Source organism: Pseudothermotoga sp. (genome assembly GCA_025060105.1).
Classification (GTDB): Bacteria; Thermotogota; Thermotogae; order Thermotogales; family DSM-5069; genus Pseudothermotoga_A.
Genome location: JANXCS010000004.1, coordinates 115,343 through 173,013, shown reverse-complemented (window position 1 = coordinate 173,013; position 57,671 = coordinate 115,343). Strand labels below are relative to the sequence as shown.

Sequence of the window (57,671 nt, the reverse complement as noted above, 5' to 3'; positions counted from 1 at the left end):
CAAGGCTACCGAAGAGTTCAAGAAAGCATGGAATGGAGAGGTATGGAGAAAAGGTTTCAAGCTCACTTTACTTTATAACACAGGTAACGAAGCGAGAAGGACTGTGGCTGAAATGATAAAAACCTACGTTGAAATGATCAATCCGAAGTTCAAGATCGAGGTGCGCGGTGAACAATGGCCAACCTATTTGACTTCTTACAAGCAAGGATATCTACCAGCGTTCATCATAGGCTGGCTTGCGGACTATCCAGACCCCCACAACTTCATCCAGACATACTATCATTCTGCAGGTACTTATGGTTTCGCTCAGGGCGAGAATTTCAAAAAATTCGTTTCGACACCCACACCCGAGCTCGGTGGTAAGAGTTGTAACGAACTCATAGAAAAAGCTGCCATAGAAACAGATCCCAAGGTCAGGGTGGATATCTACAGGAAAGTACAAGAGTTTGCGATCAAGCATGTACTTGGTGTTGCACTCTATGAACCTCAAAGTTTGAACGTGAGAAGGAGCTGGGTCAAAGGTTGGTACTACAATCCAATGATGCCTGGTGCAGCTGATTATTACACATTGTGGAAGGAAGAGTGATTCAAAGAAATCAAACCCCGGGCTTGAAGCCCGGGGTTTTTTCATTTCACAAGATGGCAAGCAACCGCATGACCTGGTGAGATTTCCCTGAGTTTTGGTTCGATCTTCGAGCACACGTCAACAGCCATATAGCAACGTGTGTGGAATCTACAACCGGGTGGGGGGTTCACCGGGCTTGGCACATCACCTGTGAGAATGATCCTTTCTTTCTTGATGTTTGGATTGGGTATGGGAATAGCACTCATCAAAGCCCTCGTGTACGGATGCAACGGTTTGTCGAACAACTCTTTTTTACTCGCCGTTTCGACGATTTTACCAAGGTACATCACGATTATTCTATCGCTCACATATTTTATAACGGCAAGATCGTGAGATATGAAAAGATAGGTCAATTTGTGTTCACGCTGGAGGTCTTTCATGAGGTTGATGATCTGCGATCTTATAGAAACATCCAAGGCTGAAACCGCTTCGTCTGCTATCACGAGCTTCGGGGAGAGCGCGAGTGCTCGAGCAATACCGATTCTCTGTCTTTGACCACCGGAAAATTCGTGTGGAAATCTGTACATATAATCGCCACTGATGCCAACATCTTCGAGCACTGATCGAACCTTATTTATGAGCTCTTTCTCACTTTTCACCAACCTGTGAACTGCAGGTCCTTCACCGACGATGGATTTTATCCTGAGTCTGGGATTGAGTGAACTGTACGGATCTTGAAAAACTATTTGAACGTTCTTTCTGAACTCTCTACGTTTCTCATCCATGCTTGATAACAATAACGAATAAAATTTCCTGGCGGAAGACCTGGCTTCGTTGAAGAACAGTTTCGCGTAGATTTTATCCACACCTTCAAGCGTATCGATGACTGCATCTTTAGATCCCGCATCTTTCAACAACTTGTTGAATCTGTCTATGTATGTTCTTTTCAAATAAGATTTTGCGCGCAGAGGTGGCATGAAAAAATAAGTGGTATCTTCGTTGGCAATTATGATTCTGCCGGAAGTAGGTTCGTACAATCTGAGTAAGACCATACCTATCGTAGTTTTACCACAACCAGACTCTCCAACGAGGCCCACGGTTTCTCCTTCGTTGATCTCGAATGAAACATCATCCACCGCTTTGACCCATCCAACGATACGTTTGAAAACCCCGGCCCTTATGGGAAAGTATTTGACCAAATTTTCAACTTTGAGGATCACACTCATACAAGCTCACCAACCTCTCTGATCTTGGCCTGCTCCACCTTCTGCCAGAAGAAGCACCTCACAAGATGGCCCTCGTCAACCTCGATGAGCCTGGGTTCTTCAGCGGTGCATCTGTCTTCTTTGAATTCACACCTTGGGTGAAACTTGCATCCGTTTGGGAAATGTAACGGGTCTGGCACCACACCGGGTATGTTGTATAGTCGACTTTGCTCAATATCCAGCCTTGGAATTGCATGCAACAAACCCCACGTGTAGGGATGCTTTGGATCGTTGAAAAGGGATTTGACATGAGAGTACTCCACAACTTTCCCTGCGTACATCACTACCACTCTATCAGCGTTCTCTGCAATGAGCCCCAAATCGTGGGTTATCAATATGATCGCCATACCATATTCCCGTTGAAGCTGTTTCATCAGTTCCATGATTTGCGCTTGGATAGTCACGTCTAAAGCTGTAGTTGGTTCATCCGCGATCAGTACTTTTGGCTTACAGGATAGTGCCATCGCGATCATCGCGCGCTGTCTCATTCCACCAGAGAGTTCGTGTGGATATTGATCTATTCGTTTTTCTGGTTCGGGTATACCTACTTTTTTCAGCAGATCTATTGCCAAAGATCTTGCGGTTTTCTCATCCAATTTTTGATGGAGCATGATCGCTTCCACGATTTGTTCCCCAATGGTGAACACTGGATTCAACGCGACCATGGGTTCTTGAAAGATCATGGCTATATCTTTGCCTCTGATTTTTCTCATATCCTGTTCGTCCATTTTGGTCAGATCCGCCCCATCGAGTAGGACTTGTCCATCCACTATTTTTCCCCTTTCGTCGAGTATTCTGAGGATCGACAAAGCTGTGACGCTCTTACCACAACCTGATTCGCCTACTATACCTAAGGTTTCTCCTTCATACACATCAAAATCAACACCATCAACGGCCTTCACCACACCATCCTCGGTTTGAAAGTAAGTTTTAAGTCCTCTGACGGTCAGTATCGGTTTTTTATTCACGATCGATCACCCTCTCAAGCGTGGATCGAAGGCGTCCCTCAACGCGTCTCCGACCAAGTTCCATGCGAGCACGAACAGAATCATGGCTGTACCCGGATACACTATCGCATACCAATACTTGAAAGCCTCTCCTGAGGCTCCTAAAAGCCAGTTTCTTGAGAAATTCAAAAGTGATCCCCAGTCAGCATACCCAACGGGTGCTCCAAGTCCGAGGAAACTCAGCGCCGCAGCGGTGATGACCAACGAACCTATTCGCATGGTTGCTTGAATAACCACAGGAAATATGGTGTTCGGCAATATATGTTTCGTTATGACCAAGAAATCGCTCACACCTAGAGCCCTTGCGGCCAGCACATATTGTTCTTCTCTAGCCTGAAGTATGTTCGCCCTGATGAGCCTCGCGGTACCCATCCAACCGAACACGATCAAGGAAATCATCACCTTGTCTAGACCCATCCCGAGGAAGGCGGTCATGACGATGGCTGCAAGTATGTATGGAATCGACAGGAATATGTCTGTAATTCTCATGAGAATCTCATCGAGCCAACCTCCGAAATATCCCGCTATCGAACCGATTACGAGTCCAACCAATGTCGAAGTTAAAGTGACGATCAACCCCACTTTGAAGGCCGTTCTGGTGCCCCACACAACACCGTAAAAGATGTCTCTACCATCTATGATTCCAAACGGATGGCCTTTCGTCGGAGGCTGTGGAGTCTTATCCCAAGTTACGATTGGTATCATGTATGGATCGTAAGATTGTGGTGGACATATGAGCGGTGCGAGGATGGCGACGAAAGTGAAAAAGATCAAGAGTGCGAATCCCAAAACGGCTGAAGGATTTCTCAAAAGTCTTCTCAACATCCTTTTTGTTTCGATCTTCATGCTTCGGCCTCCCTCAACCGAGTCTGACACGCGGGTCAACCACGGCGTACAGTATGTCTATCACAAGGTTTCCAACGACGAGTATGAACGAATAAAAAAGTGTGGAGGCCATTATCGATGCATAATCTAATTGTGTTGCTGCTGTGGCTGTGAAGCTTCCCATGCCGGTCCTGTTAAAAACTGTTTCGACGATCACAGTACCGGCGAACAGTTGAATGACCATGGCTCCTCCCACCGTGACTACCGGTATCATCGCGTTTCTCCTTGCGTGTTTGTTTATGACGATCCTTTCTGACAGTCCTTTGGCTCTGGCTGTTCTGATATATTCTTTCGTCAACACTTCTAGCATGCTAGAGCGCGTTATTCTCAATAAGTACGCCCACCAAAGCCAAGACAACGTGATGATCGGGGCGATCAAGTGTCGTACAGCGTCAACGAACACGTCGAATCGTCCATTCAAAAGAGCATCTATCGTTATCAAGGATGTGAACCGTTTGAATTCAGGAGATTTGACGATTTGATCGGCCCAAAGGCTGAGGTTCCCCGGTGGGAACCACCCAAGCACACTGTAAAAAATCATGAGTACGATCAATCCAAAAACAAAGTCAGGAAAGCTCCAACCAACAACGGCAAAAATCCTGACGAAGTGATCAAGAAACTTATCTCGGTTCACAGCAGCGATAACACCAAGCCACACTCCCACGAAAACCACAGGTACGATTGAGTACAGAGCGAGCTCTACCGTCCAAGGTAGTCTGTTCAGTATGGCATCCCTGACGGGTTGTTTACCCACCAACGACCATCCAAGATCGCCTTGCAATGTGTTCTTGAGCCATTTAACATAACGAATCATCATAGGATCGCTCAATCCATACTTTTGCTTTATCTTTTCTAATTGAACTGGTGTCAGTTTGTCCAAAACTCCCGGATTCACGTAAGCAGCCAGGAGTCTATCTGGTCCAAGGCTTTGGATCATGCCAAAGACGATCAGGGATATACCGAACAGTATCAAAGGTAGCAAGAGCAGTCTTCTGATAATGTATGTTATCAAGTAGGTCACCTCCACCTAATACCTTCACAACAAACATTCTACCAAAGTGATAACAGGTAATGAAAACGAGTAAAAAGGTGCGGAAAACAGAGATAGGGAAAAATAGGGCGGTAATTTCCAAGAAATTCGTGTGAAAAACTTTTTTGTTTGATTGTGGTTAACCGTTGCTCGAGAAAATTGAAATAAAAAACCATTTTGATTTTGAAGGAGAAAGTCTTGTGGGTCGACATTTTGAAAGGTGGATTATATTCCATTGTTGTTGTGTGGGCCATTTGGCTTTTGTTCACAAAGGTTCTTGGTTTAATGCTCCCAGCCGGTCGTTTGATCTGATTGTTCTTGCCCCTATTTTCTCTTCAGAAACGCCTTGTAACGACTTCGTCGACAATATGTCCAGCTAGCGAAAGAGAATGAGGATATAAATCTCACAGAGAGGTGTGGTGAGTGAGTCGCAGCGTTGTCATAGATGGTTCTGTTATCTACACGAACTACAGTCAGATCATGGCACAGAAAAAGTTTGAGCAATTGCTGAAAGAGTTCATAGAGATACTCAGAGAGAAGCGAAGTCCATTGCTCAACGCTTTGAACGCTTTCAGATTGGACGGCGATTACGATTTGAGAAGGTTCGTTGAATATCTGCATCTTTTGACCATGAGAAACATAAAGGAGTTAACGAACATCATTTATTATGTGAATCCGCGTGATCTCGAGAAATTTGTCGAAGCTTTCTATTCATTCTGGCGATCGAAACACAGGTTCATGGTCCGTTATGAAAAATATTCCGATGATCATGTGAGACGCGCGAGCATCGAGTACACAGTCACAGAGATCAGCGATCAGTTCAAAGCCGTTATTAAAAATTTGTACCGCGAGTTGGTGATGAACATCTCCAACTCATTCCCAACAGTGATGAGACAGCTTCCGAGCGGTGCTCAGGTGGTTTTTCTCGCTGAAGAATTGGAGGATGAAAAGTTCGATCGAGCACCTTGGATCAGGAGGATTCCAACCGTTTGGGGGGCCGTGTTCGATCCTCCCGTGATCTTTTATACAAAATCGAACAAGAGAAAAGGAGTCGTTCCGGTAGTAGAAGAAAAAATACTGGACAAAGTCGAGTTGAATCCTAAAGACTGGTTCAGATTCGCTATTTTCGTTGGTGATCTACTGTTTTACAATTTGGTGCATGTGGATTTTCTTGCACACGGAGCTGGTTTGGCTAACCTGTTCGAGCTTGCTAGTCCGAGGGACTTGAGGCAGAGAGAGCCTGACGGAATGTTGATCTTCGGTCTAGAGCCTGAGAGGATCCCCGGTTTCAACGATCGTTGGAAAAACGGTGTGATCTTCAAGGACGGAAAAATGTATATTGGTATCATTCCTGCTTTAGACGAGAACGATTATTTTGGTTATATGAAAAAAACAACTCTCACTCTTCACAATTTGATCAGGATCGATCAGGGGAGATTGCCCATACACGGTTCGATGGCCCGTATACTTCTGAAGAATGGGAAGATGGCCGTTGCCATGTTCGTGGGTGACAGTGGAGCAGGAAAGAGTGAAACGTTGGACGCTCTGAGTAGGCTCGAAGAAGTTGCTCAAGTAGATACGATCATAGATGACATGGGAAGTCTTACTGTGATGGATGGTCATGTGGTCGCATACGGTACAGAAACGGGAGCTTTCGTTAGACTCGATGACTTACCACCTGGATATGCTTATTCAACCATGGACAGAAGCATATTCATGAATCCAGATCAAATAAACGCAAGAGTTATAGTACCTTTCAACAATTACAGCGAGATAATCACACCAACACACATCGATTTCTTCTTCTACGCGAACAACTACACTGAAGTCGACAAAGACGAAGACAGGATAGTTTTCTTCGACAATGTGGAGGATGCGTTGAGGGTCTTTTCGGAAGGCAAGAGAATGAGTAAGGGCACCACCTCAGAAAATGGTCTCGTCACGTCTTACTTTGCGAATCCTTTTGGAGCCGTTCAGAGGCAAAAAGAACACCACAAGCTCGCAGAATATTACCTCAAGAAAATGTTCGAAACAGGTGTGAAAGTTGGAGAGATAAGAACGATGCTCGGTGTTGAGGGGTACGAAAAAGAAGGAACGATGCTCGCCGCAAAAGCTTTGCTGAAGCTGATTGAAGAGCTTTGACTTCACACTGCTGAATGGAAGATTAACATGAAGAAACTGTACACAACGAGCGCTCCAAACATGATGGCTATCGTTCTCCAAGCATAAAACATAGATCTCCTTCTGCTGTAAATAGCCGGCAGGGGTTTAACGAGATAGCCTATCAGTACACCTGCAAAGAAGCCTCCAAGATGTGCCGCATTGTTTATGCCGCTTCCTGGAAGGAAACCAAACACGACGTTATAAATGATCATGGGAAGTAAAGCATAACCTGTGAAGGATCTTGCATAAAAAGGTGCGTCACGTTTGAAACCCAAAATGAAGAGCATACCAACGAGTCCAAATATCGCCCCACTTGCGCCTACTGAGACGGAACCATAGTAGAACAACTGGGTCGCAATGTTCCCAATGAGACCTGACGAAAGATATGAGGCTACGAACTTTTCCGAGCCATATATGGATTCAACTATGGTACCGAAATAGAATAAAGCGTACGAATTGAAAAGAAGGTGCAAAATTCCACCATGAACGAAGATCGCGGTGATGGTTCTGTACCATTCTCCTCTCGCCACGAGTGGACCGAACTGGGCACCGAACTTCAAAAGGAGATAGGCTTCGTTTCGAAGCATAGAAGTCGTTCTCGTCATCAACATCAATATAGCGATCAACACGTTCATGACGAGGATAACGTGGGTGATTTTGAGATTTCTCAAGCTGCGCCCTCCCTTGAAGATTATAATCGGTAAACCTGAAAAATTGTAAAGATAGTCTGCAACAACGTTTGTTTTTTTCAAAATGAAGATTTTGATGAGTTCTCCCCTCTGGATCTTCGTATTTTTGAGAAGAGTACTTGAAGAGGAGTCCCAAGTGTGGTACAATTTTTTCAAACTAAGACAGAGGGGGGATAACGCGTGAGAAAATTGTTGGTCTGGACACTCGTGTTGTTCATGTTCGTCGTAGCCTTCGCCAAAACGCCTAAAGATACGCTCGTCATCGCTGCTAACACAGAGATATTCATCACACTCGATCCTGCAGTGTGTTATGAAACGTTCGCCGCAGCCGTTGTGACCGCTGCGTATTCCGGCTTGACGAAGCTAGAGCCTGTCAATGGTGTTATAACACCCGTTCCTGATCTTGCTGAGCGTTGGGAAGTCTCACCAGATGGTACAGTGTGGAAGTTCTACTTGAGAAAGGGTTTGAAGTTTTCCAACGGTGATCCACTCACAGCGGAAGATGTGGTGTTCTCTTTCAGAAGAGTTCTCAAGATAAGAAAGTCTCCGGCTTGGTTGTTCGAGTCCCTAGGTCTCACTGCAGACAACATGGAACAAACGATTTATGCTGAAAATGAGCGCACGGTGGTTTTGAAGACGAAGCCGTTGGCTCCAAACATCGTGCTTTCGATCATCGCACCACCTTGGGGAGGTGTGGTGAACAAGAAGGTCGTTCTGGCAAACGAGGTGAACAACGACCTTGGGCAAGCTTATTTGACCGATAAATCGATAGCAGCTGGTGCTGGTCCATACGTCATAACTGAATGGAAGAGAAGAGAAATCGTTACTCTCGAGGCCAATCCACATTACTGGGCAGGTCAGCCACCACTGAAGAGGATCATCATTCGTGATGTACCTGAGGAAACCACACAGTTTTTACTTGTTCAAAAGGGTGATGTGGACATAGCTTGGAACATCACCACAGAGCAAGCTGCCCAGCTCAAGGCAACTAAGCCTGCGAACATAAGATTGGTCACCACGCCAGGTCAAGCAAACGAATACATAGCCATGAATGTTGGTTGGGGACCGTTCAAGGATGAAAGGGTACGTTTGGCGATCAAATATGCTATCGACTACGATGCGATCATCAATTCAGTTATGAGAGGATTTGCAGTGCTGAACCAGAACTTTATGCCTATAGGTTATTTTGGTTACATCGAGCTCAATCCATTCAAGCGAGATGTGCAGAAAGCAAAGCAGCTGCTCGCAGAAGCAGGTTATCCAAACGGATTCGAAGTTGAGTTGATCACGAGCACCACAGAAATAAGGAGAAACGAGGCAGTAGTTGTTCAAGCCAATTTGGCGGAAATTGGAATCAAGGCAAACATCGTGCTCATGCCGTCAGGTGAAATGTACGCAAAATACCGTCAACAAGGTCACCAAATGATCATAGCAGGTTGGGGTATCGATTATCCAGATCCAGACGCCTTGGCGAAACCTTTCGCTAATCATAGAGTTAGACAACTTGCGTGGCGCAACATGTGGTACGATGACTACGCTGCTGATCTTGCGGAGAAAGCAGGCATAGAACAAGATCCAGTGAAACGCGCCCAACTTTATAAAGAACTTCAAGAGTACTGGATATACAAAAGTCCGTTCGTTATGCTGTACCAGCCTGTGATATTCTGGGCAGTCAGCAACGATGTTTTAGATTTCGAAAAAGCTTGCGAGGGTTACACTCTCGTGTTCGACTTCACAAAGATCAAGAAGAAATGATCGATGCGGCCGGCTCATGCCGGCCGTTTGTCTCTTTCCTCGAACTCTGCACGAGGGGGTCTGTATAAACACATGAAGCTTGTGTCCTTCATAGTGAAGCGACTGTTCTTGATGTTACTCGTTCTCTTTGGGGTTTCTGTGTTGGTTTTTGTCATTTCAAAGGTGATACCTGCAGATCCAGTCGGTGCGATACTCGGTGGAAATGCACCAGTTGATCTGGTCGAAGATCTGAAGAGAAGGCTTGGTTTAGATAAACCACTCATCAATCAATTCCTAGATTATATGTCTGGGCTTTTGAAAGGAGATCTCGGTAAGTCTTTAAAGACCAACAGGCCTGTAGTTAAAGATATAGCGGAATTCTTCCCAGCCACACTGGAGTTAGCGATATCTGCCACACTGCTCTCTGTGATATTGGGTATCACGCTCGGAATTTTTTCAGCTGTCCACAGGAACAAGTTCATAGACCATTTTTCACGGGTTTTCTCCATACTTGGCGTTTCTATGCCTGTATTCTGGACAGGTCTTTTGTTACTGCTTCTTTTTTACTATCGTCTTGGCTGGTTGCCAGGTGGGGGTAGGTTGAGTTTGTTCACTATCCCACCGACGAGGTACACAGGTTTGCTCTTGCTCGATGCACTTTTATCGAGAAACATGGAAGCTTTTAAAGATGCCTTGGCTCATTTGGTCTTACCAACGATCGTTTTGGGCTACTCTGCCACAGCATCTATTGCGAGGATCACCAGAGCGAGCATGCTCGATGTCTTGCGCCAAGATTTTATTAGAACTGCAAAATCGAAAGGCATAGGTAGACGTTTTGTGATATACAGACATGCTTTGCGGAATGCGTTGATACCGGTTGTAACCATAGTAGGTTTGACGTTCGGTGGGTTACTCGAGGGAGCAGTTCTGACGGAAACGATCTTCAGCTGGCCTGGACTCGGGAGATACATAGTCAACGCACTGTTGGTACTGGATTACCCGGCAATCATGGGTGGAACATTGTTCGTGGCGGTTATTTATTCTCTCGTGAACCTCGTGGTGGACATCATCTATGCTGTGCTCGATCCGAGAATGAGGATTTGAGGGGTGATCAAGTTTGGAGAACACTCAGTTAGAGAAAACCACGATGTCTCGTTGGAAACCAGTGATTGAAGATTGGAAACACACCCTCTATCTCTGGAGAAGGACCAAACTCGCCATGGTCGGCACTTTCATAGTCGTTGGCTTTCTGTTGATGGCACTTTTGGCACCTCTGTTAGCACCATACGATCCTGTGAAGGTGGATCTTGTGAACAGGTTGAAACCTCCCAGCGCGCGGTATCTTTTTGGCACAGACCAATTTGGTAGAGATATTTTGAGTAGGATATTGTACGGCGCGAGGATCGAAGTGTGGATAATCTTTCTAGTCACAGTGATAAGTGGAACGATAGGTACGGCGATAGGTATCACGGCAGGTTACTTTGGGGGTTGGCTCGATGAGGTGCTGATGCGCATCACGGATATTTTTCTTGCCTTTCCGAGGTTGATACTCGCTATGGCACTCTCAGCCGTGTTGGGTCGCGGTTTGACGAACGCCATCATTGCGATATCGCTCGTGGAATGGACGGTCATTGCAAGGTTGGCCAGAGCTGAAGCTATGCGCATAAAATCTCAACCGTTCGTAGAAGCAGCTAAGGCTGTGGGAGCGAGCGATCTGAGAATCCTACTTCTTCACATACTTCCCATGTGCCTTTCCCCCGTCCTCGTACAGCTCACGTTGAGGATGGGTACGATCATCCTCACAGCGGCAGGTTTGGGATTCTTGGGACTCGGAGCTCAACCTCCTACACCAGAATGGGGCGCAATAGTGAGTGATGGTAGAAGCTATCTGATTCAGCATTGGTGGATATCCACTTTTCCAGGACTCTTCATAGCTTTGGTGGTGCTCGGTTTCAACCTCTTGGGAGATGGCATCAGGGACATTCTAGATCCAAGGCTGCGAAGGTGATTCTGCGTGCGTGGATCACTTTTGAATGTGAAAGATCTGAGAGTCGTTTTCTACACGTACCGTGGTGTGATCAAGGCGCTCAATGGGGTTAGACTGTGGCTCAACGAGGAGGAAAGACTCGCCATCGTTGGTGAAACAGGTTGTGGAAAATCCGTGACCGCTCTGTCCATCATGAGACTGATAGAATCCCCTGGAGAGATAAAAAGCGGACAAGTTGAGTTTCTCGGCCGAGACTTACTCCAACTCTCTGAAGAAGAGATGGAAAAAATAAGAGGAAAACACATATCCATGATCTTCCAAGAACCCGTTGCGGCGCTGAACCCAGTTTTCAAGGTTGGCTTTCAAGTGGCTGAAGCGATAGCGCACAGTCAAAATATATCTCTGAAAGAAGCTTACGATTTGGTTCCAGAAGCTCTCACCATGGTGGGGCTCGATTGGAAGAGAACCATTGATTTGTACGCCCACGAGCTGAGTGGAGGTATGGCTCAAAGGGTGATGATAGCTATGGCGTTGGCCGTTAAACCCAAGTTACTGATAGCGGACGAACCAACTTCAGCACTCGATGTGACAATACAAGCTCAAATACTCGAATTGCTTGATAACCTCGTTAAGGTTGGTAAGAACGCGGTGATTTTCATCACTCACGATTTGGCGATTGCCTCTGAATTTTGTGATAAAGTGGCGGTCATGTACGCCGGAAACGTTGTGGAAGTTGCCAACAGTGATGAAATATTCGCTCGTCCAATGCATCCTTACACGGTTGGTCTGATAGATTCGATACCACTTGTTGGACAGAAGAAAGAGCTGAGGGGTATACCAGGAATTGTCCCGGATCTGGTCGATCCACCGAGTGGGTGTCGTTTTCATCCAAGATGCAAGTATGTTTTTGAAAAGTGTAAAGTGGAACTCCCTGAGTTGGTAGAAGCTTCGAACGATCATTTCGTGGCATGTCACTTGTACAGTGCGGGGGATCAACATGGCAACCTTGATTAGGATCGAAAATCTCAAAAAATATTTCGAAGTCAGAAAATCTCTGCTTTCAAAGCCAATTTATGTGAGGGCAGTCGACGATGTTTCTTTCGAAATAGAAAAGGGATCCATTTTTGCCGTTGTCGGTGAATCCGGTTCGGGCAAAAGTACGTTGGGTAGGACCGTGATCAAACTCATCGAACCGACCTCGGGGAGGATATTGTACGATGGTTGCGACATAACGAAACTCAGCAAGAAAGATTTTCTAGAGTACAGGAGACGCATGCAGATCGTCCAACAGGATCCTTACAATTCTCTGCATCCACGAAAGTTAGTTAAAGACATCATCGGTGAGGGGTTGAAAATCCATTTTAAAATGCGCTCTGACGAGATATACTGTCGGATCAAAGAGATACTCGAGATGGTAGGCATGAGGGAGGAACACATGTTCAGATACCCTCACGAGTTTTCTGGAGGGCAAAGGCAGAGGATCGCGATCGCGAGGGCTCTGGTTTTGAAACCGGAATTCCTCGTGTTGGATGAACCAACGTCCGCTTTGGATGTTTCCGTTCAAGCCAGGGTTCTCACACTCTTGAAAGAACTCAGAGAGAAGTTCAATTTAACGTACATGTTCATCACACACAACCTGGCCGTAGTCGACCACATGGCCACACATGTGTCGGTGATGTATCTGGGAAAAATAATGGAGATAGGATCGAAGGAAGACATCTTTGAAAGGGCGTCTCATCCTTACACCAAGGCCCTGTTAGATTCGATCCCATCCTTCGGAACGGGTCGACGCATCAGGATAATCCCAAGGGGTGAGATACCCAATCCAGCCAATCCACCGAGTGGATGTGTGTTCCACACGAGATGTCCTCAAGCTGTAGAGATGTGCAGAACTGAAGAACCTCCACTCGTCGAGGTATCAGCAGGTCATTTCTGTAGGTGTCATTTCTGTCGAGCTTGATCGGTTGCTCGCTCCACTTGTTCTTCGAGCTTGGCCACGTTCAAGTTTGCCCCGGCTACACCTTTGAAGATCCCATCCTGTCGAACAGCGAAAGCTATGGTTATGACTATATTGCCCGTCGCGCGCGAACGGATTGGATCTGAAATGGCCCAATCTATCTGGTTTTTCTTCAAACGCTGGAAATAGTTTCTGTCTTTGATGGTACCTCGAGTGCCGGTCGTTGTGATGAAGTTTCCATCGGCATCTGCCACGAACAAAGCTTCGTAGATGCCTTGCTTTTCTTCGAGGAACTTCTTAGCTATAGGTTCAAAAGCGTTCCAATCCAATCTCTGACATTCTGGTTTTGCAAAGAGTTCTGAAAGTTCTCTCACTCGATCCATCAGCCAAGATCTGGCGCCGGTCAAGCCTCTCAGTTTTAGAGATCTGACGGACAAAACTTTGGATTTCTCCGACAATTGTGAAGAAGCTGTTTCGAGGGAGGCTGCGTTCTTTTCGGTTTCCAAAGTGAATTCCATAAGTTGTGAAGCCGCGTTTGTGTTGTTACTCACCGCCAATTCTATTTCTTGTGTGGCGTTAACTTGGCTTTGGATTGAACTGACCATTTCTTCGAGCGTTTTTGAGAAACTAGTTGTTTGATCTTTGAACTTTTTCAGATTTTCCGCGAAGGTCTGACTGGTGTGTGCCGTTTCCCTTATCGTTCTTGCGACATCCTCATTCTTCTTTACAGAATCTTCCACAGCTTCTTCTACAGCTTCAATACTTCGGATTATAGAATCGGCAAATCCTCTGGATTGCTCGGCGAGTTTTCTAACTTCCTCTGCAACGACGGCGAAACCTCTACCGTGTTCACCTGCACGCGCAGCCTCGATCGCCGCGTTCAAGGCAAGTAAGTTGGTTTGGTCAGAGATCTGCTTGATCAACTGAACGGTTTCAGTGATTTGTGCTGTTGTTCTTTTTAACTTTTCCATCGCTGATAGGAGTGTATCCATTTTTTCGGCAGTTCGAGTATTTTCTTCGGAGAGCGACGATAATTCGCTTTGGATTTTTTCGAGTCCTTCTTCAAGAAGTGAAAATTCTTGCTTCATTCTCTGAGCGTCGCTCCTGATCACTTGGGAAGTTTTGGTTATCTCGCTCGTACTGGAAGATGTCTCTTCCAACGCAGCGGTGAGCGATTGAATCAACTGAGAAACTTTTTTCGATTGCTCAGATAGAGTTCTGGACATCTCATGAACCTTGTTCGAAACTTCTCCAAGTTCGGCTGCATCCTGTTTGAGTGAGTCCGCAGATAAGAAGATCTCTTCAAAAAATCTTTCACTTTCAGATCTTTGTTCTTTCTGTTCGATGTGAGCCTTTCGCCTCGGCAAAAACCAAGCTAGAGCAAGCATAGCGAAACATGAAACAACAACAATATTTGAAAAAATAGTATTGAAAAACACGAATATAGAACCAACAATAGCTAACAATAACCAGACAATTTTCATCATATTTTACCCCCTTATCTTCACTCTGAATTCGATTTTATCATTTCAAACAAGTCTCTACCATCACTGTCTATCGCTACTATGAGAGGAAAGTTTCTCACGTTGATTTCATATATAGCCTCGGTTCCGAGATCTTCGAAAGCCAAGAGTGTCATACTTTCGACGTACTCAGAGAGTGCGGCGGCCGCACCACTCGGTGCGAGCAAATAGACCCTTTTGTATTCTCTGCACAACCTTTTGGCAAGCTCGCTCCTTTTCCCTTTACCTACGGTAGCTGAGACCCCGAGCTCAAAAAGCATCTTGAGGTATTTATCCATCCTTTCGCTCGTCGTTGGTCCTATGGCGAACCTTCCATTAACGACTCTGGTTGGACCGGCATAGAAAACGATCTTACCACTCATGTCGATTGGCAATCTTTGATCGTGGTTCAGCAAGGATTCAAGTCTTTTTTGTGCGGCATCACGCATCACGATCATGCTTCCAGAATATCTCACTTGTTCACCTGCTTTCAATTGCGTCAGGTTCAATCTCTACCACTCCTTTCCTTGAAAGATAACAATCGAATGAAACAGCAACTGGAAGGTTTGCAATGTGAGTAGGAGCATAGAGAACGTGCACAGTGAGTGCTGTCGGACCGACACCAAGGCCTTGAAAGCCTATCTTCAGCTTGTTCAGTTCATCCAGTATGCGTTGCTCTAAAGTCGCGTAGCGAGAGTTCGAGTTTCTCTCGTTCAAATTGTAGGTCAGCGCGAGCTTGGAAAGTAGCATCGCTTTATCGGAGCTTCCGCCGATACCAACCCCAACTCTCACAGGTGGGCAAGAGTTGAACCCGTGATCTGAAACGTGCTTGACCAAAATCTCAACGAGATCATCCTCACTCGAACCCGGTGGTAACATGAACAATCTTGAGAGGTTCTCACTACCTCCACCTTTCACGAGAAACCTCACTTGTAGTTTTTCTTCATTCCAATGAAAAAGATGGCAAACCGAAGGTGTGTTGTCTTGGGTATTCTTGCGTTCATAGAGTGGATCGTTCACCAGAGAGAACCGATAAGGTTTCAAAAGGTAAGTTTTTCTGACGGCTTCATCACAGATGTCTTGTAAAGGTCTATCGAACACCGAGTTGAATGGTATGAACACGAAGAATTCCACAAATCCTGTATCTTGGCAAAGCGGAAGATCCTTTTCTTTTGCAACTTTTACGTTTCTCTTTATCACTTCGCAGAATGGACCTTCGTAAGTTTCGACGTGCTCGAGAACATCTTTCGTTAAGATGCTGTTGGCCATCGCTAGATGTTCGGAAATTTTCTCGATCACATTACTACAATCGAAATAGAAAACTTTCACGGTTTATCACCCCACAATCTTGTCGTTTTTCGAAACAAAATGATACAATAAATGCGGGAGGTTTGAAAGGGTGGAAAAACTCACGAAGGGAATGATCGTTAAGGCGCCCCGTGGGGCAACTCTGACTTGTAAGAGCTGGCAAACTGAAGCAGCGATGCGGATGTTGATGAACAACCTTGATCCAGAGGTTGCAAGAGATCCAATGAATTTGATTGTATATGGAGGTACAGGAAAAGCCGCCCGAAATTGGGAGTGTTTTCATAAAATCGTTGAGACATTGAAGGTGCTTGAGAACGATGAAACGCTCCTCGTTCAGAGTGGTAAACCAGTTGCCGTGTTCAAGACGCACGAATGGGCACCGAGAGTGTTGATAGCCAACTCTTTGCTCGTTCCGAAGTGGGCAACTTGGGAGTATTTCAGAGAGCTCGAAGAACGAGGTTTGATCATGTTTGGTCAGATGACGGCTGGTAGCTGGATTTACATAGGTACGCAGGGAATACTCCAAGGTACGTACGAAACCTTCTATGCCGTGGCGCGCAAATATTTCAATGGGACCTTGAAAGGTAAATTCGTTTTGACTGCAGGTCTCGGCGAAATGGGAGGAGCTCAACCACTCGCGGTAACGATGAACGAAGGGGTAATACTGGCGGTCGAAGTGGACAAAAGAATGATAGATAGAAGGTTGAGAACAGGATATCTCGACACTTGGACCGATGATTTGAGCGAAGCGTTGAGGCTCGTGAAGGAAGCTGTGAAAACTGGTCGACCTTTATCGGTGGCTCTTTTAGGAAACGCTGCGGAGATACATCCAAAGCTCGTTCGGATGGGCATAATACCGGACGTTGTGACCGACCAAACGGCCGCACACGATCCATTGAACGGTTATGTTCCAAAAGGTCTCAGTGTTGAAGAGGCTACTGAATTGAGGAGAGAAAATCCTCGAGAATATTTGGAGAGGGTTTATGAATCTGTGGTTGAACATGTGAACGCCATTTTGGAGATGAAGAAACAAGGTGCAAAGGTTTTCGAATATGGAAACAACCTCAGAAGGTTAGCCTACGAACATGGCGTTGAGAACGCGTTCGATATACCCGGTTATGTACCAGAATACATAAGAGATTTGTTCGCACAGGGTAAAGGACCATTCAGGTGGGTGGCGCTTTCAGGTGATCCCCAAGATATCTACGCGACCGATAGAAAAGTTCTTGAATTGTTCGGCGAAGATGAACATCTTCGCAAGTGGATAGAGATGGCACAAAAGAAGGTGAAATGGCAAGGCTTACCTGCAAGGATATGCTGGCTCGGTCAAGGTGAAAGAACGCTCATGGGTTTGGCCATGAATGAGATGGTGAAAAAAGGCGAGCTCAAAGCACCGATCGTGATAGGCAGAGATCATCACGATACGGGATCGGTTGCCTCTCCATACAGAGAAACGGAAGCGATGAAGGACGGGAGCGATGCGATCGCCGATTGGCCGATCTTGAATGCTTTATTGAACACAGCCAGTGGTGCAACGTGGGTGTCCGTGCATCACGGTGGAGGTGTGGGTATAGGCTATTCGATACATGCAGGTATGGTCATCGTTGCGGACGGAACAGAATTGGCCCGTCAGAAGCTCGAGAGAGTCTTGACCAACGATTCTGGTATCGGGGTTATAAGGCACCTCGATGCCGGTTATGAGATCGCGCTCGAAACGGCGAGAAAGAAAGGTCTGAGGTATCCAATGATGGAGTGAAATCGTAAACACATAGGAGGCTTGTACGATGCTGCAGGGAATTCTTCAGATGTTGCAGCAAACAGCTTTTTCACATTTCACAGTTGGAAACCTTTTGATGTTTGGAATAGCCACAGTTTTACTCTACGTAGCAGTGAAGAAAGATGCAGAGCCGCTGTTACTGGTACCGATATCTTTTGGGATCGTGCTGGCAAATATTCCTCCTCAGTTGACTGGCATCCTCGATGAGGGAGGACTGATCTGGTATCTGAAGCAAGGTATGAGCCTAGGCATATTCCCACCTTTGATATTTTTGGGAATAGGTGCCCTGACAGATTTCTCCTTCATGCTCTCTTATCCACTGACGATGTTTCTCGGTGGTGCTGCGCAGATAGGGATATTCACCGCTTTCATGATGGCGAGAGTCCTAGGTTTTACACCGAAGCAGTCAGCGACGATAGGCATCATAGGTGGAGCGGATGGTCCAACGACGATATACGTGGCGAGCCGTTTTTCACCCGAATTGCTTTCAGCGGTAGCCATAGCCGCATACTCTTACATTGCGTTGATACCAATTCTGCAACCACCTGTTTCAAAGCTCCTCACCACGAAGAAGGAGCGCATGATCAGAATGGGGCCACCGAGGAAGGTTTCAAAAGCAGAGAGGATAGTCTTTCCAATAATAGTCACCGTTGTCTCTGCAGCTCTAGTACCTCAATCACTACCTTTGGTAGGTATGTTGATGTTGGGTAATCTTCTCAGAGAAGTTGGAAACGTGAAGCGACTCGTTGAGGCTGCAAGCAGATTCATACTCGATACGGTGACGGTCATACTCATGCTGTGTGTTGGAGCTTCTGCGAGAGCTGACATGTTTCTCAAACCAGAAACTTTGAAGGTCTTCGGATTGGGTGCTTTCGCGTTCGTTTGTTCGCTTGCCGGTGGGATACTTTTCGCGAAGTTCATGAATCTTTTCTTGAAACATAAGATCAACCCATTGATAGGTGCCTCAGGTGTTTCCGCCGTACCGACATCTGCGAGGGTCGCTCAGAGACTCGCGAGTGAAGTGGATCCAACGAACTTCATACTGATGCACGCCATGAGTCCAAACGTCGCCGGTGTGGTTGGTTCGGCAGTTGCGGCGGGAGTCTTTCTGACTTTGCTCAAATGAGAGGAGGAAAGTTTGAATGAAGAAGCAGTACGATATACACATCAACTACGATTGGTGCAAGCGCTGTGGAATATGCTATGCGTTTTGTCCGACGGGGGCTCTTTCGAAAGGTGAGCTCCTCAGGCCGATTGTGAGTGATCGGAACAAATGCATCGGTTGTTTGATGTGTGAAAATTTGTGTCCAGATTTTGCCGTTGCAGTCAAACAACTCGAGACAGTTCAAGGGAGTGTCCAAAATGGGTGAACGCGTTCTGATGCAAGGAAACGAAGCTTGTGCTCTGGGTGCCATCAGGGCAGGTTGCCGTTTCTACGCAGGTTATCCCATAACACCTTCTTCTGAAATTGCGGAAGTGATGGCTCGTGAGTTACCGAAAGTTGGCGGTGTTTTCATACAAATGGAAGATGAAATTGCCAGCGCTGCTGCCATCATTGGTGCGTCGCTCGCTGGTGTGAAATCGATGACTGCAACCAGTGGTCCTGGTTTCAGTTTGATGCAAGAATCCATTGGCTACGCGATCATGACGGAAACACCGTGTGTTTTCGTCAACGTCATGAGGGGAGGACCATCCACAGGCCTTCCAACCCAGCCAGCTCAAGGGGACATCATGCAAGCACGTTGGGGTACACACGGTGATCACGAAATCATAGCCTTATACCCCTGGAGCGTCGGTGAAACGTACAAATTGATCATCACAGCATTCAACTATGCCGAAAAATATAGAACTCCCGTGATATTTCTCATGGACGAAGTCCTCGGGCACATGAGGGAAACTTTCGAGCTCCCTGATGACAAAGAAATAGTAATAATACCGAGATTGCGCGAGACAGAACTCGAAGAAGAAGAAATATACACACCATTTGCAGAAAAGGACTTCGCCGAGCCGACTCCTCTACCTCTGGTTGAGATGGGAAAAGCACGCTTCCACGTCTCAGGTTTAGTGCACGATGAGGCTGGCTTTCCTCAGTCGAGTTTTGAAGTGAGTGACAAGCTCGTCAGGAGGTTATCAAACAAAATCAAAATCCACGCAGACGAGATTGCTATGTACGAAGAATACATGACTGACGATGCTGAAATCTTGGTTGTTGCTTATGGGTCCGTGGCCAGAAGTGCGATCAGGGCAGTGAAGATAGCCAGACAGAGCAAGATAAAAGTCGGGATGTTTAGGCCGATAAGCATCTGGCCCGTGCCAGCAACGAGACTTAAAGAATTGTTGAGTAAAGCTGAAGCCGTACTTTTTGCAGAGATGAACCTCGGTCAATATGCCAAAGAAGTGCTCAGTTTAACCAAGAAAAACCTGAGGGTCAGACTCGTGACGAAAGTTGGAGGCGAATTGATAACACCCGAGGAAGTGTTGAACGGTATCAATGAACTCCATCTAGAACTGAAGGAGTTATGAAAGGAGCGAATATCGTATGGTGAATTTGACAGAGCTTCTTTCCATCGCTTTGAAAATCGAAGCGGAAGGGTATGTCTTTTATTCAAACATGGCAGAAAAACAGATTGACAAGAATACGAAACAACTGTTTCTGAATCTGGCGCAACAAGAGAGGGTACACCAAGAAATCTTCAAAGGATTGATCAACAACGTTTCTCACCGTGAATCGTCGATTGACAGTTGGGTTTCCGAAGAAGTGGCTGGATATCTCAAAAGTTATGCGAGTATGTCGGTGTTTCCAACGATGGAGCGCATGAAGCAAGTGAGTTTCAAAGAAGCGTTGAATCTAGCTGTAGAGGTTGAGAAGGACAGTATCATTTTTTATTCGGAACTCTTGCCATACGTTGGAAACGAGAAGGAAACTGTGAAAAAGATCATTTCGGAAGAGAAGCGCCATCTGATGGACTTACTCGCTCTGCAGTCTCAATGATTCCAAGCACTCTCGGTTTAAATTTCTTTCTGAAGCGCTTATCGTAAACTTTGAGAACAAAAAAGTACGCAGCGACGCTCAGAAGTCCCAGGAAAAATGCGGTTAATTCTTCGAATCTCCTCACAGTCAGAGCTGTTGTGACGATGAACAAGATCGTCGGGATCGTGTAGACGATGAAAGCCATTTTCGTTGCACTCACCGCAGGTGTCTCAACCAATACGATGTCACCCTCGTTCAATTCCAGGTCAGTTCTTTCAACTATCAAGCGCATCTTTTGTGTTTCACCAGTGCAAAACACGTTCGCTGGACATCTACCGCACATGGAGGTTCTATCCCTTTCCAAAACGATTCTGTCGTTGAATATCTTCCTCACCACCATCGTTTCACGCGCCAAGTTTTGTCATCCCCCTCTTTCTCTTCGATCTTTTTTTTGACAATTTTCAAAATCTCGTAGATGTTTGAGTAATTTGTCCTCTCCGACGCGTTGTCTCGGGAGAGAAACAACGCGTTGGCGATGAGAGTTTTTAAAGGAACGTACCGTCTCGCCCTAACTCTGCCGAGTAACCTCAACGTGAACGCCCTGAGTGGACCTGAAACGAGAAACATGATCTGCAGTCCATATATTGGAAAACTGCTTGGACCAAGATGAACGTTCGACAATAACTTTGCAGTTGCTCCGCCGATCAGAGCGCCAACGAGTCCTCCCACACCGCCGAAGGCGGAATAAGTTGCAAAGTATGCTGTTGACGAACTTTGGGCTACTTCCATGGGGAGTGTTAAAAAAGAGAGGTTTATCGCTGACCATCCAATACCAGTTACGATCGCGTCTGCTATCATCAGATATCTGTAAGTGAGGTTGTTCATGAAAAACCACATGGTTGGCAAAAAACTAACTATGAAGACACCAACCATCGCGATCGACTTATGACCGAGCTTATCGGAGAGTTTGCCCCACGCGAAGTAGAAGATCATGGCAACGATGCTGCTCAGTACACCAGTCATACCTATGTATGAGAACGGAACGTGCAAATTTTTCAGTAAATGATAACTGAAGAAAGGTGATGTGAAGGCGATCACCACGTTCCAGACGAAGTAAAAGGTACACAGCTTCATGAAATTCTTATCTTGGAAAACAAACCTGACTTCGGCCCTTGCCCCCGAGCTCTTCAGTTGAACTTCGGGAACTTTGAGCATCGACCAAAAGGAAATGAATGTGCCTAGCATACCAATGGCTATCGACAACTGATAACCTAAAGGATCTTTTAGCCAGTCTATCAGTAAAGAGTAGATATAGAAGAATATCAGAGAAGCCAGGGATATATAAACGTTTCTTTTACCAAAGAAATCTCCTCTCTCCGATTCTGAGATGAGGTCCCTCACTAACGATGTCCACGCGTTACCTGCGAGCGTTCCGAAGATCTGAGAGAGTGCGAAGATTAAAACGAAAATCGTGGGATTTCTTTCTTTAAAGGCTAGCAAGAGGATCAAAACGGCCCATGGGGTGCGTGCTGAGATGTTGAAAAAATTCACCAAAGCCCTGCGGCGCGGAAATTTTTCTACAACCATCGGTGAAAGGACTTGGAAAAGCTGTGCGATCATTGGAAATGATGCAGTCAAACCGATCAGAAATTCATCGAGATTGAAAGCGAGAGCCAAGCCAGTGAAAACAGCACCCTGTGTCAGTAGGGCATACAGTGTTGATCCAACGCCTTCCAAGTTGAGGTAGAACTTCATCCCTTAACCACGCCCAATGGGACGAGCCTTGCCACCTTTCTACTTATACCCACTTGATCGACGATTTCCACCACACGGTCCACGTCTTTGTAGGTTTCTGGAGCTTCTTCAACGAGTGTTTTCTTACCTTTGCTCATCACTTCAATGCCTTTTTCCTTCAACTCTCTCATGACTTGATCGTAACTCAGACTTCTCAACGCTGCTCGACGACCTACCATTCTTCCTGCGCCGTGTGCGGTACTACCGTAGGATATCTCCTCAGCCTTTTTCGTCCCAACCAGTACATAAGATGCGCTTCCCATGCTCCCAGGTATGAGTACAGGTTGTCCTGTGTTTTTGTACACATCGGGGAGCAAAGGATTGTTTGGGCCGAGCGACCTCGTTGCTCCCTTTCTATGAACGATCAATTTCTTACCATTGTACATCTCGACTTTCGCTATATTGTGTGCCACATCGTACAGGAGCCAAATCCTAGCCGTAGGAAAGATTTTCAAAAAGGCTGTTCGAACCATGTGACCTATCATCTGCCTGTTAGCGAAGGCATAATTTGCAGCACAGTTCATGGCGCTGAAATACTGCTGACCAACAGGATGGTCGAACGGAGCATTTATGAGTTGTTTGTCAGGTAGATCTTTGTTGTGTTGGGCCAGCTTGTCACGCATGATTTGTATGTAGTCCGTGGCGATCTGGTGACCGAACCCTCTGCTTCCACAGTGCACGGAGATGGCAACCTGATCTTCAAAAATCCCAAAGATTTCCGCGGCTTTCGAGTCGAATATCTTCTCAACTTTCTGTATCTCTATGAAGTGATTGCCCGCGCCGAGCGTGCTGAGTTCATCCAACCCACGTTCGATGGCTTTAGACGAAACATCTTCAGGATTTGCTGGAGAAAGTCTTCCAGAATCTTCTATTCTTTCGAGATCCTCTTTGAGCCCGTACCCGTTCTCAACGGCCCAATGGGCACCCTCGATGCAGACACGACGCAGTGTTTTCTCAGAGACCTTCACAGCTCCACTAGCACCGACGCCCACTGGTACAGCTTCATAGATCGTTTCGACCAATTTGCGTAAATGCGGTTTGACTTGTTCAAAACTCAAAGATGTGAGCATCAACCGAACACCACAATTTATATCGAAACCGATTCCACCTGGCGATATCACGCCGTTTTTTGCATCGAATACACCCACACCACCTATAGGAAAACCGTAACCCCAGTGTATGTCGGGCATCGCGAGTGCGGCAACTATGCCCGGCATGTGGGTGACATTCACGATCTGCTGTAGAGCTTCTTTGAATTCAGGATCGTTGATGGTTTCTGAATCTGTGAAAATGATGGCATCCACGTTTTTTCCTTTCACGCTGAAGATGTATCTGTCGATGCGCTTTACGTCCATGAAAACCACCTCGAGGGAAGATCGAGCAAAAAGGGAGGGAAAACCCTCCCCCTGGAGGCGACGGTGGGATTCGAACCCACGTATAGGGATTTTGCAGACCCCCGCCTTAACCGCTTGGCTACGTCGCCTTCCTTGCACATTATACCACAATGAACACGCGCGTTCAAGCTCGTGAACAGATGGTATGATTCTAATTGATGTGCAGAAGGAGGAGGTCTGAACGGTGAAGTGGGTCTATGTGGAAGAATTGAAAAAGCATATCGGTGAGACCGTCGAGTTGCGCGGTTGGGTGTGGAACATACGTTCCAGCGGAAAGATTCATTTTATTCAGTTCAGGGATGGTACAGGTTTTGTGCAAGTCATCGTTGAAAGTTCAACTGTGCCAAGCGATGTGTTCGAAAGTGCCGGCAAGCTTCGGATAGAATCTAGCGTCGTCGTGAGAGGAACGGTGAAAGAGGACAAAAGATCTCCCTTCGGTGTGGAAATACTCGCAACCGATGTTTTGCCAGTCCAGATACCTGAAGAACCTTACCCCATATCCAAGAAGGATCACGGCATAGACTTTCTCATGAGCTATAGGCACCTGTGGTTGCGATCTAGAAGACAATTTCATATTCTTCGCGTTCGTGATGCGATCATATGGGCGATAAGGAAGTTTTACAAAGAGAGAAACTTCGTCCTCATAGATACACCCATTTTCACAGGTTCAATAGGTGAGACGGCGGGAAATCTGTTCGAGTTGGACTACTTCGACTACGGTAAGGTCTATTTGACTCAAACTGGCCAGCTCTACTTGGAAGCGGCGTGCCTAGCCTTTGGTAAGGTTTATAACCTAGGTCCGACTTTCCGAGCCGAGAAATCAAAAACGAGGAGGCACTTGATAGAATTCTGGATGCACGAAGCGGAAGTAGCTTATTACGAGCATGAGGACAATTTGAGGTTGCAGGAAGAGTTGGTGTCTCACGTGGTGAAATACGTTCTCGAGAATGCCTCTGAGCATTTGCTGGCTCTGGGAAGAGATGTTTCCAAACTGGAGAAAGTGACACCACCTTTTGAGAGAATAACCTACGATGAGGCGATCAAGTTTCTACAGTCCAAGGGCGTTGATATCCAATGGGGAGACGACTTCGGTGGCGATGAGGAAACAATGATAGCTTCTCAATTTGAAAAGCCCGTGTTCGTCACGCATTATCCTAGGAAAGCAAAAGCGTTTTACATGCAGCCTGATCCCAACAGGCCAGAGGTGGTCTTGTGCGCGGATTTACTCGCACCGGAAGGTTATGGGGAAATCATTGGAGGTTCTCAAAGAATACATGATTACGATCTGTTGGTTGAGAGACTCCAAGAATTCAATTTGCCGATCGAGAAGTACCAATGGTACCTTGATCTGAGAAAGTGGGGAAGCGTTCCCCACAGTGGTTTTGGTCTTGGAATTGAACGTACGGTAGCGTGGATCTGTGGTTTGGAGCACATAAGGGAGGCTATCCCGTTCGCAAGAACGCTCTATAGGGTGTATCCGTGATGAAGGAAACTGAACCACTTCTCAGTCTGAGGCCAAACAACTTGGATGAATACGTTGGACAGGACGAGGTGAAAAGGAAGCTGAGGATAGCTTTACAAGCTGCAAAGATGCGTTCGGAGCCTTTGGATCACGTTTTGCTCGCGGGTCCTCCAGGACTCGGAAAGACAACGTTGGCACACGTGATAGCCAAAGAGATGAAGAAAAACATATACGTCACGAGTGGTCCCGTTATAGAGCGCGGGGGAGACATCGCCGCAATACTGTCGAGTTTAGAAGAAGGTGATGTGTTGTTCGTCGACGAGATTCACAGGATGAACAAAACAGCAGAAGAAGTCCTCTACTCTGCGTTGGAAGATTTCCAGGTGGATGTGATGATAGGTAAAGGACCGACGGCAAGATCCGTGAGGATCAAGCTCAAGCCCTTCACTTTGATAGGCGCAACCACTAGGAGTGGACTACTCAGTTCTCCTTTGAGGAACAGGTTTGGTATGATATTCGAACTCGATTTTTACAGCGTAGATGATCTGAGATTGATAATCGAGAGGGCCTGTGAGCGGCTCAACATACCTATCGACAAGAAAGCGGCCGAGCTCATCGCTCAGCGTTCGAGAGGAACACCACGTACCGCTCTGAGACTTTTAAAAAGAGTTAGAGATGTTGCAACCGTGCGTGGGGAAAAGAGGATAACTGAAACTGTCGTTTTGAAGACCATGGACATACTTGAGATAGATTCGCTCGGCCTCGATGAGATAGACCGAAAGATACTGCGAACGATCATTGAGATATACGATGGTGGACCGGTTGGTCTAGAGGCACTCGCGGCAACCTTGAACCTCGAGATCGACACGCTCAAAGAAGTTTACGAACCGTATCTGCTGCGTTCAGGATTGTTGGTGAGGACGCCTCGCGGTAGGATCGTCACAGATGTTGCATACCGTCACCTTGGTTATGGGAGCAAATTGAGAGGTGGTCTCTTCGATGGACTTGTTACGGAACCTTCAGAATGTGAAGGAAAAGATACATCGAGCCGCAGCCAGAGCGGGTCGTGACCCGGAATCTGTGAAGCTGATCGTAGTTGTGAAAGAAGCTAGTTTGGAGCAGGTAAAACTTTTGAGCGAGCTTGGTGTTACAGATCTTGCCGAAAATTATGCACAGCAATTGGTGAAAAAGTATGAAGTGGCACCGAACGCTGTCTGGCACTTCATCGGAAGGATTCAAACCAACAAAATCAAATACGTTGTACCAAGGTGTGAGTACATCCATTCTGTGTTCAGAGAGCAAGAGATGGCTGAAATAGACAGGATGGCATCAAAAGTGAATAAAATTCAAAAGGTTTTCATAGAGGTCAACGTGGCGGGTGAAAAAAGTAAAGCTGGAGTTGAGCCGGAAAGAATTCGTGATTTGCTGAATTCATCACAGAAATATAGGGCAATTGAAGTCGTCGGTTTGATGACCATGGCTCCGTTCGTCGAAGATGCACAACAAGTGCGCTGGGTGTTCAGAAAACTTCGAGAGTTGAGGGATGAACTATCGAAGGATTGGCCGAAGCTCGTACATCTTTCCATGGGTATGACCAACGATTACGAGGTGGCGATCGAAGAAGGTGCCACGATGGTTCGCATCGGTAGAGCAGTGTTGCAAGGAGGTTGATGCATGTTCGTGTTGTCGAACTTGTTGTACGCAGTGGCCAAAGTTTTACAGCTTTTCATATATGTTGAACTTCTCGCCGTGATCCTATCAACCATCCTGAGCTGGCTGACTCCTTTCAGATACTCAGCTTTCAGACAGTTCGTCGATAGCGTGGCAGATCTCGTGCTCAGACCGTTGCGAAAGTTATTGCCGTTAGTTGGACCAGTCGATGTATCGCCCATGATAGCCATCCTTGTGCTCGTTTTTCTTGAGAATTTTGTTGTTAGGACCCTTTTCGATTTGGCGGTGAGATTACGTTGAATTATAAATGCGTTATCGTGTACAAATCTGGAAGGGACAGAGAAGCAGTTGAACTTTACCAGCAAGTGAGACATAGATTGCACGTCGTCGATGTGCGTGAACTTTCTTGTAGGCCAATGAGTGAAGAGTGTGATTTTGCTTTGGTTGTGGGCGGAGATGGTACGGTTTTGAGAGCCGTGAAGTGTGTCTCTGTGCCGATAGTTGGTTTCAAGGCGGGAAGGATCGGTTTTTTGACCCCATACAAGATCGAGGAAGCCGAACGGTTCTTACACGATCTTGAGAGTGGAAGGATCGTTGCCGAAAGCAGATGGATGTTGAAAGTTACGGCGAATGGGAAAGAATTCGAAGCAGTCAACGATGCGATATTTCGTGCGAAGATTAAACCCATGAGTGAATTCAAGGTCTCCATAAATGGTTGCAGTGATCTGGTTTTCTTTGCCGACGGCATCTTGGTATCTACCCCGACGGGATCAACGGCATACAATCTTTCACTCGGCGGTGCCATCGTGATTCCAAGTTGCGACGTTGTTCAACTGATGCCAGTGGCCCCATATTATCTTCAAAATCGGAGCATAGTGGTACCTGGCGATAGAAAGATCCACATAGTGAGTCAGCTTGAATCTGAATTGATCGTCGATGGGGTGTATGCAGAAACTGGTACGGAAGTATTGGTTGAAAAATCGAGTAGGAGCTTTTCACTGCTTAGACCCGTTCATTACGACTTCTTCTCCGTGTTGAGGAGCAAGGTGGGTTACGGAAAGGGCGTGAGTGAACCTTGAAATGGTTATTGGAGCAGAAAATTGAAAGATACAAGAAAGCTTTGATGAAGATGGGTTGGTTCACTGAGAAGATGCTGATCCGCACGATCGAGTCAATGGAAACTAGGCAACCAGCTTTGGTCAGACAGGTGGTCGAAGACGACGATGTGCTGGATGCGATGGAAATCGAGCTCAGAGAGGAGGCAACGATTTTACTCGGGCTGTACACCCCCACAGGGTTCAACCTGAGGTTTTTGGTTGGTACGTTGGAAGTGGCCAACATCCTTGAAAAAATAGGTGACAGAGTGAGGAAAATGGCACAATTGCTTCTGAACTTTTACAGAGAACAGCCCGTGGGTGTCGATCCGAACATCGTGAGGATGGCGAAGAGTGTGGCTCTGTTGTTCAAAGAAACGTTGGGAGTCGTTGCGGACATGCGATCTGAGACAGCTTTTGAAGTGTGCATGAAAGATTCAGAGATAGATGAAATGTTTCAAGATATCAGATCAGAACTGGCAAGCTTGCTCAGAGAAAAACCGAACCAATCAGAACGCATCCTTTGCCTTCTAGAAATCGCTCAGAATTTGGAAGAAACGGCCGATCTATGCACGAACATCGTCGAATCCGTACTTTTCGCTGTTTCTGGCACAAACTACAAGTGTTTCAGAGACCAGATGAGACTGTTCAAAAGAGGGGAAGGTGTCCTTTTTGACGATACTGATTAAATATTTATTCAGACTCTCTTTGGGTCCTCTGTTGATAGGTCTTGGAGGTTTCATCGTCTTCGTCAGCGTGGAGATACTCTACCAATTGTCAGATTTGATCGTGAGGCACAGGGTGAGTTTCTTCGTGCTTCTCAGGATCTTATACTATTATCTACCTTACTTCACAGCCCTCGGTGTACCTGTTGGGATACTGCTCGCCGTGTTCTGGGTCCTTTCAAAGCTTTCCAGTGACAGAGAGTTGATGGCTATGCAGGTGCACGGCATCTCGTTGAAAGTGTTGATCGTTCCTTTTCTTCTTCTCGGTGTGATACTCAGCTGTGTAGCTTATCTTTTGAACGATAGGGTGGTACCGGAGTTCAACCAGAAGGCAGATCAAGTACTCTCAAAGTATGTTTACAGAAAGCCAGAAGTTTTCATCAGTGAGAACGTTCTGACCAAGGTGGACGATAATCAGTATTTTTATGTGAAAAAGTATGACAGGCAAAACGGCGTATTGGAGAACGTAGTTCTTTTCAGAAACGATCCTGCCGAAGAGGAAATAATCACGGCGCGTCGTGTCACCAAAGAAGGAAACAAATGGTTCATGTACGATGGACGCATGTACAAAGTGGATAAAGAAGGTTTTCTGAGGCTCGATGTGAATTTTTCGAAGGTGGAACTGGACCTCAAACAAGATATAGAGTCCATTTTGAGAACCGGTAAAACACCTAGAGACATGAAGAGTGAGGAACTGAGAGAGAGGATCAACACACTCAAGAAACTCGGTATAGATCCGGCCCCTTGGATAGTGGAACTCCACACTCGTTATTCGATCGCTCTCGGTCCGATCATAATAGCGCTCGTGGGGGTCCCATTATCTTTGATGTTCAATTTGAAGAGCAAATCTTGGGGTGTCATAATCACCTTCGTATTGGTCGTTCTCTATCAAGGTTCTGGTGCTTGGGTCAGCGCTATGGGGAAAGAAAGGCTCATGGATCCAGTGCTAGCGGCATGGTTGCCAAATCTGGGTTTTGGACTCGTAGGAGCTGTTTTATTCATTTTCCTCGATACACCTCTCAGCTATAGATTGAGAGAACTCTTAACGAGGTTTTTGGTGATATTCTTCGTGATCTTCCTCTTTTCACAGAGCCACGCAGCAACTATGCAACTCAAGGCTACCAATATGAGTTTCGAAAAGGGGAAAGTAATCGTTTCAGGTTCTGTAGAGGTTTCTTATGGAGACGTTGTGATCCAATGCTCAACGCTCACGATTTTTTTGAACGATTCGAACGAGGCCGAGAAGATTCTCGCTGAGGGTAACGTTTTGTACAGCAGGAAAGACACACAAATAAAGGCTCATCAACTTTACTACGTTTTTTCTGAAAAACTCGCGCTCGTCATACAACCAAGAGGTAAAACTCTCTTCACGGACGAAGAAAAAGTCAAGCATCAACTGTTCTTTGCTGCAAAGTCTTCCTACATGAAGGATGATTATGGAGAATTTCAAACGTCTTATTTGACCACGTGTGAACTTGAAGAACCTCATTACAGATTGCAGGCGACCAGCGTGGAGATAAAGGAGAACGACTATTTGGTTGCTCACAACGTGGTCCTATTCGTATTCAATGTTCCAACAGTTTATTTACCTGTCTACTTCGTTTCTTTGAGTGAGGGACCTCAACCGTTCTCAGTGAAGTTTGGTTACTCTAAAAACGAGGGATTCAACCTCGAAAGTGTTTACAACGTAACATACCCGAATGGGTCCGTCTCGGCGAGCGTTGGTTACAGAGAGAAGGGGGATAACGCTGGCAACTACTCTAAACTCGCGATGAATTACAAAAGGAATGAATGGGAACTGAGTATGAGCAGTTACACCTTGGAAAGACCTTCAGGCCTCGATTACGAACTGAATGGCGTGTTATCGATACCTTCTTTGTATTCAAAACTTAGAGCGTATTTCAGCGATGATAGATTCTCTTTCGAGCAAACTTTCAATCCTGCGAAAGATTTCGTGGTACAAAATTCCGTCAACAGAACGCGAACCTCGACCAGATGGATTTTACCGAGTGTATCGATAAAAAAATTCACCGTTTCGAAGGATCCTTTTTCGTTGACGATCAATTCTTTGCAGCACAATTCCTCGGTGAGTTATTCTGAAGGGAATTTATTCGATCATTTAGATGAGATCTACACCTTTGGCAGATACGACGTGGGGATGCAGTGGAAACTACCAGAGGTTTTCAAACAGTTCGATCTGTCCCTGAGTGGTAGTTATGAGTTGAGCGGGACCAGTATCACCCAGAATTATTCAAGGAACTATTTTCAACTCGATACGAATCTGCCTTTCAAAACGGCGTTGTTGCGCGGAGGATGGTTCGATCTTTCCTTCGATTCATCCCTCCGTGCTGGATTCTGGTTGGCTCACGGAAAAAATGCGGAATATCTTCTATCGCAACGGACTATAACGAACTTCACATTGAAACCTGTGGATTTCTTTTCTGTCTCCCTTGGCTATCAGAACAGGGCTTCGATGAACAACATTCTGTACGCTGGTTTCTCTGATTTCTCCGATCTTTCCAAAACCACTTTTTCTACAACTTTGAAAATACCAACGAGCAGCGTGGAATTCTCGACAGGTTACGATCTGATTCAGTACAAATGGGATGATCTTTTGATCAAGACCAACAGCACGTTCGACATTTTTTCTTTCCGTTGGACCGTCTACACCGAAACAGTTTACCAGATTGAACAAGAAAAGTTCCACAAAACGGATTGGAAGATAAATTTGGGTTACGGTTCATTCAACCATGAGACCAGCTTCACATACAGATACGACAAGACACCACACGTAGACATCTTAGAAAACAAGCTGAGCGTGAGGGGGCAAAACTTTCTTTTCATGAGCAGGCCGGATCTGGCTGTGAATTACACTTTGAATGTGCAACCTTTAAGTCTTTTGACCGTACAAGCGAAGGGTTCTTTCTACACTGGCTCGGCCAGGCATAGCTTTTCCATGGCGTACACCCAGAGTTCTTACAGATTGAGAGCTTCCTACGAACTTTCGAGCTTCGATCCGAGCATCCAGGTTTCCTTTTCAGGCACGTTGAAGCCGTTCTCAGTCAATTCTCTCGAATTGACATTGTCCAAAGATTTACACTGTTGGGGTCTGGTCTTCGAGACGAGTTTTTCAACGATTGGTAAATTCAGCCTCGAAAAATTGTCGTTCAAATTTTTCATAAAGGAGTTTCCCAAAAAGAGTTTTTCGTTCGATCCGATCACGGGTTCTGTGGGAGCGGATATATTCTGATGGCGGTGATGTGAATGAAAATAGATTACTTTCAAGAGTTGGATGAAGAACAAAGAGTGGCCGTCCTCGAATCGGAAGGTAGATCTCTGGTCATAGCAGGACCAGGTTCTGGCAAAACCCGCGTCATCACATACAAACTGCTACATTTGCTCAGCATTGGTGTTGAGCCTTCGCAGATATTGCTGGTGACTTTCACGCGTGCTGCCGCGAACGAGATGATAGAACGTGCGAAACGCGTCACCGGATCGGACCTTGAAAACCTCACGGCTGGTACGTTCCACCACGTTTGTAATCTCATGCTGAGAAAGTATGCCAATCGGTTGGGATTCTCAGCCAATTTCACCATCCTCGATGAGGAAGATTCACTCAGTTTGATCAAACACGTCAGAACAAAAGTGATCGATAAGATATTCTCCGAGGAAAAGCAAAAGCATTTCCCGGCTCCAACGATCATTCAGAAGATCTTTTCCTACAGTGCGAACACGCTATCTTCGTTGAGGGAAACTCTATTGGAACTTTATCCTAAGCACATCGAGTTCGAGAGTGTGATCGAAGAGATTCACAAAGAGTACGCACTTGAAAAACGCTCTCAAAACTGCATGGACTACGATGATCTACTGACTCTGACAGTCTTTCTCCTCGAACACGATTCACAAGTTAGATACAGGGAGGCTTCGAAGTATAAATGGATATTGGTAGATGAATTTCAAGACACGAACATACTTCAGCTGAAACTCGTCGATCTTCTGTCGAGCGTTCATGGTAATGCCTTCGTGGTGGCTGACGATGCGCAGAGTATTTACTCTTTCAGAGGTGCACGGTTTGAGAACGTGAAAGATTTCGCTCACTCCAACGCCAAGATATTCAAGATACAGACGAATTATAGAAGTACTGAAGCGATAGTTGAATTCATCAACGCTATGATCCCGCGTTCGAGTGTGCCGAAGTTGCTCCGTTCAGTCAAACCCAACGGGATCAAACCGAAAGTGGTCAACACTTGGGACAAAGTGAGTGAAGCAAGCTTCGTGGCGAAAGAGATATTGAGGTTGCTCGAGTTCGGCTACGATCCGAATCAAATCGGTGTTTTGTACAGGAGCCATTCGCATTCTTTCGAATTGCAGTTGGAGCTCAGTAAGCACCAGATAGATTTTCGAATCCTTTCGGGATTGAGGTTCACAGAGACGGCACATGTGAAAGACGTTCTGGCTTTTCTAAGATTGGTTCAAAATCCAAGGGAAAAGATCTCTTGGATCAGAGTGGCTCGGTTGTTCCCCGGAATAGGTGTGAAAACGGCATCGGCCTTCGCCGACCATGCTTCTTCAATTGGTTCGATCGAATTTGAAGATATCTTTGACAGTTTTCCAAACAAGCGTCCCTCCCTGTTAAAGCTTGAAGAGGTTCTCCTGAACGTGGCTCGGCAAGACAGCGTTTCTGAGAAGATAGAATATCTGTACGAATCTTTCTACCGTGAATATTTGGAGAACAGTTACCATGACTACGTTGAAAGAAAAGCGGATGTGCAGAAGTTGATAGAGATAGCCGAGCGTTACAAATCTTTAGAAAGGTTCCTATCTGACCTCGCCATCAGTGAGGATGTGACCCGAGAAACTGGGGGAAGAAAGGTGACGCTCACAACGGTTCATCAAGCGAAAGGATTGGAATGGGATGTAGTTTTCATACTGAGTGTGAATCCAGGTGACTTCCCGAGCTACTACGCCATCACCGATGGAAAGTTGGATGAAGAAGAAAGAATCTTTTACGTCGCGATAACGCGCGCCAAAGAGTTACTCTACATAATGCGTCAAGAATCCACGAAACCTAGCTATTTTTACTGGATGAAGATGTCCGATTTCATTGAGAGAATTCCTAAACATCTCGTTGAATGGATTGATGTTGATTGAGGGTGTGGTATCGCCATGGTACTGCGTTTTGGTGGAAAAAACCTGCTGTTTTTTAAAGATTTCGACCTCGAGTTCAGCGAAGGTTTAAATGTCATAACTGGTGAAACTGGGGCGGGAAAGTCGATTCTCTTGAGAGGTTTACAGGCTTTACTTGGAAAGAAAGTCGAGTTTCTCCTCGGTGAGGACACGTGGTTGGAAGCGCTCATTTTGGTGAAGAGTGTGGATGAAGAACTCAGAGAAATCGGTATAAAGGAAGGCGAACATGTTGTGAGTTTGAGTTCTGGTAAAAGATGGATCTATCGTATAGATGGCAAAATGTATCCTCAGGCCGTCGTAGAAAGACTTTTTGAAGATTCAATTCATTTTCATCAGCAAAATTCTCATGTGAACTTGTTGAAGAAGCGTCACCAGCTGTCACTCTTAGATAGATTCTGTGATAACGATCGACTGCTGAATGAATACAAAGGTGCGTACCAAAGGATGCAAGAGTTGCTCAATTTAATAGAAGGATTCTCAGATAGAAATATAGATCAGGAGATCGAAGAATTGGATAGACAGCTTCTTTTCTTTGAAAAATACAAGCCAAACGAGGAGGAGGAAAGGTCTCTCAAAGAAAGGTTTGAGAGGATCAGCAAGGCTAAGCAACTCACATCCTTTTTGGAAGAAATATCTGAAACTCTGAACGATGACATCTTGGCGAGGCTCTGGAGGCTGGTCATCTCGGCAGAGAAAATGTCGACGTTGCTCCCACAAGGTTTATCGGAGTTGTTGAGGAGCATAGTCGAAAATTCGAATGAAGTTAAGCGAATGATCCATAAATTCGTTGAGGAAATTCAAATTGAAGATGCCAGCGAAATAGAGGCAAGGCTTGCGATTTACAACGAGCTCAGGAGACGCTTCGGCCCAGATTGGGAAAACATCAAGAAAAACTGGATGAAGTTGGAGCAAGAAAGAAAGGAACTGCTCGAAAAAAGGCAACAACTCTACCTAGCCAATAAAGAACTCGTCTCGATACAGCGAATCTGTTGGGATCTAGCGCAACGTTTGCATGAACGTAGGATCGAAAGGGCCGTCGAATTTGAAAGAGAAGTGCAAAAGCATCTCAAGGAACTAGCTATGAATGTGGATTTTCTCGTAAAAATTGGAAAGTTCGATCATCTAACGCCGAGCGGTATCAGCGATGTTGAGTTCGTCATCAAACTCGAAGGAGGAGAACTGAGGAGCTTGAGAGATGTTCTGTCCGGAGGAGAACTCTCACGCATGGTGCTCGCTGTACAGTTGGTCATCACTGGTCATGCTGGTGGCGCATTCGTGTTCGATGAGATAGACAGCGGTATAGGGGGTATCACTGGAAACGTGCTTGGAGAGAAACTCAAATCTTTGTCGAATCGAGCGCAAGTGATCGTTGTGACCCATCTGCCACAGGTGGCCAGACATGCCGATAGACATTTTTTCGTGGAAAAAGACGGAACTGACAGCATGAACGTCAGACAACTCAGTTCTAAGGAGAGGAAAGATGAGTTGCTACGTATGATCGGTGGTAAAGACGTGTGGGGGGATGTCGTTTGATCCTATTTGGAACTGGTGGTGTGAGGGGCATCATGCGGAAGGGCGAGTTCGATGAAAATCTCGTCATGACTGTTTCGCAGGCAGTTGCAACTTGGATGCATGAGGAAGGTCTAAACGGTGTCGTCATCGCGTACGATACGAGGAAGAACTCCGATGTGTTTGCAAAGTTGGCTGCCAAAACTTTTGCTGATAGTGGTATAGACGCTTTTATCTTTGAAGAACCTGTACCGACGCCTCTGCTCTCTTTCGCCGTGAGAGAGATGAACGCGGGGGTTGGTGTCGTCATCACAGCCAGCCACAATCCACCAGAGTACAACGGTTACAAAGTCTATACGAGTGACGGGGTACAAGCCGTGCCTCGATACACAGAGAAGATCGCATCCATGATGGGGAAGAGTTGTCATACAGGCAGAATAGGTACAGTGAATCCAGTTCCAAAAGAGATCGAGAAGAAGTACATCGAAGGACTCATAGAGTTGGTGGGAGGCTATGTGGATTCTCCAAAGAAGATTGTTTACTCACCGCTTCAAGGAACCGGAGCCCGCTTTGTGCCGATGGTGTTGAGGCGACTCGGTTTCGAAGTATTCTGCGTTGAAAACCAGATGGGATTCGATCCGAACTTTTCCAAGGTGTCATCTTTAAACCCCGAGTACGATGAGGCTTTTGATGATGTTAAAAAACTCTGTAGGAAAGAAAACGTTCGATTCGGTATCGCAACCGATCCGGATTGTGACAGGGTCGGATTGGTTGTGGATGGAAGGAAGCTGACGGGAAACCAAGTTGGAGTTTTGTTGACACAGTTGTTGAGACACAGAGCACCCCGAGGGAGTTGTCTGATCAAAACGATAGTCACTACGGATATGGTGGTCCCCATGTGTGAGAAAATGGGTTTGAGAGTTTTTGAAACACCCACTGGATTCAAATACATCGGTCACCTGATAGAGAATGAGTTGAGAGAGCTCAATTTGGATTACTTTTTCGCGTTCGAAGAAAGTTGTGGTTATCTCACTGGACACCTCGTGAGAGACAAAGACGGTGTTTTGGGTTCAGCGTTGATAGCAGCCCTTTGCTCCAAACATGATCCTCTAGAACTTTTGAAATCCTTGTATGAAACGTACGGCTACCATGGGGAAAAATTGGTATCCATCCCATTTGAATCCGTGATTCACGCATCGAAAAAATACGAAGAACTCAAACTCCATCCACCACAAAAACTCGCTGGTTATCCTGTGATCAACGTTCGTGATTATGAGAATGATCCGAAGATGCCGAGCGAAACACTCCTGATCGAACTGAATGGAGTAAAGATTTATGTGAGGCCATCCGGTACAGAACCGAAGCTCAAGATCTACATCAAAGTGGTTGGATCGAGCGAGAAAGAGATTGAATCACGTTTGTGCTCGATCGAAAGGGTCGTGAGACAAATATGAGTGTACTTTTGAAAAATGGTCTCGTTATGAGGAATGTTCGCTCTGAGCCAGAAGTTTGCGACATTTTGATAGAGGACGGTAAAATCACTGCGATCGGTGAGTTATCGGTGCGAGGCTCGTGTGAAGTTTACGACTTTTCGAATAAGCTCGTGATGCCAGGGTTCATCAACGCCCACACACATGCGGCGATGACGCTCATGCGTGGATATGCGGAGGATTTGAAACTCAAAGAATGGCTCTTCGAGAGAATACTACCTGTAGAAGAGAGGCTGACCGAACAAGATGTTTACTACGGTACGATGTTGGCGCAAATGGAGATGGCAAAACGTGGTATCGTGGCATACGCGGATATGTACTTTCACTGCGATTCCGTGGCAAGGGCTGCTCTAGACTTCGGTATGAAGGTTTTGATCACACGGGGGCTGGTCGACTTCGATTCTGAGAAGGGCAGACTCAAGCAAAACGTTGAATATTACGAAAGATGGGATGGGAGAAACGGTCTCATAAGAGTTGGGTTCGGCCCTCACGCACCTTACAGTTGCTCTCTCCGCTACATAGACGAGATAGCAAAAATGGCTTTGAAACTGCGATCTCCCATCATGATACACCTGTACGAGACGAGCGAAGAGGACTACGATTTGAGCAGTCTCCTCCAAACTTCATTGAGAGATTGCAAAGTGTTGTTCGCTCACTGCGTTCATGTGAAGGACTCTGACATCCCCTTACTTGCCAACGACAAATTCTTCGTTGTTCACAACCCTACGAGCAACCTCAAACTGGGCAGTGGGATTGCCCCAATTCACAAATTCATTTCGTCAAACGTGCAGGTTTGTTTGGGTACAGATGGTGCTGCGAGCAACAACAGTCTCGATGTTTGGTACGAAATGCGCTTGGCGACGTTACTTCAAAAGTTGACAGACCCGCATCACCTTTCGGTTGAACAAGCTTTGTCCATGGCGATCGAACAAGGGGCTAAGGCCCTCGGGTTGAGCTCAGGAAGGATAGAAATCGGGGACGATGCGGATTTGATCGTTGTAGATTTGAATAAACCGTGGTACGTGCCACGCGAGAAGATCAAAGCACACATCGTTCATGCGGGTTGTTCGTTGGACGTGTTCGCCACCATGGTGAAGGGACGGTGGATCTATTATGATGGGAAGTTCCCCACCATCGACGAAGAGTACGTCTTCAAAAAATGTGAGGAGGCGATCAAAAGATTGATAGGTACAACAAATTGAGCGAATATCTGAAACGTCGGTACGGTGCCAAAGTCCACAGGCTCGTCATAGATGCCGGTTTCACTTGCCCGAACAGGGAGAAAGGTAGTGGATGTATATTCTGCGACCCAACTGGCAGTGGGTTCAATGCCTTGCACGGTTTATCTGTTCGTGAACAAGTGCTCAGGCAGAAAGAATGGGCGATGAGAAAGTACGGAGCAACCAAGTTCATAGCTTATTTTCAATCTTTCACGAATACTTATGCTCCCATCAACATTCTGCGTGAGAAATATTCAGAGGCGCTCGTGGATGACTCCATAGTGCAGCTCGCGGTCTCCACAAGACCCGATTGTGTGTCCGAAGAGGTCCTGAACTTGTTGAGCGAGTTTAAATCCAAAGTGGACGTTTCGTTGGAGCTCGGTCTTCAAACCATCAACTCCCGAACGCTGAGGATTCTCAACAGAGGTCATGGGGTAGCGGAGTTCGTCGACGCGGTTTTGAGGACCAAAAAGCACGGCTTTGAGATCGTTGTACACGTCATCGTCGATCTGCCTTGGGATGAACTTGAGGACGTTGTCGATACCGCGAAAGTCCTATCGTATTTGAATGTCGATGGAGTGAAGATCCATTCGCTCTACATTGTGGAGGATAGTCCGTTGGGAAAAATGTTCAAAGAAGGTTCTTTTCAACCAATCAGTTTTGAAGCTTTCATCGAAAGGACGGTAGCCTTTCTGGAGAATCTATCGCCGAACATCGTCATACACAGACTCGTTTCCGACCCACCACGAACTGGTACGCTCTTTGCGAGGTGGAATCTGACGAAGAACGAAGTTGTGAGTGCCATCGAATCAGAACTGAAGCGCAGGAACACCTTTCAGGGAGCAAAATTCAAGCCCGCCACGGGCGGGCCCATCAAGTTTTGAAGCATTCTTCTGGATCGAATTTTTCGCGTTTCAGCATCAATTTTTGCTTGAAGAATTCCAAGATCAATTTGTACCGCTTCAGTCTGTGTGAATAACTGCCATGTACACTGTGACCGTGCGCTCCTTTCTTAAAGATGGCTATGTAAACCTCCTTGCCGAGATCTTTGAGCACCGTGTAGAACATGAGTGATTGATCGAGGGGACAGCGATAATCCTCCAAGCTGTGGATCAAAAGCAGGGGCGTTTTTACGTTTTTCGCGTAAAATATTGGACTCAGCTTCCTGTAGTTTTCATCAACGAGTGGATCTTCACCTATCAAGTTCTTATCGAACCAGAAGCCTATGTCAGAAAACGCGTAGCTCGTGAACCAATAACTGATACCGTTCTCACTCACAGCTGCAGTGAAAATGTTGGTTTGAGTTATGGCCCAGTTGGTCATGAAACCACCGTAACTGATACCTGTTATGCCGACGTCGGTGATGTCTTCCTTTTTCTTGATGGCCTCCACACCGTGCATGATATCTGAAAAATCTTCCAAACCAGTTTTCTTCTTCACTGCCAGGGCAAAATTCTCATCGTAATTATCACTGCCACGAGGGTTCGTATACAGAACGTAGAAACCCTCTTGAGCGAGGAGTTGGCCTAGAAAATAGAGACAGTTACCATAAGCGCCCTTTGGTCCTCCGTGAACAAAAACGATCAGAGGTGCTGGAGGTCTGTCTGGTTTGAGATACCAAGCATCGATCGTTGTGTCATCGAAACTTTTGTATTCGAAATGGTGTAATTTTCTCACTGGTACGGTTTCTAAAAACTGCAGATTCAGTGATGTGATCCTCTCAGGATATCCACTTCTATGTAGATAGACTTCAGCTCCAATCTCGCTGTTGACTGCAACGTAAACAACCTTTCCATCTTCACTCGCATCGAAACAAGTCACAGCCCCCTCGGCGAGAACGGTTTCTTTCTGAAAATCGGTCAGGTGCATGCGTTCTAACTTCACATTGCCTCTATCTCCCGTTTTGAAGTAAACCCATTCGCCTCTGGCGATCGGATAACTTTCACTGTCGGAGGCCCACACTTCCAAACTTATGTGTCCGGAGTTATCCAAGCCGTAGCGTTCCGTAAGGGACAGCAACTCGCCGTTCTTCAAAAGATAAACGTAATCATGTTGAAAAACGTTCTTTTGATGTCTCCCCAACAGGATTAGACCATCCTGAAGATGGTCAGTCGCGATCATCCCCACATTTTCAAGTACAGTCTTCTTGGACCTTTCACTGTAAAGCATCACATTGAAACGCGTGAACGGAGCTTCTTCATGGGCAAGAGTGTAAACTATACCTTGTTTAGACCAGAACGCGAACACGACATTTCTCTCTTCAAATTGATCGAGTTCTTGGCAAGATTCCACATCGAAAATATGAAAGACATCCTTACAATCATCGAGGAATCCTTTTGCATCAAACCAAACCGGTATGTGCGTTTCAAAATACAGATCGGGGTCTTTGCGCTTTTTTTGTGTCACTACGAACAAACTGCGGCCAGACGGGGACCAGTCGAAGAAACTTATCGAATCGGCTGTTGTGATGAGTTGAGATGAGAAATTTCTGAGTTCCATCACGAAAAGTTTACTTTCTTCGTCGTCCTTCTTGAGATAGGCCAATCTCTTTGAATCTGGTGAAAAGCGTGGTTTCGATGTGTTCTCTGGGAGGAAAAACTCTCCATCGTCTTCCAGGTTGTGGAGGACTATCTGTCTGGCAGTTTTGTTCTTCTCTGGATTCACTCTTTTGATCGTGTAGGCGATCCAAACGCCATTTGGGCTTATTTTGACTTCAGTTGGGCTGACCAATTTTGCGAAGCTCGAAACGCTCCACATGCTTCTCCCTCCTAACCCAAGGAGCTCAGTTTCTTCATCCTGAGCTTTTTTTCATCCTCAAACTGTGAGCGCACGCTTTCGATCTTTCGCTTCAGCTTCTCAAGATCAACTTTTGGTTCATAGCCCACATACTCATTGTTCATGAGTATTCTTGCCATTTTCGCTGTGATCAAACCAACGTTGTAAGCGTCCATCATGGCTTGAACGTCTTCGGTTGGATCAGGTGAATGGGTGTAAGCCATCGACCACGGAACGATGTGAACACCCATACTGTTGAAAGTGATCGCCATGTAAGATATCGCCATCATCACTCCGCTGTCCGAACCGGCCGCTATGAATCCTGCAACTTTTCCTTCGAGTGAACTCCTTCCCACGTGGTCTATCATATTCTCCAAACTCGTGAGTCTGTCGATGAAGTTCTTCAAATTTCCGTTCGGTGCGTACCAATAAACGGGTGTAGCTACGATGAAACCCTGTGAGTTGATGAGTTTGGTCGCGAGATTGTTGAAGTCATCGTCTGCGATCAGACAAGGATATTTGCAAAGTCTTTCCTCATCTGAAACACACCCAATGCACGGTTTGATGACGTGATCTGAAAGATGAACGATCTCAAAGCTTCCCCCTCCATCTTGCACGCCTTCAGCCGCTAAATAAAGCAACTGAGAAGAATTTCCATACTTTCTCTCCGAAGCGCTCACAAGAACGATGAAAGGTTTCACTGTGGGACACCTCCCATTCACTCATCAGCAAAATCTTAGCCCATGAGAATCGTGAGAGTTTTGAAGGAAACTTTACAAAAATGGCCGTCCAAGCGGACGGCCATTTCGGCGAGATTTCAGGAGAGTTTCAAAACTTTGTGTTCGTAGGAAGGTTCCATGAGGACTTTCTCGATTCTTTCCAGGGCCCAGTCGATCTCTTCCTTTTCTATCACGAGTGGTGGTGCGAACCTGATCACTTGTTCGTGCGTTTCTTTACACAGAACTCCAAGCTTGGCGAGCTTTTCACAGAATGGGCGTGCCGGACCAAATTCTTTCTTTATTTCCACACCTATCAATAAACCTTTACCTCTTATCTCTTTTATACAGTCGCTCTTGATTAGTTTCAACTGGTTCATGAAGTATTCTCCGAGCGTTCGTGCACGTTCATCGAGCTTCTCTTCAACGAGGACATCTATCGCGGCCATACCGACGGCAGCAGCCAGCGGATTTCCGCCGAACGTTGAGCCGTGATCGCCTGGTTTGAGCACGTCCATAACTTCATTGCTGGCGAGCACAGCTGAAACGGGATAGACACCACCGCCGAGGGCTTTCCCGAGTATCAGTATGTCTGGTTTGGCATCTTCCCACTGCCAAGCGAACATCTTACCGGTTCTTCCCAAACCTGTTTGAATTTCATCCAGCATCATCAATATTCGATGCTTTGTGGCAATTTCTCTGAGCTTCGTCAGATAACCTTGTGGTGGTACTTTGACACCACCCTCGCCTTGGATTGGCTCGATCAAGATACCCAACGTTCTGTCATCGATCAGTCTTTCAACTTCTTCAGCATCGCCGAATTTGGCAACTTTGAAACCTGGTGTGTATGGTCCAAAGCCGTCTCTGTACTGGTGCTCGGTCGAGAACGAAACGATGGTGATCGTTCTTCCATGAAAATTCCCTTCTGCCACGATGATGTTACCCTCGTTCATGGGTATGCCACGCTTGTAGTAAGCCCATTTTCTGGCTATTTTGAGGGCGCTTTCAACGGCTTCCGCCCCCGTGTTCATTGGGAGAACCTTGTCGTACTTTGCGAACTTTGCCAGTTTTTCCTCGAACAAACCCAGCACGCTGTTGTGGAAAGCACGCGATGTGAGTGTTACTTTTTGAAGTTGATCCATGAGTGCCTTGACGATCTTCGGATGTCTGTGTCCATGGTTCAGGGCCGAATAGGAGGAGAGCATGTCTATGTACCTTTTTCCCTCCACATCCCACACCCACACGCGCTCAGCTCTGTCGATGACGACCGGCAAAGGTTTATAGTTATGAGCGCCGTATGTGTATTCAATGTCGATATAGAACTGGCTGTTCATTGGACCTCCTCCTTTCCATGCAACAGTAGAATAACATTGAAGCCAAGAAATTCAAAGTCTCGCAAAATACAACGTTTCTCAACAGTTGGTGACTATCTTGAGTCAACATTGGGATACTTTCTCGTTCTCACGTATGCTCACTTTTGCTTTCGTATGCTCATTAATGCTTTCAAAGTGGTAAATTCTTTTTGAGGTGATGTGTATGAAAAGGTTGCTGATCTTCTTATCACTCTTCACATTCGTTCTGACTTTTGCATGGTCTGCGCACGAGACTCTGACTTACTTGATCGTCAAATCCACTTTACCCAAAGCAGATTCACTCGTGCAGATAACCCCTTACACCTATGTGGAGAAGAGGATTTACAACACTGAAAAACTGATACTAGATGATGTCTGTGGAAAGTTCATCTCAACATTTGTGCCCGCATGGGCAAAGTTCTATCCTCCAGATCCTACACCGATTGATGGCAGAGTGCCGATTTGGCAGATACTCACAGTCTATTCCACAGAACCAGACCTTGGAATGGATGAGGGTTTGAATCTGTCAAAATTGCAATCCATCATTGGAGACAGTCAAGGCGTCAGACACATGAAGTACAAACTGCTCTTTTTTGATTTCTTTGAAGGTAGTGAATCTTTCTTATACTTCGTTGAAATGTCGAAAAAAGCTTTTGAAAAGAAAGACAGATACTGGGGTTATCGCTTCCTCGCCAGAGCGATCCATCATCTTGAAGATCTGTCAATGCCGTATCACAATGCACCGGGGCGTTTGGGTGACGTTTTAGAAAGCCTTTTATGGAACAGGAAAAAAGCTGAAGAACTAGCTTACAGACACTTCTCTTATGACGAATTTCTCGCATATCTGCTTTACCTTGAAGATCGAGAAACCTTGAAGATCATCACAGAGTCAGAGCCGAAGCAAACGAAGAATTTGAGGGAATTGGTTCAACGGGTGAGACTGCTCGGGTTGAGGAACCTTTACAAAGTCGATGACATTTTCGAAAAGGTTTATTCGAACCTCGACCGTACACTCAGTTGGAACGATTTCGTCGCGCGGGAAGGAGAATTGAAGGAACTGAAGAAGATCACAATCGAGATCATCGAGGAATTTTCTGGTCTTCTTAAAGGATTCTTATTGGATTTTCTCCACCAAGTTGGAGAAATCTGATAGAACTGTCAGATAACACACTGGTGTAATTGTCATTTGTCTGTTATAATGTTAACGCGGTGAACGTTCGTGAAAGGAGGTGTACCCGTAAGGGTGAGACTATGGCGAAAAAGAAGATTCTGGTTGTCGATGACGATCCTTCCATCATCGAGCTCGTGAGTTACAACTTGGCCCGGGAAGGTTACGATGTGCTGAAAGCGTACGATGCGGAAGAGGCACTCAAAGTAGCTACGAATGAAAGTGTGGACATGTTCATCGTCGACATCATGCTACCACAGATGGATGGGTTTGAACTCGTCAGGCAACTCAGGGCCGTGGAAAAGTACAGGAACACACCGGTCATCTTCCTCAGCGCTAAAGGAGAGGAATTCGACAAGGTGCTCGGTTTAGAACTCGGTGCGGACGACTACATCACCAAGCCTTTCAGTGTCAGGGAAATGATCGCACGTGTCAAAGCGATCTTCAGGAGGATCCAGCTGAGTGCTCAAGAGCGTGAAGAGAGACCAAAGAAGATCATCGCCAAAGGTTTGGAAATCGACGTCGAGAGGTACGAGGTTAGAGTGAACGGGCAGAAGGTAGCATTGACTCCGCTCGAGTTCGAACTGCTCAGATTCCTAGCCGAGAATGAAGGAAAGGTCTTCAGTAGGGATGTTTTGCTCGACAAGCTTTGGGGCTACGATTACTATGGTGACACGAGGACTGTGGATGTGCACATTCGGAGGTTGAGAACGAAGATCGAAGAGGATCCTTCGAATCCAAAGTACATAATCACGGTGAGAGGTAAGGGTTACAAGTTCCGCGATCCTGGGAAGGAAGAGTAATTTGTGGTAATCTTACTCGTGGTCGCCGCAGTGGCAGCGACAGGGTTTTTTTTGTACTCACTGTCGCTGCTGAGATCCAACAAAAATCTTCTGCGTTTCTTCAGGAGGGTGGCAGAGCTTGCCGATGTGGTTGAAGACTCTCCACCCTCCTATGTGTTAGAGCGATTGCGCAAGAAACTGAAGACTATAGAGGACGAACTGGCGATCGCTCAGAGGAGCAGAGAGAACATATTGACCTTGCTCGATAACATTTCCGATCCCATATTGTTCGTTGAGGCCGATGGAACAATAACTTTCGCTAACGCTGCAGCCCAGAAAATCACCAGATCCGAACCTATCGCGAGGAAAATATACGAAGCTGTGGAAGACTACTACGTCATAGAACTGTTCGAAGAAACGGTGAGGGCATGGCAAACTCAAGAGTCAAACGTTTTGATGTACGTCAACGATGAGAAAAAACATTACTCGTGCAGAATGATACCTGTGTTGTTGCCGAGGGGAGAGCGGAGAATAATCATCATAATGAGAGATGTGACGAAGGAATACGAGCTGAACGAACTGAGGAAGCAATTCGTTTCCAACGTTTCCCATGAGTTGAGAACACCGCTCACTTCTATTCATGGTTATGCAGAAACGCTTTTGAACGATCCAGACATGGATATCGAAACGCGCAAGAGATTCTTGACGATCATAGAAAACGAAGCGGCGAGGATGTCGAGAATGATAAACGATCTGCTCGATTTGGAGAGGATGGAGTCTGGCGAGGCTAGGTTTGAGTTCAAAGAGACGGACATGTGCGTGGTTGTCAACTATGTACTTTCCATCGTTGAACCGCTCTCGAAAGAGTACGGTGTGGATGTGGAAACGCAGTGTGAAAATGTGACGATCTGGGCCGATCAAGACAGGATGGTCCAAATGTTGTTGAACCTCGTTGATAACGCCATCAAGTACACTTCTTTGAAAGAGATGGGTGAGAAACGCGTGAGAGTCTGTGTGAAAAAGGATGACGATCACGCCGTCATAGAGGTTTCCGACACCGGTCCAGGTATACCCAAGGATGCTCTGTCGAGGATCTTCGATAGGTTCTATCGGGTGGACAAAGGTAGGAGTAGAAAGATGGGTGGTTCTGGCCTTGGCTTGTCGATCGTGAAATCGATCGTCGATAGACATGGGGGACAAATAAATGTGCGTAGTGAAGTTGGTGTTGGAACGACGTTCACGGTGATGATACCTCTGCATCGGGAAGTGGAGAAACAATGAGGATGTATGACATCATAAGGAAAAAGCGCGATGGAATGGAACTCAAAAGAGAAGAAATCTATTTCGTGGTTCAAAAGTACACAGCTGGGGAGATTCCAGACTATCAAATGTCGGCATTCCTCATGGCCGTTTACTTTCAAGGAATGAACGAGAGAGAGACGTACGATTTGACGATGGCGATGCTCGAGTCTGGTGAGAGATTGGATCTTTCGTCTTTGAAAGGTGTTAAACTCGACAAACATTCGAGCGGAGGTGTGGGGGACAAAATAAGTTTCGTCGTGCTCCCAATCGTTGCCAGTTTCGGTGTCAAAGTCGCCAAGATGTCTGGTCGAGGTTTAGGTCACACGGGCGGCACCATCGACAAACTCGAATCGATACCGGGCATGAAAACATCTTTGAAGAAAGAGGAATTTCTCAGGATCGTGGACGAAGTGGGTTTTTCCATAGTGAGCCAAACGGAAAATCTTGCACCGGCCGATAAAAAAATCTACGCTTTGAGGGATGCAACGGCGACGGTTGAGAATTTGTCTCTGATCGCTTCCAGCATCGTGAGTAAGAAACTTGCGGCGGGAGCGGACGCGATATTGTTCGACGTTAAGGTCGGGCGGGGAGCGTTCATGAAGAATCTACAGCAGGCTGAAGCCCTCGCTCGTCTGATGATAGATATAATCAAACGAAGTGGTAGAAAAGCGAAAGCGGTCATCTCCAACATGGATCAGCCTCTGGGACGGATGGTTGGGAATTCTCTAGAAGTGATCGAAGCCATCGAGTGTTTGAAAGGGAACGGTCCAACCGATGTAATGAAACTCTCCTATGTTATTGTCAAAGAGATGCTGGACTTGGCTGGGATCAAAGTTACTGAGGATGACATCGAACGGATGGTTTGCTCTGGCAAACCATTGATGTTGTTCAAAAAGTTCATTGAGTATCAAGGTGGTGATCCCAAAGTTGTGGATGAACCAGACCGATTGCCTGTTAGCGAGAGAATTATCGATCTGAAAGCTGAGCGTGCTGGTTACATCGTACAACTGGATGCCGAGGCCATTGGAAGAGCTTGTGTGATGCTGGGTGGGGGAAGGACGAAGAAGGAGGACGATATAGACCATTCAGTTGGTATAGAACTGGTGAAGAAAGTGTCAGATTGGGTCAACGCTGGTGACGTGATAGCGAGACTGTATTACTCGAACAAGAGTGATTTGATGACCGCTCTAGAACTCGTCAAGTCCGCGTACGAGTTTTCAGAGCGATCTTCAGAAATACCACCGGTCGTTTTAGAGGTGATCGAATGAAGGTTACGTTGCTTCTATCAATTCTCTTATCTGTTTCTTGTTTAGTTGTGGCGCAAGTTTTAGTGGGGTTTCAAGGGAAGTTTGTTTCTTTGGAGGAATCAGGTGGATTTGTTGAGGTGAAAGAGCTTGAGAAGTTGGGGTTGACTTTCGTTCTATCGGAAAGGTCTGGTCGAGCTTATTTGATTTTCGAAAAGAAGATCATCCTCATCACCAGCGATGGGAACGTCACGGTGGATTTTCTGGACTTATATGAGAAATCCGCACGATTCGATGGAAAAAAAGTTCTCATCAAAATAGAAACTCTGCAGAAGATCCTCGACCTAAAACTCTACAGAACGGCTCCGGGCTACATGGCACTGTTGGACGCTGTACCGATCCTCAGGTCCGTCACCTTTGAGAAAAATCAACTCAAATTGAATTTTGTAGGTTTCGTGTCGGAACACATGATCGCAGTACGTACTTCGAAGGGGAGACTAACGGTCGAGATCGCGCCTTGCGTGAGCTCTGCAATCAGTGTAGAACCTGTGAAGATAACGAGTGGTGAAAATTCAGTCAAGGTGGAACTCGATTTGGCCGTCGATGTCGAGCCTGTGATAGTCACAAAACTGGAGCCGAGTGTGCTGGTTTTTGAGCTGAGAATGCCAATGCTTGGGAGAGAATGGCTCGCGAACGGTGTGTATTGGCAGCAGACAACTGAACGTATTGGCAACAAAGAGGTTTTGGTGAATTACCTTTGGATAGATCCAAGTATCGTTGAACTTAAGCCAGCCATAAGTTCCTCAGGCATCGGTACCATGGAGAGCGTGGAAATCATGGTTGCCAAGAACAGCGCAGTGGCGGGTGTGAATGCGAGCTACTTTGACCCTGGAACTGGAATTCCAATCGGGTTACTGATCATCGATGGTAAGATCTTGCAAACTCCGTACGGTGAGAGACCAATCTTCGTTTACACTTACGCTGGGACTGTACATATAGAAAGGTTCTATTTTGATCTGAACGTGCGAGTAGGTCAGCTCCTGTTCATCGTGAAGGGTGTCAACACCGTAGCTCAAGGCGAGGTGTTGATATTCACGAGGGAATTTGGTCTCCAAATACCCAGGAGAGACGACACTCTCTATTTTGTGGTCGAGAACGGCAAAGTTATATCGAGAGGGTGGGTTGGGAAGGCACCAGAGAAGGGATTCGTGCTGGCCATTTCTTCCAAGTACGAAAGGTACTTGCAGGAGGTGAAAGCCGGCGATCCTGTTGAATACGTTATCAATACAAACTTTCCTTACAGGATAAAACATGCGATTGAGGCCGGGCCTTTGTTGCTCTACCAAGGAGCACCCATACCAGATCGAAATCAAGAGAAAAACCGTTACGGAGGTAACATTGCGAGGGCGAACGCAACCAGGACGCTCATAGCTACGACTCGTGACGGAAAGGTCGCAGTCGTGGTCATCAACGATCAAAGCAACTCTGGAGGTGTCAACTACGACGAATTGGTTGATTTCTGCATGAGTAAAGGATTCTACTCGGCCATGAACTTCGACGGGGGCAGTTCTTCTGTTATGGTCATCAAAGATAAGATAGTGAGTAGGACTCCAACCGGCTGGACCAGAGCCGTTCCCGTTTCACTGCTTGTAATGACTAAGTCAGATTGACGACGAGAAGGACGGAGGTGTATGACGATGGCGGTTGCTGTTGAAAAGAAAAGAAATTTTGTTTTAGTTGGTCACAACGGTTCAGGCAAATCCCTTTTGACCTGTTCCATGCTTAAAACAGTGGGGTTGGTCGACCGCGTCTCGAACAAACTCATCGACACTGACCCCATAGAGGAGGCCAAAGGATCGAGTATAACTTCTCACGTGTTCACTTTCAAGTGGAAAGATCACCTTTTGACCGCTATAGATACACCTGGTTTTGGCGATTTCATAGCCGAAGTGATCAACGCGATCTTCGTCTGTGAAAACGTCGTGAGCGTGATCAACGCTGTGGCTGGTGTTGAGATACAAACTGAAAGGACGTGGCAGATGGCTCAAGAGATGTCCAAGCCGATCTTGATCTTCGTGAATCAAATGGACAAAGAGAGGGCGAATTTCTTCGCCACGCTCGAATCAGTGAAATCTGCATTCGAATGCAAGGTTGTGCCACTCGTTATGCCCATCGGTTCTGAATCGAATTTCAAAGGATTGATAGATCTTGTGAGCATGAAGGCGTACGTTTACGAAGATGGCAAGGCCAAGGCCGTGGAAATTCCTTCAGATTTGGTCAAAACGGCTCAAGATACCAGGTTCAAGTTGCTAGAGGACATAGTTGAGAGTGACGATGCTCTGATGGAAAAATACCTAGAAGGCCAGGAGGTCAGCGAAGAAGAGCTGAAGAGAGCCCTCGTCAAGGCTTACAAATCTGGCTTGGTAGTCCCAGCGTTGTGTGGTTCTGCCGAAAAGAATATCGGTGTGGACTTGTTACTGGATGTGCTCGTTCAACTCGGTACTAATCCTAAAGAGGGGAAACCCTTAAAAGCAGTTCTAGACAGCGGTGAAGAAGCAACGATCACTTTCAGTGAAACGGAACCATTCTGCGCTTATATCTTCAAAAACGTTGTTGACCCGTTCGTTGGTAGGGTGAGCTACATAAAGATCATCTCGGGTCTTGCAAGGTCGGGAGACGTTTTTGTGAACGTCGATCGTGGTTCCACAGATCGATTCAGTAAGTTGTACTGGGCACGTGGTAAAGAGCAAGTTGAAGTTGAAGAGGCCTCCTGTGGTGAGATAATCGTACTTCCAAAGCTCAAAGAAGGAGGTATTCGCGAGACACTAGCGCACAGAGATAGAAAGTTGAAGATCGTTCCTCCGAATTTCCCCGAGCCGATGTTCTCACGCTCTGTGAATCCGAAAAGCAAAACGGATATTGACAAAATAAGCAACGGTTTGTCCAGACTCGCCGAGAGCGACCCAACGTTCGAGTGGGAATATGACCCCGAGACTGGTGAAACTGTCGTGTCTGGTTTGGGAACGATACATTTGGATGTCATGATCGAAAAATTGAAGAACATCTTCGGTGTTGAAGTAGACGTTGGAAAACCCAAGATCGCTTACAGAGAAACGATAACCAAGAAAGCCATAGCTGAGTACAAGCACAAAAAGCAGACGGGTGGTCATGGTCAGTATGGACACGTGAAGATAGAGCTCGAACCCTTGCCAAGAGGCGCAGGTTTTGAGTTTGTTGATAAAATCTTTGGCGGAGCCATACCGAAGAACTTCATCCCATCCGTTGAAAAAGGTGTGTTGGAAGCCATGAAACGCGGTTCCCTTGCAGGTTATCCCGTTGTAGATGTGCGCGTAACACTGTTCGACGGTTCATACCACGAAGTGGATTCCTCGGACATCGCCTTCCAAATCGCTGCAATTCAGGCTTTCAGGAAGGGAATGGAGGAAGCTAGGCCAGTCATACTCGAACCGATCATGGAGGTCGAGATATACTGCCCCGACGAAGTTGCGGGAGACGTCATTGGAGAAGTGACGAGCAGGAGGGGAAGACCTCAAGGGATGGAACCTGCAGGCCGTGGTATGTCCAGAGTGAAGGCGGAGGTTCCACTCGCGGAGATGCTGGATTTCTCCGGTAGACTCTCTGGAATCACGAGTGGGCGCGGTTATTTCACGATGAAATTTCTCAGATATCAAGAAGTACCGCCGAACATTCAAGAAAAGATAATCCAAGAAAGGAAACAGGCACATCAAGGCACATGAGGTGAAACGACGACGATGCACGTTGGTGTCGCCAGCTTCAAAATAAAACTGTTCGGTATCAACAGCTTGAAAGAGAAGCGAAGCCTTGTAAAAAGACTGATCAACGACATAAGGAACAAGTTCAACGTGTCTGTCTCGGAAGTGGGTATGTGTGACTCCAAAGGATGGGCTGAAATAGGTGTTGCCGTGGTCAACTCTGCCAAAGAGGTCGTCGACAGTACGATCGAACAGATAAGCAACATCTTAGAATCGACCTACGGTGTGGAAGTTGTCGAACTCGAGCGAGAAGGATGGTGAAAGGTGCAGCAAATCGTTGAAAAACTGTCACAGTTTCTCAATCTCTTGGTTGGTCCTAAACGCCTTCGTCATATACTTTCGTGCAGTGAATTCGCAAGGAAACTTGCGAAGATACACAAGATCGACGAACAAAAAGTGTTGCTCGCATGTTTGTCTCACGACATGTTCAGAGATACACCTGCGCCGAAGTTGTTGCGAATGGCGGAGGCATACAACATCGAACCTAGTGAACTAGAGCTGAAGCATCCTGTTCTGTTGCATGGAAAAATCGCAGCAGAGTATTTGAAGAGAAGGTTCAAGATAGAAGATGTGGAAGTTTTGGAAGCCGTCGCATACCATACGAGTGGTAGAGCAGGTGTGAGTTCGGTTGCGAAGATCGTTTTTCTTGCAGATGCACTCGAAGAAAACAGGGTCTACGAAGAGGTGGAGGAATTGAGGAAATTGGCGGAGCACGATTTGGACGAAGCTCTGATCCGAACACTTCGGAGTAAAGTTTGCTATGCGATGAAAAAAGAATATCTTTTGCTTCCAGAAACGATCGAAATGTGGAACTGGTTACTGAGAAACAAGAGAAAAAGATTTCTCACAGAGAACGATCACAACGGGTTCAGAGGAGGATGAAACATGGCCGTTAAGAGGAGAAAAACAGGTTTATTCTGGATGATACTGGGTATCATTTTGGCAATGGCGGTTTTTGGTTCATGGTTCCTGCTCTCTTTGAACAACCTCAGGAAGTCTCCCGAGTTTTCATCGCCGGTGGTACACTACGTGTTCATACTGAAAGATCAACAAAGAGCGTATTTCGTACGCATAGACAATGGCAAGAGGATGATGTATGTGATTGAGCTCCCACAGTACGCCTTCAATCCTCTCAACAATAGATCTCTCGATGTTCAGAATCCTTTGGACGTGTTCAGTTTCGCAGAATCTATGATCGAATTTTCATCAAGTTTCAGATACTATGCGGTTGTGGATTCGGAGCAAATCAAAAAGCTTGCCAAGAGTTTGCTGGGCAACGGTATTGAGAGTTTCGAGAACTTTTTGAAAAGCCTGTCGGTCAGAAAAAGTAAGTTCTTTGACCATCTGCTTGTTCGAAGTTGGTTAAAAGCTCTCAGGAATGAGAACACTATGAGTGTTGCCGCCCTGTACAAATTGATATATGAATCTAACAGAAACGCACTGAGATTCTACACCGTTAGTGGAATGCTTGAAAAACCTTTGATTATAACGGTTGATGGGAAAAAATATCAAAGGCTCTATCTGGACGCAAAAAGCATCGAAGCGATCAAACAGGACATGAGGAGGTGACATGGTGCAACACGTCAAAATAACCATATACACCACGCCCACCTGTCCTTACTGTGCGAGGGCGAAGAATTATTTCAGACAACTCGGGTTGAAGTTTTCAGAAGTGGATGTCTCTAGAGACCCTCTGGCCGCTGAACGTCTGGTCAAGAAGACTGGGCAAACTGGTGTACCTGTGATCGAGATTGGTAACCACATAATCGTAGGTTTCGATAAGGAAAAGATCGACAAGTTGCTTGGGGTGAGATAGAAACCTTGATCGATGTAGTGTTCGTACCGCAGCGAAAGATCAGCGAGGATACTTGTGTCCTAATAGATGTTCTCAGGGCAACGAGCGTTATCGTGACCGCTTTGGCGAATGGCGCTGTTCGAGTCAAACCAGTCTTGACGGTGCAGCAAGCTTTGAAGCAGAAAGATGCTGACGTGCTCATCTGTGGTGAAAGAAAGAGCGTGAAACCAAAAGGATTCGATTTAGGAAATTCTCCTTTGGAGTATTCAAAACGAGCAGTTGAAGGTAAGAACATAGTCTTAACGACGACGAACGGTACCAGAGCCATTGGAAAAATAAAGTGTAAAAGACTTTACGCTGCCAGTTTCTTGAATCTTTCTGCAGTGGTTCGGAAACTCGAACTTCACGATCGAGTGACGATCGTTTGTGCAGGTCAAAAGGGTCGCGTTGCGCTGGAAGATGTTCTGTGTGCCGGTGCCATAGTGTCGATGAGTCGTGCAGAGAGAAAAACAGACTCAGCGCTCATGGCTGAGTCTGTTTGGAAATCTGTAGGATCGATCTTCAAAGCCTTATCGGAATGTCAACATGGAAAAGAACTCATCGAGAAAGGTTTCTCAAAAGATGTCGAGTTCTGTTCGAAAATCGATCTTTATCATCTCGTACCGGTTTTCAAAGATGGTGCTTTCTCACTCGACGAATGACTGGACAATCGTGGCGAGTTGTACGAACTGATCATCGAGGCTTGCACCACCGACTAACCCGCCATCCACATCCGGTTGAGCCATGATGGCGAAAAAGTTGTCCGGTTTTATGCTCCCTCCGTAGAGGATCGGAATCATTTGGGCAAGCTCAGCTCCGTACAAGTCTGAGATCAGCTTTCTTATGAATTTGTGAACTTCCTGAGCTTGTTCCGGTCTGGCGACGATACCTGTTCCAATGGCCCACACGGGTTCATAAGCGATCACAACTCTTTCGACCTCTCTCTCTGACAAACCGTAGAGAGCCTGTCTCAGCTGGGATTCCACAACACAGAATGTGAGCCCCTTTTCTCGCTCCTCTTTGGTTTCACCGATGCACACTATCGGTCTCATCCCTTCCGCTATTACAGCTTTCACTTTCTTGTTCACCATCTCGTCCGTTTCATTGAAATATCTCCGACGTTCTGAGTGACCAACGATCACGAATTCCACACCGATGGCTTTCAGCATCGCAGGTGAGATTTCACCTGTGAAGGCCCCACTGCGCTCAAAGTGACAATTCTGAGCGCCCACACAGAGGTTAGTACCACGGGTAAGCTCTATCACGTCCATTATCGAAACGAAAGGCGGGCAAACAACTATCTTGAACTGCTTGCCCGCCAACTCGTTGATCAATTGATTGACAAAAATCTTCGCTTCAAAATTGGTTTTATGCATTTTCCAGTTACCGGCGAGGATCAATCTATCTATTTTTTTTTGTCAGCTATGCTCTTTATGCCAGGCAACTCCCGACCTTCGAGGAATTCCAGTGAAGCTCCACCGCCAGTCGAAACGTGAGAATAGGCAGATTCGAGACCGAATTTAGCGACGGCTGCGGCGGTATCTCCGCCTCCAACCACGGTCGTTCCTTTCACCTTGCTGATCGCCAATGCGACCCCTTTCGTTCCCTCAGCGAAATCGTCCACTTCGAACACACCCATTGGCCCATTCCAGACGACCGTCTTCGCATCGGCGAGCTCTTTTTCAAACATTTGAACGGTTTTAGGACCAATGTCCAGTCCCATCCATCCGTCTGGGATTCCGTCTTTTAGATCTACAATCTTCTTCTCGACTCCGGCTTCGATCTTCTGCGCGATGACGCTGTCGATGGGCAACACTATTTTCACCTTTTTCTGTGATGCTTGCTCCAAGATCTGCTTTGCCAGTTCGAGCTTATCGTCTTCGACTAAGGATGAGCCAACTTTGAAGTTCTGCACTTTCAGGAACGTGAACATCATGGCTCCACCTATGAGAATTTTGTCCGCTTTGTTCATCAAATTCGTGATGACTCCTATTTTGTCGGACACCTTTGCCCCGCCCAGAACGACCACGTATGGATGATCGGGTTCGTAAGTCACCTTGCTGAGGAATTCTATCTCTTTCTCCATGAGGAAACCAGCAACGCTCGGTATGAAGGAAGCGATACCAACGTTGGATGCATGCGCTCTGTGGGCCGTACCGAAGGCGTCGTTCACGTGTATATCGGCAAGTTCTGCCCAAGCCCTTGCCAGTTCCAAGTCATTTTTCTCTTCTCCGGGGTGAAACCTCGTATTTTCCAACACGATGACATCACCAAATTTTGCATCTTTGACAGCCTTTTTCACCTCTTCACCGATCAAATGTGGCACGAAAATGACGTTCAATCCAGATATTTGCTTCAAATGCTCAGCAACTGGTTTCATGCTGTATTTAGGATCGATCCCTTTCGGCCTTCCCAAATGCGAGAGCAGAATGACTTTGGCGTTATGTTCTACGGCGTACTTTATAGTTGGTAACGCTGCAACGATGCGGGTATCGTCGGTTACCTTTCCATTCTCAACTGGCACGTTGAAATCTACGCGCATGATCACAGTCTTCTTGCTCAAATCGACGTCTCTTATGGTCATTTTCTTCATCGTTTCACCCCCTCAAGAAGTGAGGGAGCAAAGCTCCCTCACAAGATTTTCGCGAGCAATTCCACTGTATCAACCACTCTGCAAGAATAGCCGTATTCGTTATCGTACCAAGAGAAGACTTTGACCACTTTGCCTTTCACGTTCGTTAGGGTAGCATCGAATATACCAGAATACGTGGTACCAACTATGTCGCTACTCACGATGGGCTCTGTGTTGTACGCGATGATGCCTTTTAGCTTGGTTTCGCAAGCTTCTTTCATGACTTGGTTGACTTCTTCTATCATCGTTTCTTTGCTGACAACGGCGACAAAGTCAGAGATGGAACCATCTGGAACTGGAACTCTCAGGGCGACTCCATCGAGCTTGCCTTTCAATTCAGGAACGACGAGTGCCACCGCTTTGGCGGCGCCAGTGGTCGTTGGTATTATGCTCAGCGCTGCAGCCCTCGCCCTTCTCAAATCCTTATGTGGCAGATCGAGAACTCTCTGATCGTTGGTGTATGCGTGCACGGTTGTGAGGAACCCAGTCTCAATGGAAAATTTTTCGTGCAGCACCTTGATTATGGGTGCAATGGAGTTGGTTGTACAAGAAGCACAGGAAATTATCGTATGTTCTGGCTTGAGCTTGTCTTCATTGCATCCTATGACGATCGTGATGTCTTCACCCTTCGCGGGTGCAGTTATGACGACCTTCTTTGCTCCGGATTGTAGGTGGAGTACAGCTTTTTCCCTGTCGGTGAAAACACCAGAAGATTCGATAACGACGTCAACGTTGAGGCTCTTCCAGGGGAGCTTCGCAGGATCTTTTTCACTGAGCACTTTGTAGGCTTTACCATCGATGATTATCGAGTCTCCCTCAGCTCGGACCTCGCCTGGATAGATCTTGTGAACGGAATCGTACTTGAAAAGGTGAGCAAGTGTCGGGGCGTCGGTGATATCGTTGATGGCCACTACTTCGATGTTTGAAGCTTTCCTTTTGAGGATCTCCCTCAAGACCAATCGACCGATCCTACCGAAACCGTTGATGGCAACCCTCATCCTCTAGACCTCCCTTCAGTTTAAGAGCTTCATCTAGATGATACCTTCTTCATTTTGAACGAACGACAAGATTGTGTAAAAATTCACAAACTGATCGCACCTTGAGTCAGCTTCAACATCTCTTCATCTCTGCGTTTCTTTATCTCCTGGAGAACCTCGTTCACCGCCGCAACGATCAGATCGCTCAGCATCTCTTTGTCTTGGAGCAAATCATCGTCGAATTCTATCGACGCGATTCTATAGTCACAAGTAGCTTTAACTTTGATCGCCCCTCCGCCAGCCGTGCTGACGATCTCCATCTGACTGAAAGATTCTTCAAGCTGTTCCAGCTTCTTCGCCATTTCCTCTTGAACTTTTTGGATCGAGCCCAAATCGATCCCTTTCGCTTCTCCTTTGCTGGGACCATAACTTCTGCCTCCGAACCCTTTGATCTTTTTCAAGCTCATCACTCCTCTATCTTGATCCTTCCGGGAAACAACTTTTGAAGTTTTTCTAGAAGTTGTCTCTCGCGTTCTTCATCGAGCTTCAGTTCGACTCCCACGTTCGATTTGAGTTGCGTCTTGAACAGGTATTCCAACTCAAAAAGTTTTTCTCTGAGATATTCGTACTGAAGCCTTTGAGACGGAAGAAAGGAGATCTCGATCGTCCCATCTTTCTTGATCACTTTCGCTTGCACGAGAGCAACGTA

55 protein-coding genes and 1 tRNA gene (2 of these 56 running past the window's edge) are annotated in these 57,671 nt (G+C 46.3%); 36 read left to right on the top strand and 20 right to left on the bottom strand.

All coding sequences use genetic code 11. From position 1 onward, the window contains the following. Positions 1–586, top strand: partial view of an ABC transporter substrate-binding protein gene (locus tag NZ875_05580; GenBank protein MCS7175208.1) — the 3' end only. The gene continues 1,268 nt to the left of window position 1, outside the view; the window shows 586 of its 1,854 coding nt (coding positions 1,269–1,854); its start codon lies beyond the left edge, outside the window; it ends in the stop codon at positions 584–586. Positions 587–627: 41 nt separating this feature from the next. Here the strand turns inward: NZ875_05580 and NZ875_05575 are convergent, their stop codons facing one another. Genes NZ875_05575 through NZ875_05560 form a run of 4 tightly spaced genes read right to left on the bottom strand, consistent with a single transcriptional unit; the run spans position 628 to position 4,734 of the window. Further along, on the bottom strand, positions 628–1,791 hold the full coding sequence (locus NZ875_05575) for an ABC transporter ATP-binding protein (GenBank protein MCS7175207.1): 1,164 nt from the start codon (positions 1,789–1,791) through the stop codon (positions 628–630). Further along, positions 1,788–2,798 carry an ABC transporter ATP-binding protein gene (locus tag NZ875_05570; protein ID MCS7175206.1) on the bottom strand — a complete coding sequence of 337 codons (1,011 nt, stop codon included), beginning with the start codon at positions 2,796–2,798 and terminating at the stop codon, positions 1,788–1,790. The genes NZ875_05575 and NZ875_05570 overlap by 4 nt, the downstream gene beginning before the upstream one ends. A 6-nt stretch (positions 2,799–2,804) precedes the next feature. After that, the gene (locus NZ875_05565) at positions 2,805–3,683 is read right to left on the bottom strand and encodes an ABC transporter permease (protein ID MCS7175205.1); all 879 of its coding nucleotides are present in this window, start codon (positions 3,681–3,683) and stop codon (positions 2,805–2,807) included. A gap of 13 nt (positions 3,684–3,696) precedes the next feature. Beyond that, positions 3,697–4,734 carry an ABC transporter permease gene (locus NZ875_05560; GenBank protein MCS7175204.1) on the bottom strand — a complete coding sequence of 346 codons (1,038 nt, stop codon included), beginning with the start codon at positions 4,732–4,734 and terminating at the stop codon, positions 3,697–3,699. Positions 4,735–4,935: 201 nt separating this feature from the next. Here NZ875_05560 and NZ875_05555 point away from each other — a divergent pair, with 201 nt between their 5' ends. Further along, the gene (locus NZ875_05555; GenBank protein MCS7175203.1) at positions 4,936–5,064 is read left to right on the top strand and encodes a hypothetical protein; all 129 of its coding nucleotides are present in this window, start codon (positions 4,936–4,938) and stop codon (positions 5,062–5,064) included. Between the two features lie 111 nt (positions 5,065–5,175). Continuing rightward, positions 5,176–6,894, top strand: a complete 1,719-nt coding sequence (locus tag NZ875_05550; GenBank protein MCS7175202.1) for a phosphoenolpyruvate carboxykinase (ATP) — start codon at positions 5,176–5,178, stop codon at positions 6,892–6,894. 2 nt (positions 6,895–6,896) lie between these two features. On the opposite strand, the gene NZ875_05545 is transcribed toward NZ875_05550, so the two are convergent. Next, positions 6,897–7,586, bottom strand: coding sequence for a rhomboid family intramembrane serine protease (locus tag NZ875_05545; GenBank protein MCS7175201.1), 690 nt, complete (start codon positions 7,584–7,586; stop codon positions 6,897–6,899). A 198-nt stretch (positions 7,587–7,784) separates the two neighbouring features. Here NZ875_05545 and NZ875_05540 point away from each other — a divergent pair, with 198 nt between their 5' ends. The 5 genes from NZ875_05540 (at position 7,785) to NZ875_05520 (ending at position 13,285) form a co-directional block, all read left to right on the top strand. Continuing rightward, entirely contained in the window at positions 7,785–9,359 is a 1,575-nt protein-coding gene (locus NZ875_05540) for an ABC transporter substrate-binding protein (GenBank protein ID MCS7175200.1), read from the top strand. A gap of 72 nt (positions 9,360–9,431) precedes the next feature. After that, positions 9,432–10,442, top strand: a complete 1,011-nt coding sequence (locus NZ875_05535; protein MCS7175199.1) for an ABC transporter permease — start codon at positions 9,432–9,434, stop codon at positions 10,440–10,442. Positions 10,443–10,455: 13 nt separating this feature from the next. After that, positions 10,456–11,346: an ABC transporter permease gene (locus NZ875_05530; GenBank protein ID MCS7175198.1), complete on the top strand. Its 891-nt coding sequence runs from the start codon at positions 10,456–10,458 to the stop codon at positions 11,344–11,346. A gap of 6 nt (positions 11,347–11,352) precedes the next feature. Then, positions 11,353–12,339 (top strand): ABC transporter ATP-binding protein, encoded by a 987-nt coding sequence (locus NZ875_05525; protein MCS7175197.1) that lies wholly within the window; start codon positions 11,353–11,355, stop codon positions 12,337–12,339. Next, a complete protein-coding gene (locus tag NZ875_05520) occupies positions 12,323–13,285 on the top strand; it encodes an ATP-binding cassette domain-containing protein (protein ID MCS7175196.1) in 963 nt (320 codons plus the stop codon). Before NZ875_05525 ends, NZ875_05520 begins: the two co-directional genes overlap by 17 nt. Here NZ875_05520 and NZ875_05515 read toward each other — a convergent pair. From NZ875_05515 to NZ875_05505, 3 genes are read right to left on the bottom strand one after another with little or no spacing between them, the layout of a single operon-like run. Further along, positions 13,267–14,766 (bottom strand): methyl-accepting chemotaxis protein, encoded by a 1,500-nt coding sequence (locus NZ875_05515; GenBank protein ID MCS7175195.1) that lies wholly within the window; start codon positions 14,764–14,766, stop codon positions 13,267–13,269. The two genes, NZ875_05520 and NZ875_05515, sit on opposite strands and share 19 nt — an antisense overlap. A 20-nt stretch (positions 14,767–14,786) precedes the next feature. Further along, positions 14,787–15,293: a FumA C-terminus/TtdB family hydratase beta subunit gene (locus NZ875_05510; protein MCS7175194.1), complete on the bottom strand. Its 507-nt coding sequence runs from the start codon at positions 15,291–15,293 to the stop codon at positions 14,787–14,789. Further along, positions 15,265–16,113, bottom strand: coding sequence for a fumarate hydratase (locus tag NZ875_05505; protein MCS7175193.1), 849 nt, complete (start codon positions 16,111–16,113; stop codon positions 15,265–15,267). Before NZ875_05505 ends, NZ875_05510 begins: the two co-directional genes overlap by 29 nt. 91 nt (positions 16,114–16,204) lie before the next feature. Here NZ875_05505 and hutU point away from each other — a divergent pair, with 91 nt between their 5' ends. Genes hutU through NZ875_05480 form a run of 5 tightly spaced genes read left to right on the top strand, consistent with a single transcriptional unit; the run spans position 16,205 to position 20,861 of the window. Continuing rightward, positions 16,205–17,848, top strand: a complete 1,644-nt coding sequence (gene hutU, locus NZ875_05500) for a urocanate hydratase (GenBank protein MCS7175192.1) — start codon at positions 16,205–16,207, stop codon at positions 17,846–17,848. Positions 17,849–17,876: 28 nt separating this feature from the next. Then, positions 17,877–18,995 (top strand): sodium ion-translocating decarboxylase subunit beta, encoded by a 1,119-nt coding sequence (locus NZ875_05495; GenBank protein ID MCS7175191.1) that lies wholly within the window; start codon positions 17,877–17,879, stop codon positions 18,993–18,995. A gap of 16 nt (positions 18,996–19,011) precedes the next feature. Further along, on the top strand, positions 19,012–19,239 hold the full coding sequence (locus tag NZ875_05490; protein ID MCS7175190.1) for a 4Fe-4S binding protein: 228 nt from the start codon (positions 19,012–19,014) through the stop codon (positions 19,237–19,239). After that, positions 19,232–20,392, top strand: coding sequence for a 2-oxoacid:acceptor oxidoreductase subunit alpha (locus NZ875_05485; protein MCS7175189.1), 1,161 nt, complete (start codon positions 19,232–19,234; stop codon positions 20,390–20,392). Before NZ875_05490 ends, NZ875_05485 begins: the two co-directional genes overlap by 8 nt. A 16-nt stretch (positions 20,393–20,408) precedes the next feature. Next, positions 20,409–20,861 (top strand): rubrerythrin, encoded by a 453-nt coding sequence (locus NZ875_05480; GenBank protein MCS7175188.1) that lies wholly within the window; start codon positions 20,409–20,411, stop codon positions 20,859–20,861. On the opposite strand, the gene NZ875_05475 is transcribed toward NZ875_05480, so the two are convergent. From NZ875_05475 to NZ875_05460, 4 genes are all read right to left on the bottom strand, one after another. Next, positions 20,806–21,255 carry a SoxR reducing system RseC family protein gene (locus NZ875_05475; protein ID MCS7175187.1) on the bottom strand — a complete coding sequence of 150 codons (450 nt, stop codon included), beginning with the start codon at positions 21,253–21,255 and terminating at the stop codon, positions 20,806–20,808. The genes NZ875_05480 and NZ875_05475 overlap by 56 nt on opposite strands. Then, positions 21,231–22,595 (bottom strand): MFS transporter, encoded by a 1,365-nt coding sequence (locus NZ875_05470; GenBank protein ID MCS7175186.1) that lies wholly within the window; start codon positions 22,593–22,595, stop codon positions 21,231–21,233. Before NZ875_05470 ends, NZ875_05475 begins: the two co-directional genes overlap by 25 nt. After that, positions 22,592–23,989: an RtcB family protein gene (locus NZ875_05465; protein MCS7175185.1), complete on the bottom strand. Its 1,398-nt coding sequence runs from the start codon at positions 23,987–23,989 to the stop codon at positions 22,592–22,594. Before NZ875_05465 ends, NZ875_05470 begins: the two co-directional genes overlap by 4 nt. Positions 23,990–24,041: 52 nt before the next feature. Then, positions 24,042–24,117, bottom strand: a tRNA-Cys gene (locus NZ875_05460). Positions 24,118–24,212: 95 nt separating this feature from the next. Here NZ875_05460 and asnS point away from each other — a divergent pair. The 12 genes from asnS to NZ875_05400 are packed head-to-tail and all read left to right on the top strand — an operon-like array spanning position 24,213 to position 39,270. After that, positions 24,213–25,511, top strand: coding sequence for an asparagine--tRNA ligase (gene asnS / locus NZ875_05455; GenBank protein MCS7175184.1), 1,299 nt, complete (start codon positions 24,213–24,215; stop codon positions 25,509–25,511). Next, entirely contained in the window at positions 25,511–26,560 is a 1,050-nt protein-coding gene (gene ruvB / locus NZ875_05450) for a Holliday junction branch migration DNA helicase RuvB (GenBank protein ID MCS7175183.1), read from the top strand. Before asnS ends, ruvB begins: the two co-directional genes overlap by 1 nt. After that, positions 26,490–27,161: a YggS family pyridoxal phosphate-dependent enzyme gene (locus NZ875_05445; protein MCS7175182.1), complete on the top strand. Its 672-nt coding sequence runs from the start codon at positions 26,490–26,492 to the stop codon at positions 27,159–27,161. Before ruvB ends, NZ875_05445 begins: the two co-directional genes overlap by 71 nt. 3 nt (positions 27,162–27,164) lie before the next feature. Further along, entirely contained in the window at positions 27,165–27,461 is a 297-nt protein-coding gene (locus NZ875_05440) for a YggT family protein (protein ID MCS7175181.1), read from the top strand. Then, the gene (locus NZ875_05435; protein MCS7175180.1) at positions 27,458–28,240 is read left to right on the top strand and encodes an NAD(+) kinase; all 783 of its coding nucleotides are present in this window, start codon (positions 27,458–27,460) and stop codon (positions 28,238–28,240) included. The genes NZ875_05440 and NZ875_05435 overlap by 4 nt, the downstream gene beginning before the upstream one ends. Next, positions 28,237–28,944, top strand: coding sequence for a phosphate signaling complex protein PhoU (phoU, locus tag NZ875_05430; protein ID MCS7175179.1), 708 nt, complete (start codon positions 28,237–28,239; stop codon positions 28,942–28,944). The genes NZ875_05435 and phoU overlap by 4 nt, the downstream gene beginning before the upstream one ends. Further along, positions 28,928–32,230 (top strand): LptF/LptG family permease, encoded by a 3,303-nt coding sequence (locus tag NZ875_05425; GenBank protein ID MCS7175178.1) that lies wholly within the window; start codon positions 28,928–28,930, stop codon positions 32,228–32,230. Before phoU ends, NZ875_05425 begins: the two co-directional genes overlap by 17 nt. A gap of 14 nt (positions 32,231–32,244) precedes the next feature. After that, complete coding sequence (locus NZ875_05420) at positions 32,245–34,131, top strand: ATP-dependent helicase (GenBank protein ID MCS7175177.1); 1,887 nt, start codon at positions 32,245–32,247, stop codon at positions 34,129–34,131. A gap of 15 nt (positions 34,132–34,146) precedes the next feature. Next, positions 34,147–35,700 carry an AAA family ATPase gene (locus NZ875_05415; GenBank protein MCS7175176.1) on the top strand — a complete coding sequence of 518 codons (1,554 nt, stop codon included), beginning with the start codon at positions 34,147–34,149 and terminating at the stop codon, positions 35,698–35,700. After that, positions 35,697–37,130 (top strand): phospho-sugar mutase, encoded by a 1,434-nt coding sequence (locus NZ875_05410; GenBank protein ID MCS7175175.1) that lies wholly within the window; start codon positions 35,697–35,699, stop codon positions 37,128–37,130. Before NZ875_05415 ends, NZ875_05410 begins: the two co-directional genes overlap by 4 nt. Positions 37,131–37,156: 26 nt before the next feature. Next, entirely contained in the window at positions 37,157–38,368 is a 1,212-nt protein-coding gene (locus tag NZ875_05405; protein MCS7175174.1) for an amidohydrolase, read from the top strand. After that, a complete protein-coding gene (locus NZ875_05400; GenBank protein MCS7175173.1) occupies positions 38,365–39,270 on the top strand; it encodes a TIGR01212 family radical SAM protein in 906 nt (301 codons plus the stop codon). The genes NZ875_05405 and NZ875_05400 overlap by 4 nt, the downstream gene beginning before the upstream one ends. Here the strand turns inward: NZ875_05400 and NZ875_05395 are convergent. The 3 genes from NZ875_05395 to rocD all read right to left on the bottom strand — a co-directional run bounded on the left by NZ875_05395 (position 39,260) and on the right by rocD (position 43,211). Next, positions 39,260–41,143 (bottom strand): S9 family peptidase, encoded by a 1,884-nt coding sequence (locus NZ875_05395; GenBank protein MCS7175172.1) that lies wholly within the window; start codon positions 41,141–41,143, stop codon positions 39,260–39,262. The two genes, NZ875_05400 and NZ875_05395, sit on opposite strands and share 11 nt — an antisense overlap. Positions 41,144–41,154: 11 nt before the next feature. Further along, positions 41,155–41,862 (bottom strand): flavodoxin family protein, encoded by a 708-nt coding sequence (locus tag NZ875_05390; protein ID MCS7175171.1) that lies wholly within the window; start codon positions 41,860–41,862, stop codon positions 41,155–41,157. A gap of 116 nt (positions 41,863–41,978) precedes the next feature. Next, on the bottom strand, positions 41,979–43,211 hold the full coding sequence (gene rocD, locus NZ875_05385; protein MCS7175170.1) for an ornithine--oxo-acid transaminase: 1,233 nt from the start codon (positions 43,209–43,211) through the stop codon (positions 41,979–41,981). 202 nt (positions 43,212–43,413) lie between these two features. Here rocD and NZ875_05380 point away from each other — a divergent pair, with 202 nt between their 5' ends. The 11 genes from NZ875_05380 (at position 43,414) to NZ875_05330 (ending at position 54,015) form a co-directional block, all read left to right on the top strand. Beyond that, complete coding sequence (locus NZ875_05380; GenBank protein MCS7175169.1) at positions 43,414–44,379, top strand: hypothetical protein; 966 nt, start codon at positions 43,414–43,416, stop codon at positions 44,377–44,379. Positions 44,380–44,480: 101 nt separating this feature from the next. After that, complete coding sequence (locus NZ875_05375) at positions 44,481–45,200, top strand: response regulator transcription factor (GenBank protein ID MCS7175168.1); 720 nt, start codon at positions 44,481–44,483, stop codon at positions 45,198–45,200. Positions 45,201–45,203: 3 nt separating this feature from the next. After that, entirely contained in the window at positions 45,204–46,460 is a 1,257-nt protein-coding gene (locus NZ875_05370) for a cell wall metabolism sensor histidine kinase WalK (GenBank protein MCS7175167.1), read from the top strand. Further along, positions 46,457–47,749: a thymidine phosphorylase gene (locus tag NZ875_05365; protein MCS7175166.1), complete on the top strand. Its 1,293-nt coding sequence runs from the start codon at positions 46,457–46,459 to the stop codon at positions 47,747–47,749. The genes NZ875_05370 and NZ875_05365 overlap by 4 nt, the downstream gene beginning before the upstream one ends. Beyond that, the gene (locus NZ875_05360) at positions 47,746–49,395 is read left to right on the top strand and encodes a phosphodiester glycosidase family protein (GenBank protein ID MCS7175165.1); all 1,650 of its coding nucleotides are present in this window, start codon (positions 47,746–47,748) and stop codon (positions 49,393–49,395) included. The genes NZ875_05365 and NZ875_05360 overlap by 4 nt, the downstream gene beginning before the upstream one ends. Positions 49,396–49,422: 27 nt before the next feature. Continuing rightward, positions 49,423–51,483 (top strand): elongation factor G, encoded by a 2,061-nt coding sequence (gene fusA, locus NZ875_05355; GenBank protein ID MCS7175164.1) that lies wholly within the window; start codon positions 49,423–49,425, stop codon positions 51,481–51,483. Positions 51,484–51,498: 15 nt separating this feature from the next. Beyond that, positions 51,499–51,780, top strand: a complete 282-nt coding sequence (locus tag NZ875_05350) for a DUF503 domain-containing protein (protein MCS7175163.1) — start codon at positions 51,499–51,501, stop codon at positions 51,778–51,780. Between the two features lie 3 nt (positions 51,781–51,783). Then, positions 51,784–52,401, top strand: coding sequence for a bis(5'-nucleosyl)-tetraphosphatase (symmetrical) YqeK (gene yqeK / locus NZ875_05345; protein MCS7175162.1), 618 nt, complete (start codon positions 51,784–51,786; stop codon positions 52,399–52,401). Between the two features lie 3 nt (positions 52,402–52,404). Beyond that, positions 52,405–53,088: a hypothetical protein gene (locus tag NZ875_05340; GenBank protein MCS7175161.1), complete on the top strand. Its 684-nt coding sequence runs from the start codon at positions 52,405–52,407 to the stop codon at positions 53,086–53,088. Positions 53,089–53,092: 4 nt separating this feature from the next. Next, positions 53,093–53,335: a glutaredoxin family protein gene (locus tag NZ875_05335; protein MCS7175160.1), complete on the top strand. Its 243-nt coding sequence runs from the start codon at positions 53,093–53,095 to the stop codon at positions 53,333–53,335. 5 nt (positions 53,336–53,340) lie between these two features. After that, entirely contained in the window at positions 53,341–54,015 is a 675-nt protein-coding gene (locus tag NZ875_05330; GenBank protein MCS7175159.1) for a 2-phosphosulfolactate phosphatase family protein, read from the top strand. Here the strand turns inward: NZ875_05330 and tpiA are convergent. The 5 genes from tpiA to dnaX form a co-directional block, all read right to left on the bottom strand. Further along, a complete protein-coding gene (tpiA, locus tag NZ875_05325) occupies positions 54,001–54,729 on the bottom strand; it encodes a triose-phosphate isomerase (protein ID MCS7175158.1) in 729 nt (242 codons plus the stop codon). The two genes, NZ875_05330 and tpiA, sit on opposite strands and share 15 nt — an antisense overlap. Before the next feature lie 29 nt (positions 54,730–54,758). After that, a complete protein-coding gene (gene pgk / locus NZ875_05320; GenBank protein MCS7175157.1) occupies positions 54,759–55,946 on the bottom strand; it encodes a phosphoglycerate kinase in 1,188 nt (395 codons plus the stop codon). A gap of 38 nt (positions 55,947–55,984) precedes the next feature. Continuing rightward, positions 55,985–56,983, bottom strand: coding sequence for a type I glyceraldehyde-3-phosphate dehydrogenase (gene gap, locus NZ875_05315; GenBank protein ID MCS7175156.1), 999 nt, complete (start codon positions 56,981–56,983; stop codon positions 55,985–55,987). 83 nt (positions 56,984–57,066) lie between these two features. After that, positions 57,067–57,423 carry a YbaB/EbfC family nucleoid-associated protein gene (locus NZ875_05310; GenBank protein MCS7175155.1) on the bottom strand — a complete coding sequence of 119 codons (357 nt, stop codon included), beginning with the start codon at positions 57,421–57,423 and terminating at the stop codon, positions 57,067–57,069. 5 nt (positions 57,424–57,428) lie between these two features. Next, positions 57,429–57,671: the 3' end of a DNA polymerase III subunit gamma/tau gene (dnaX, locus tag NZ875_05305; GenBank protein ID MCS7175154.1), read on the bottom strand. It continues 1,197 nt past the right edge of the window; 243 of the gene's 1,440 nt are visible here — the last part of the coding sequence; its start codon lies off the right edge, out of view; it ends in the stop codon at positions 57,429–57,431.

Excerpts from the sequence above, each read along its gene's own strand:
- NZ875_05575 (MCS7175207.1), bottom strand. The coding sequence starts at position 1,791 with ATGAGTGTGATCCTCAAAGTTGAAAATTTGGTCAAATACTTTCCCATA.
- NZ875_05565 (MCS7175205.1), bottom strand. The coding sequence starts at position 3,683 with ATGAAGATCGAAACAAAAAGGATGTTGAGAAGACTTTTGAGAAATCCT.
- NZ875_05535 (MCS7175199.1), top strand. The coding sequence starts at position 9,432 with ATGAAGCTTGTGTCCTTCATAGTGAAGCGACTGTTCTTGATGTTACTC.
- NZ875_05520 (MCS7175196.1), top strand. The coding sequence starts at position 12,323 with ATGGCAACCTTGATTAGGATCGAAAATCTCAAAAAATATTTCGAAGTC.
- NZ875_05515 (MCS7175195.1), bottom strand. The coding sequence starts at position 14,766 with ATGAAAATTGTCTGGTTATTGTTAGCTATTGTTGGTTCTATATTCGTG.
- hutU (MCS7175192.1), top strand. The coding sequence starts at position 16,205 with ATGATCGTTAAGGCGCCCCGTGGGGCAACTCTGACTTGTAAGAGCTGG.
- NZ875_05495 (MCS7175191.1), top strand. The coding sequence starts at position 17,877 with ATGCTGCAGGGAATTCTTCAGATGTTGCAGCAAACAGCTTTTTCACAT.
- NZ875_05490 (MCS7175190.1), top strand. The coding sequence starts at position 19,012 with ATGAAGAAGCAGTACGATATACACATCAACTACGATTGGTGCAAGCGC.
- NZ875_05485 (MCS7175189.1), top strand. The coding sequence starts at position 19,232 with ATGGGTGAACGCGTTCTGATGCAAGGAAACGAAGCTTGTGCTCTGGGT.
- NZ875_05480 (MCS7175188.1), top strand. The coding sequence starts at position 20,409 with ATGGTGAATTTGACAGAGCTTCTTTCCATCGCTTTGAAAATCGAAGCG.
- NZ875_05470 (MCS7175186.1), bottom strand. The coding sequence starts at position 22,595 with ATGAAGTTCTACCTCAACTTGGAAGGCGTTGGATCAACACTGTATGCC.
- NZ875_05465 (MCS7175185.1), bottom strand. The coding sequence starts at position 23,989 with ATGGACGTAAAGCGCATCGACAGATACATCTTCAGCGTGAAAGGAAAA.
- ruvB (MCS7175183.1), top strand. The coding sequence starts at position 25,511 with ATGAAGGAAACTGAACCACTTCTCAGTCTGAGGCCAAACAACTTGGAT.
- NZ875_05445 (MCS7175182.1), top strand. The coding sequence starts at position 26,490 with ATGGACTTGTTACGGAACCTTCAGAATGTGAAGGAAAAGATACATCGA.
- NZ875_05440 (MCS7175181.1), top strand. The coding sequence starts at position 27,165 with ATGTTCGTGTTGTCGAACTTGTTGTACGCAGTGGCCAAAGTTTTACAG.
- NZ875_05420 (MCS7175177.1), top strand. The coding sequence starts at position 32,245 with ATGAAAATAGATTACTTTCAAGAGTTGGATGAAGAACAAAGAGTGGCC.
- NZ875_05415 (MCS7175176.1), top strand. The coding sequence starts at position 34,147 with ATGGTACTGCGTTTTGGTGGAAAAAACCTGCTGTTTTTTAAAGATTTC.
- NZ875_05405 (MCS7175174.1), top strand. The coding sequence starts at position 37,157 with ATGAGGAATGTTCGCTCTGAGCCAGAAGTTTGCGACATTTTGATAGAG.
- NZ875_05395 (MCS7175172.1), bottom strand. The coding sequence starts at position 41,143 with ATGTGGAGCGTTTCGAGCTTCGCAAAATTGGTCAGCCCAACTGAAGTC.
- rocD (MCS7175170.1), bottom strand. The coding sequence starts at position 43,211 with ATGAACAGCCAGTTCTATATCGACATTGAATACACATACGGCGCTCAT.
- NZ875_05380 (MCS7175169.1), top strand. The coding sequence starts at position 43,414 with ATGAAAAGGTTGCTGATCTTCTTATCACTCTTCACATTCGTTCTGACT.
- NZ875_05375 (MCS7175168.1), top strand. The coding sequence starts at position 44,481 with ATGGCGAAAAAGAAGATTCTGGTTGTCGATGACGATCCTTCCATCATC.
- NZ875_05365 (MCS7175166.1), top strand. The coding sequence starts at position 46,457 with ATGAGGATGTATGACATCATAAGGAAAAAGCGCGATGGAATGGAACTC.
- NZ875_05360 (MCS7175165.1), top strand. The coding sequence starts at position 47,746 with ATGAAGGTTACGTTGCTTCTATCAATTCTCTTATCTGTTTCTTGTTTA.
- fusA (MCS7175164.1), top strand. The coding sequence starts at position 49,423 with ATGGCGGTTGCTGTTGAAAAGAAAAGAAATTTTGTTTTAGTTGGTCAC.
- NZ875_05350 (MCS7175163.1), top strand. The coding sequence starts at position 51,499 with ATGCACGTTGGTGTCGCCAGCTTCAAAATAAAACTGTTCGGTATCAAC.
- NZ875_05340 (MCS7175161.1), top strand. The coding sequence starts at position 52,405 with ATGGCCGTTAAGAGGAGAAAAACAGGTTTATTCTGGATGATACTGGGT.
- tpiA (MCS7175158.1), bottom strand. The coding sequence starts at position 54,729 with ATGCATAAAACCAATTTTGAAGCGAAGATTTTTGTCAATCAATTGATC.
- pgk (MCS7175157.1), bottom strand. The coding sequence starts at position 55,946 with ATGAAGAAAATGACCATAAGAGACGTCGATTTGAGCAAGAAGACTGTG.
- gap (MCS7175156.1), bottom strand. The coding sequence starts at position 56,983 with ATGAGGGTTGCCATCAACGGTTTCGGTAGGATCGGTCGATTGGTCTTG.